The organism is Micromonospora sp. WMMD1120, assembly GCF_029626235.1.
In the GTDB taxonomy this organism is placed as follows: Bacteria; Actinomycetota; Actinomycetes; order Mycobacteriales; family Micromonosporaceae; genus Micromonospora.
The window spans coordinates 763,144-820,814 of the sequence record NZ_JARUBO010000005.1; the positions used below are offsets into that span (position 1 = coordinate 763,144).

Here is a 57,671-nt window from a genome sequence, read left to right on the forward strand (position 1 = left end):
CCGACTCCGCCGGGCCGAGCACCTCGGGCACCACCAACTGCCGGCCGAAGCCCCGCTCCAGCAGGTCCAGCCGGTAGTCGCCGGTCGCCGGCGACCAGTAGCCGGTGCCGCTGGCGTCACCCCGGTCGGTGCGCAGCGCGCCCAACCCCGGCGCGCCGGCCAACCGCCAGGTCAGCCAGTCGTGCGGCAGGCAGACGGCGGCCACCCGGGCAGCCGACTCCGGCTCGTGCCGGGCCAGCCAGCGCAGCTTGGTGATGGTGAAGCTGGCCACCGGCACGCTGCCGGTGGCGTCGGCCCAGAACCGACGGCCGGCCGCGCCGCCGCCGGCCTCCTCGACGAGGTCGGCGGCGGCGTCGGCGGACCGGGTGTCGTTCCACAGCAGCGCCGGGCGGACCACCCGGCCGTCCTCGTCGAGACACACCATGCCGTGCTGCTGGCCGGCGACGGAGATCGCCGCCACGTCGGCCAATCCGCCGGCCTGGTCGGCGGCGCTGCGCAGCGCCTGCCACCAGGCTTCCGGGTCGACCTCGGTGCCATCCGGATGCGGTGCCCGACCCTGCCGCAGCAGGGCCCCGGTCTCCGCGTCGCGGACAACCACCTTGCAGGACTGGGTGGACGAGTCAACGCCTGCGACCAACGGCATGGCGGCGGGCCTCAGCGAGCGCCGAGCAGGTGCTCGACGGCGAGTTGGTTGAGCCGGACGAAGGCGAAGCCCCGGGCGGCCACCGCGTCCACGTCGACGTCCTCGAACGCGGAGCGGTCGGCCAGCAGCTCCTCGTAGCCCTCGCCGTCGTTGAGCGTCGGCGTGCTCAGGTCGCCGACCTTGCTGGCGGCGAGCGCCTCGACCACCTCGGGGTCGGCACGGAACGCCGCAGCCCGCTCCTTGAGCAGCAGGTAGGTGCTCATGTTGGCCGCCGCGGAGGCCCAGACGCCGTCCATGTCCTCGGTGCGGGAGGGCTTGTAGTCGAAGTGCCGGGGCCCGTCGTAGGCCGGCCCGCCGTTCGGGCCGCCATTCTCCAGGAGGTCCACCAGGGCGAACGCGTTCATCAGGTCACCGTGGCCGAAGACCAGGTCCTGGTCGTACTTGATGCCCCGCTGGCCGTTGAGGTCCAGGTGGAACAGCTTGCCCTGCCAGAGCGCCTGGGCGATGCCGTGGGAGTAGTTGAGCCCGGCCATCTGCTCGTGCCCGACCTCGGGGTTGAGGCCGACCAGCTCCGGGTGCTCCAACTGGGAGATGAAGCCGAGCGCGTGCCCGATGGTCGGCAGCAGGATGTCGCCGCGCGGCTCGTTGGGCTTGGGCTCCAGCGCGAACCGCAGGTTGTAGCCCTTGTCGACGGAGTACTGGGTGAGCAGGTTGACGGCCTCGCGGTAACGGTCCAGCGCGGCGCGGACGTCCTTGGCGAGGTCGTATTCCGAGCCCTCGCGGCCACCCCACATCACGAAGGTGCTGGCGCCCAGCTCGGCCGCCAGGTCGACCTGACGCAGCACCTTGCGCAGCGCGTAGCGACGGACGTCGCGGTCGTTGCTGGTGAAGCCGCCGTCCTTGAAGATCGGGTGGGTGAAGAGGTTGGTGGTGACCATCGGCACCACCAGCCCGGTCTCGTCGAGGGCCTTGCGGAACCGGGCGATGTGCTGGTCGCGGGTCGCGGCGTCGGCCCCGAACGGGATCAGGTCGTCGTCGTGGAACGTGATGCCGTACGCGCCGAGCTCGGCGAGCCGGTGCACCGCCTCGACCGCGTCCAGCTCGGGACGGGTGGCGTCGCCGAACGGGTCACGGGCCTGCCAGCCCACGGTCCAGAGCCCGAAGGAGAACTTGTCGGCGGGGGTGGGACGGGGTGCCATGAGCTACCTCCGGGGTGATGGTGTCAGGTATTTGTTCAGCGATTGAATTATTTGCCCACCCTATGGCAGTGTCAAGGGGTGAGCCCCACCCACGCCCCGGCCGGCGCCGTTCGACAGAACAGCCTGCGAGAACTGAATCTCGCCCTGGTCCTGGGCCGGATCGCCGCGGCCCGTCGACCTCCGTCCCGCGCCGACCTGGCGACCGCCACCGGCCTGACCAGAGCCACCGTCTCCGCCGTGGTGGAGGACCTGCTGGCCGGCCGTCTGGTCAGTGAGTCCGACCCGGCGCCCCGCTCCGGCGCCGGCCGCCCGGCACGCGGGCTGGTCCTCGCCGACGAGGGGCCGGCAGGGCTCGGCCTGGAGGTCAACGTCGACTATCTGACGGTCTGCGTCGTGGACCTGGCCGGTCAGGTCCGGCACCGTACGGTGCGTCGGGTCGACCTGCGCCCGGTGGTGCCCGCCGACGCCCTGGCCCACCTGGTCGAGCTGGCCGAAGCAGCCCGGGCCGACGTCGCCCGGCACGGCCTCACAGTGGTCGGGGCGGCGCTGGCGGTGCCCGGCCTGGTGGACGACGCGGGAGTGGTCCGGCTCGCGCCGAACCTCGGTTGGCGCGACGTGGACGTCCCCGCGGTGCTCGCCCAGCACCCGCCGCTGATCGAGGAGGTCCCCGGCGTCCCGGCGCTGGTGGTGGACAACGAGGCCAACCTGGCCGCGCTCGGCGAGCTGCACTCCCGGCCACCCGGGCCGTCCAGCTTCCTGCACATCTCCGGTGAGGTCGGCATCGGCGCCGGCATCGTGCTGGACGGGGCGCTCTTCCGTGGCGTCCGGGGGTGGAGCGGCGAGATCGGTCACCTGCCGGTCCATCCCGAGGGCCGGCCGTGCCGCTGCGGCGGGCAGGGCTGCCTGGAGCAGTACGCCGGTCAGGAGGCCATCGTGTCCGCCGCCGGGCTGGCGCGGGCGGAGCTGCCCGCCGACACCGCCACCGCCCGGCTGGCCGAGTTGGCCGATGCCGGCGACGCCGACGCGCTGCGGGCGTTGCACGACGCCGGAACGGCGCTCGGCGTCGCGGTGGCCAGCGTCGTCAACCTGCTCGACCTGGACACCGTCGTGCTCGGCGGCGGCTACGCGGCGCTCGCCTCGTGGCTGTGCCCCCCGGTGCTCGCCGAGATCGACGCCCGGGTGCTCACCGCCGCCTGGTCCCCGGTCACTGTCCGTCCGTCGACGCTCGGCGCGGAGGCCGCCGCTGTCGGCGCCGCCGGGTCGGTGGTCCGCCGGATCGTCGCCCAGCCCGTCGGTTGGCTCGCCCGCACGAGCTGACCCTCGCCCAGCGCCGTGGTCGGCTGGCGCCCGGGATCGGTACCCTTGCCCCCAGGCAGCGATCCCCTGGTGAGAAGTCGAGAGGCAGCATGCGCACACCTCGTCAGACGCGAGCCGGCGTCCGGCGGTGACCACGACCCGGCAACCCGGCGGCACCCCGTTGCCGGCCGACGCGCGGTTGGCCCGTGAACTACTCGACGGGCTCGCCGAGGCGATTCTGACGACCGACGAGACCGGCCGGGTCACGCTTGTCAACGCCATGGCGGCGGAGCTGCTGCCGGAGATCAGCGCCGGCACCGCGCTGCCGGACTGCAACGTGACGCCCCTGGCCCAGGCGGTCGCCAGCGGAGCCGACCACTTCACGGCCGAGCACCACGGCCGACGGCTGAGTGGCGCCCGACGGCACCTCGCCGGCGGTCGCTACGCGTGGTATGTCCGCGACGTCACCGAGGACCACCGTCACACCGCCGCCCTGCTCGCCGAACGCGCCCGCACCGCGTTCCTCGCCGAGGCGGGCAGCCGACTCGCCCTGACCCTGCACCGCGACGAGGTGCTGCGGGCCGTCACCACGCTCGCCGTCCCGGTCCTCGCCGACGTCGCCGTGGCACTGCCCCGGTCGCCCGCGCCGGCCGAGCCGCACGCGCGGTGGACCCGGTACGCCGACGGCGCGCCCGCCCCGGTCGGCGGGCTCGCCGGGCCCACGCTGGCCAGCACCGTCCCCGGACTCGCCGAGGCGCTCGCCGGCGACGTCACCGAGCCGGGCCGCTGGCCGGACGCTCCGCACGCCGACCTGGCCGGCATGCTGCCGCTCGACTTCGGGCCTCCGGGCGCGCTGCTGGTCACCCCGCTCCTCAGCGCCGGCGGGTCGGCCGGCGCGCTGCTGCTCGTCCGTCGGGGTGGGCGACAGGGTTTCGACAGCCGCGAGGTCGAGCTGGCCCGGGAGTTCGCCGCACGCGCCGGTGCCGCGCTGGCCACCGCCGACCTGCACGGCGAGCAGGCCCATCTGGCCCGGGTGTTGCAGACCAGCCTGCTCCCGCCCGACCTGCCCGCCGTCAACGGGGTACGGATGGCCGGGGGCTACCGCGCGGCGGGCGACACCCTGCGCATCGGCGGCGACTTCTATGAGGTGTTCCCGCACGCCGACGGCGCCCTGTTCGCGCTGGGCGACGTGTGCGGTCGGGGCGTGGGCGCCGCCGTGCTGACCGGTCGGGTCCGCCAGTGTCTGCAGACGCTGCGCCTGGTCGAGCGGCGCCCACTGGAGCTGATCCACCTGCTCAACCAGGCGTTGCTCGACGCGCCCGACGCGGCGCGGCGCAGCCAGCTCACCACGGTGCTGCTCGGCTCGTTGGAACGCCTGCCGACCGGCCTCGACGTACGGATCGCCGGCGGTGGGCACCCGGCGCCACTGCTGGTCACCGCCGACGGCACCGTCACCCCGGTCCCGGTCGGAGGCATGCCGGTCGGGGCGTTGACTGCCGCACGTTTCGCCGAGACCCGGGTACGCCTCGGTCCGGGCGATCTGCTGCTCGCGTACACCGATGGGGTGACCGGGGCGCGCGGCCCGCGGGACGCGGCGGTCTTCGGCGAGGCCCGGCTGCGGGCCACGCTCGCGGCGGCGGCCGGGCAGCCTCCGGCGGCGTTGATCGACAGGGTCCTCGCGGCGGTCGACGACTGGCTGGACGGCCAGGCGCACGACGACGTGGCGATGCTGGCGCTCGGCGCGTCGACCTCGGCGTGAGTGACCGGCGGCGGGTGCGCGTGGCCGCTCTGGTCAGGCGGTGCGCGCCACCGGTGGGTCGCCGGCCGGCCACTCCCGGGTGGGCGCGACGGCCCGTTCCGGGTGGCTCGACGGGCCCGTCCACGGCGCGCGCGCCTGCCGGCCGGCGTCGACCGGCCGTCCACCGGGTCGGTCCGGGCCGTCCGGCCAGTCCGCCTCCGGCGAGTCGCCCGGCACCGGGGCGTTGCGGCTCTGCTGACGGCGGGCGACCTCGTCGAACTCGCTGATACCGCGCAGCAGCGCGTCGCGGCCCACCGGGCTCATCGCGGTCAGCACGGCGGCGAGCTTGGCCTGCCGGTCGGCCCGCAGCTCGGCGAGAAGCCGGCGGGCCTCCGGGGTGAGATGCAGCGAGATCTCCCGCCGGTCGAAGCGACCCGGCTCACGTTCGAGCATGCCGGCGGCGACCAGCCGGTCGCAGAGCCGGCTGGCGGAGCTGAGCAGCATGTCGAGTCGGGTGGCCAGCCGGCGCAGGTTGATCCCGTCGTACTGCTCGACGACCATCACCGCGCGTAGCTGCGCTCCGGAGACCCGGTTGGCGGTCCCCTCCCGGGCGGATTCCCAGATGCCCAACAGGGCAGCGGCCGCCGCGTCCACCGCGGCAGCCATACTCGTCTCAGGGTCCGTCGGACGATTCAGTTCGGCCATGGTGGCCCGAGAGTACTCCGAACCCACTGGTGGTCGAGCTTTCCGTGAGGGAGTGACGATGAGCGAACCGGTCAACCGGGCACGACGTGCCCTGAACCAGGCGCCGGCCGACCGAGTCGTCGACGGAATCAGCGCGGTGCTCGCGTCCACGTACGGGATCACCGAGGTCGAGCTGTACCAGGTCGACTACCGGCTCGCGGAGTTGCTGCCGCTCTCCGAGGCCGATCCGATCACCGGCCCCGGGCACCCCGCCTGGCGCGCCTTCGACCACCAGTCGCCGGTCGTGAGCGACGGCGCGGCCTGGTTGCCGGTCACCATGCGTGGTGAGCGCCGTGGGGTGCTGCACCTGTCACCGGTGCCGGACGAGCCGCAGGTCCTCGCCGCGCTGGCCGAGATCGCCACCGCGCTCGCGCACGAGGTGGCGGCGGTCTCCGCCGGCACCGACGTCTACCGGGCGGCGCGCCGGTCCCAGCGCCTCACCCTCGCCGCCGAGATGCAGTGGGACCTGCTCCCCGGTCGCAGCCGGATCCGCCCCTCGTTCAGCCTCGCCGGGCAGTTGGAGCCGGCGTACGCCGTACGCGGCGACAGCTTCGACTGGTCCGACGACGGGCAGCGGCTCTGGTTGTCCACCATCAACGGCACCGGCGAGGGCGTCGAGGCGTCCCTGCTCACCTCGTTGGGCACCCAGGCGCTGCGTAACGCGCGCCGGGCCGGGCTGAGCCTTGCCGACCAGGTCGCCCTCGCCGACCAGGCCATCTACGACCTGTACCGGGGCGAGCGGCACCTCTCCGCGTTGCTGATGGAGCTGGATCTGGAGTCCGGGCTGATGACGGTGGTGGACGCCGGCTCACCCCGACTCGTCCTGCTGCGCGGCGGCGAGGTCACCCAGCAGCCGCTGGAGGCGCAGTTCCCGATGGGCATGTTCGAGGCCACCGACTACCACGAGCAGAAGCTGCCGCTGGAGGTCGGCGACCGGCTCTTCGTCGTCAGCGACGGGGTGGTGGACGCCACCGGGCAGCAGGTGCGCTACGGCGAGACGGCACTGGAGCGCTTCCTGCGCCGGACCGGGCCGATGTCGCCGCTGGACGCCGTCCGCTCGCTGATCGGCGACCTGCGCGCGTTCGTGGCCGGTGACCTGGTCGACGACGCGGTGGTCGTCTGCCTGGACTGGACCGGCCCGCAGGCGTGACGGTCAGTACGCTCCGCGCCCGTTGAGCACCGCGCCGACGGTCTTCCAGAGGATGGTGAGGTCGGCGGCGAGGGACCAGTTCTCCACGTAGTAGAGATCGAGTCTGATGCCGTCCTCCCAGCTCAGGTCGGAGCGGCCACTGACCTGCCACAGCCCGGTCATGCCCGGCTTGACCAGCAGCCGCCGCGCCACGTCACCGTCGTAGCGGGCGACCTCGGACGGCAGCGGGGGACGCGGCCCGACCAGGCTCATCTGGCCCAACAGCACGTTCACCAACTGCGGTAGCTCGTCGAGCGACCACTTGCGCAGCAACCGGCCGACCCGGGTGACCCGGGGGTCCTGGCGCATCTTGAACATCAGGCCGTCGGTCTCGTTGCGCGCTGCCAGCTCGGCGAGCAGCGCGTCCGCGTTGACCACCATGGTGCGGAACTTGAAGACGCCGAACTCCTGCCCGCCCCGACCGACGCGGACCTGTCGGAACAACACCGGGCCCCGGCTGTCCAGTTTGATGGCCAGCGCGATGAGCGCGATCAGTGGTAGCAGCACCGCCAGCGCCAGCGACGAGACGGACCTGTCGACCAGGCCCTTGACGAGCTTGCGCGCGCCCCGGAACTCCGGCGCCTCGACGTGGATCAGCGGCAGGCCGGCCACCGGGCGGGTGTGGATCCGCGGGCCGGCGACGTCGGTGAGGGCGGGCGCCACCACCAGGTCGACGCCGGTTCCCTCCAACTGCCAGCCGAGGCGGCGCAGCCGGGCCGCGGTCAGCTCGCCGGAGGCGGTCACCGCGACGGTGTCCGCGCCGATCGCGGTGGCGGCCTCCGGGATGCCTCGGAACGACCCCACCACGGGTACGTCACCGAGCCGCTGCGCCACCGGCGCGAGCAGCGCGTCCGGGATGCAGGCGCCCACCACCTGGTAGCCGGCGTACGGCTCGCGCCGCAACGTGTGCACCAACTCCAGCACGTGGGCGGTGTCGCCGACCACGAGCACCCGGCGGGACCAGCCGGCGCCCACCGAGCGGGCCCGGTGCAGGCGCTTGCGGGCGGCGAACCGCGCCACCTCCAGCCCGACCGTGCCCACCGCGAACGAGATGCCGAGGAAGCCCCGGGAGACGCCGACGTCGGCGATGTAGCCGACGATGGCGATCGCGCCGGCCAGGCGCAGGCTGGCGGAGCTGACCCGCCGGTACTCGTCCGCCCCGTAGCCGATCACCCGGTCGTCGTAACAGCCGAGCGCCTTGAGCGAGATGAGCCAGGCCAGCACCAGCCCGGGGGCGACCAGGACGTAGGGGATCTTGGAGCCGGTCGGCTCGCCGTCGCCGAAGCGGAGCACGTAGCCCACGAGGAGTGCCACGATCAGGATCGTGGTGTCCAGCACCACCAGAACCCGGACGTAGGATCGTTCGTCGGCGCGTGCGGCGAGCCCGCCGCGACGACCGTCGGGCTCCGCCGACGTGGCGGGGGTCATCAGTGTCGCCGCGCTCACCGGCCCTCCCCCTCTGTCTCAGGATGGCCCCGGCCGACGGGTCGGACCGGAAGCGGACGACCATGCCGGAACAGTCGACATCCTGCCTCGATAACTATGACTGCCGATTGCTTCCGACGTATTGCCGTCACTTTTCGTCAACCCAGTGGCCAGAAAGGGCCCGCCGCGCCGGATCGGCGTACGGCAGGCCCCCTGGCGTCTGAGCGTCGGATCAGCGCGGCGCCGGTGGACGCCGGGCGATGGCGCTGAGGAAGATGCTGCCGATCTCGCTCGGGTCCTTGGTGACGAAGACGTCACCACCGGTCACCTTCGTGATCGACTCCAGCTCGGCCTTGCTGACGCCCTCGCCGATACCGATCATGATCACCTGGACCGGGCGGTCCGGGTCGGCGAGTTCCTTGAGCTTGGCCAGCAACTGCTGCTGGCTGATGCCGTTGTCGTCCTCGTTCTTACCGTCGGTGAACAGCACGATCGAGTTGACCCGGCCGGGCTGCCAGTTCTCCTGCACGGCCTGGTAGGCGGCCAGCATGGTGTCGTAGAGGCCGGTGTCGCCGCTGGAGGGCTTGACGGTGGCCAGCGCGCCCTCCAACTGGGCGCGCTGCGCGGAGAGCGGACCGATGGGGACCAGCTCCCGGTAGTCCCGGCTGCCGACCAGCTTCGTGGAGAAGGTCCACAGGCCGATCGACCAGGAGTCGTCGAAGAGGCCGAGGCCGCGCCGGGCCGCGTCGACGGTGACCTCCTCCCGGCTGCGGTTGTTGGCGCTCGGCACCTCGTCCTTCATCGAGCCGGAGACGTCGATGACGGCGAGCATCCGGCCGGACTGGGTGGCGATCGACCAACTGGACACGACCCGCTGGATGGCGGCCGGGTCCAGGCCACCGGCAGCGGTGCCACCGTTCGCCGGCGTGGTCGGCGCGCCACCGGCCGGGCTCGGCGCGCCCTGCGGCGCCTTGAAACCGTCGCCCCAGTTGCCGTCCGGCGCGCGCAGCGACTGCGCGGCGAGCCGGTCGCGGAACGAGGGGCTGGTGAGCAGCTCGAACAGCACCCTTGCTGCGGACGCCTTGCTCGGCTCGATGCCGGGCAGCACCGCGTACGGGTAGTCCAGCGGCATCGGCGCGGGCTCCATGTAGAGCGCGGCGAGCGGCACCGGCGGCTTCTTGCTGTTGTACGCGATCACGTCTTCTTCGGACAGCGCCGCCGCGCCGAGACCACTGGCGATGGAGGTCGCGTCGTTGGCCGTCGGAAAGCGGGCCAGCAGGTCGTTGCGGAGCGAGGAGCGTCCGGTGGCCAGCGCGCGCAGCGCGCCGACAGTGTTGCGCTGGGCGTCGCCGCCGGCCCCGTTGGCGGCCGCCGTCAACGAGAGCAGGCCGGACAGGCCCGCCGCGTCGCGGGTCGGCTCGACGATCCCGGTACGCAGCGGGGTGCTCGAGTTGTTGACCTCCTTGAGCAGGTCGGTCCAGTTGAACTTCTTCTCCGGCCAGCCGAGCCGGTTGGCGATCGGCTCGGGCATCGCGACGACGATCGGGCTGCGGGCGATGGACGCGCCGTTGGTCGGGGCGAACGCGGTGGCGTCCTTCTTCAGTCGCAGCAGCCAGGTCGACGAGTCCGGCACCCAGACGTCCGGGCTGACGGCGGTGCCACTGGCCTGCCCCACGCCGGCCAGCACGGCGCCGTGCTTGGCCGCCACCACGGCGGCCACGTCGACCGGGTCGGACGCGGAGACATCGACCCGGATGCAGGTCGGACCCACCGCGGCGCCGTCCTTGACCCACTGCGACGCTGCGGCGTCCACCGCTGGCGCCAACTCCGAGGCGACCGCCACGGCGAGCCGAATCTCCCCGGAGCAGCTGGGTTGGATCAACTCCCGATAGCCGAACCACGCGCCGGTCGTGACGACGAGGACCCCCGCCGTCGCGGCGGCGGCTGCTAGGTGGAGTTTCGAACGCATGCGATGGCGGCCTGCAGACACGGTGACCATCTTGCGTACAAGGTGCCGTCTCTGCCACATCCGTTCGGCCTAAAGTTACGCAGGAGAAACAGTTGACCTCTATTTCGCGACGCAGAGTGACGGACTGGACCCGTGGCGTGGCCGAACCAGTGTCACCCTCGCGTATCGACAGTGACCGTCACGGCAGCACGCAGGTCGGGCTCGGCACCGGCACCGGCTCGCCGACCGCCTCCAGGAGACCGCTGTCGATGTCGCGGCGGAAGACCCGCACCATGTCCGCCCGCTCGTCGGCGACGTAGAGGTGCTGCCCGATCAGCGCGAAGTGCCGGGGCCACTCGCCACCGGTGTCCACTTCGGCCACCAGTTCGGGCACCTCACCGGCGAGCGCGAAGACCGCCACCGTCCCCACCCCGCGATTGGCGACGTAGAGGAACCTGCCGTCTCCGGCGACAGCGATCTCCGACGGCTGGACATGACCGGACCTCTCACTCGCCTCGACCCGGCCGCGCTGCTGCAACGCGCCGTCGTCGGTCATCGCGTACGCGGTCACCGACGCGTCCAACTCCCCGACGAGGTAGCAGCGCCGGCCGTCCGGGTGCCGGGCCAGGTGTCGGGGCCCGCTGCCGGGCGTCGCGTGGACCCGGGGAGCGCGCGGCACCAGTCGGCCGGTCGCGCCGTCCAGGTCGTACCGGTAGACGGAGTCGGTGCCGAGGTCCACGGCGAGGATCGGCCCGCGGCCGGCGCCCGGGGAGACCATGTGCGCGTGCGCGCCGTCCTGGCGCTCCGGATCGGGGCCGTGCCCCTCGTGCACCACCAGATCGGAGCGCTCGCCGGGCACGCCCCGCCCGTCGAGCGGGAAGACCGCGACGCTGCCGCTGCCGTAGTTGGCCGCCAGCAGGTGGTCGCCACCGGGCGTCACCGCCAGATGGCAGGGCTCCGCGCCGCCGCTGGACCGGCTGCCGAGCGGATCGAGCGCGCCGTCGGCGTCGACCCGCCAGGCGCTGATCTCGCCGTCGGGCAGCTCGTTGACCGCGTAGAGCACCGGGAGGGTGGGGTGCCGTGTCAGGAAGGACGGGGACGCGGTGACCGCCACGGTCCCGAGCGGTGTCAGCGCCCCGGTGCCCGGGTCGCGTCGCGCCGCGACGATGCCGCTGCTCCGACCACCACTCTGCGCGGTGTAGCCCCCGATGTGGACGAGCTGACCCTCACCATTCACGTCCCACTCCTCCGCCGACGTCCTCCGTTGATCCAACCAGAGGCTGCCCGCGTTGCCCGTCCGTTAACCGGGTTTCCGGCCCGGATCTCAGGCCGCCGGCACCGGCTCGCCACGCTGCCGGGCCACGTGCTCGACCAGAGAGATCAACACCATCTTGCCGGACTGCCGGTCCCGGGCGTCACAGAGCACCATCGGCACGTCCGGGTCCAGGTCCAGCGCCCGGCGTACGGTCTCCAGGTCGAATCGGCGGGAGTCGTCGAAGCAGTTCACGCCGACCACGAACGGGATGCCCCGCTGCTCGAAGTAGTCGATGGACGGGAAGCAGTCGGCCAGCCGACGGGTGTCGGCCAGCACCACCGCGCCGAGCGCGCCGAAGGCCAGCTCGTCCCAGAGGAACCAGAACCGGTCCTGGCCCGGCGTGCCGAACAGGTAGAGCTGTAGGTCGTCGTTGATGGTGATCCGACCGAAGTCCATCGCCACGGTGGTGGTCGACTTGCCCTCCACCCCGGAGGTGTCGTCGGTGCCCACCCCGGCGCCGGTCAACACCTCCTCGGTCTGCAACGGACGGACCTCGCTCAACGCGCTCACCAGCGTGGTCTTGCCGGCCCCGAAGCCCCCCGCGATGAGGATCTTCAGTGCCAGCGGGATGGTGGTGCTGGTGTCCGCCTGGTCACAGCGCACGGAGTCCACTGACCACCGCCTTGAGGATGTCGTCGTCGGGAAGAATGCCGGCGGCCGGCGGCTCGTGCACCGCCACCAGACCCTCGGTCACGAGGTCGCCGAGGAGGACCCGGACCACACCGACCGCGAGGTCCAGCTCGGCGGCCAGCTCGGCCACCGACACCGGCCGGCGGGCCAGGCTGACCAGTCGGCGGTGCTCCGGCAGCAGGCGCGGGTGGCCCGCCGCGTCCACGGCCGCCGCGGCCACCACGAACGCGACCAGGTCGAAGCCGTCGACGGCGGGACGCACCCGGCCCCCGGTCAGGGAGTACTGGCGCATCACCGGCCCGGCGGCGTCGTCCAGCCACTCGTGCTGCGGGCCGGGCGGCTCAGTCCGCATCACCGGCTCCGGCCGACGACCGGGCCGGCGCGGCGAGACTCTCCCCCACCCGGATGACGAGCATCGCCATCTCGTAGGCGACCAGCCCGATGTCCGCGTCCGCGTCGCTGACCACCGCCAGGCAGGCGCCCTGACCGGCGGCGGTGACGAAGAGGTACGCCGACTCCATCTCCACCACCGTCTGCCGGACCGGACCGCCGTCCACGTGCCGGCTGGCGCCCCGGGCCAGGCTGGAGAAGCCGGCGGCGAGCGCGCAGAGGTGCTCGGCGTCGTCGGGCGTCAACTCGGCGGTGCGGCCGAGCAGCAGACCGTCGGCGGACAGGACCACCGCCTCCCGGGCGGCCGGTACGCGTTGCACCAGCTCGTCGAGCAGCCAGTCGAGGCCGGCGCTCTGCTTCGTCGAATTCGGCACTAGGCGTCCCTCTCAGTCGCGGTCGGGGTTTCGGGATGCGATGGCGGGGCGGGCGTCCGGGGACTGACGACGGTGGCGCGTCCACGTGCCGTACCCGCCTGGAGCGCCGCCATCACCCGCCGCACCTCCTCCGGCGAGCGGGGTGACGGCATGTCGGTGACCGTCGACCGGGCCTGGACGGCGGGGGTACGCCGCCGCACGCGCTGGGGCAGGCCGTCCGGCTCGTCAGCGGTCCCGGTCGAGGTCGGCGGGTCGGCGGTGGCCGTTGACGTGACAGTGGTCGGCGCGTCGGCGGGTCCGGCCGGCAGGGCAGCCGCCGCGCGGGTACGGGGCCGGGCCGGGCCACCCCGACGGGCCGTGCGGGCGAGCCGTCGAGCCGGATCGGCCGACGCGTCCCCCACCGACGCCGGGTCCGGTCCGGCCGGCGGCTCGGCGGTGACCAGCTCGCTGGGGACCAGAACCACGGCTGTCACCCCGCTCTCCCCGCCCGGACGCAACCGCACCCGGACGTGGTGTCGGGCAGCCAGACGGGCCACCACGAACAGGCCGAGTCGGGCGCTCTGCGCCGGGTCGAACTCGGGCGAGCTGTCGAGTCGGGTGTTCGCCGCCTCCAACGCCGCCGGCGTCATCCCGAGCCCCTGATCGGTGATCTCCAGGGCGTACCCGTTGGACACCTGCGCACCGCCGATGGTGACCCGGGTGTCCGGCGGGGAGAAGGCGGTCGCGTTCTCCACCAGCTCGGCGAGCAGGTGGATGATGTCGCCGACGGCCCGTCCCAGCACACCGGCCGGCTGCACGGTGGTGATGTCCACCCGCTCGTACGCCTCGACCTCGGAGATCGCGCCCCGGATCAGGTCGACCATCGCCACCGGGTTCCGCCAGCCGCGTCCGGGCGCGGAACCGGCGAGGATGACCAGGTCCTCGGCGTGGCGGCGGAGGCGGGTGGACAGATGGTCGACCTGGAACAGCTGGGCCAGGTCGTCCGGGTCCTCGGTACGCCGTTCCATCCGATCCAGCAGGTGGAGCTGCCGGTGCACGAGGCTCTGGCTGCGCCGGGCGATGTTGAGGAAGACCTCGTTGAGCCCGCGCCGCAGGGTGACCTCGTCCACGGCGGCCTGGACGGCGGTGCGCTGCACCTCGGTGAAGGCGCGGGCGACCTCACCGATCTCGTCCTCGCCGTACTCCAGCGGCGGCGCCTCCCGGGAGACGTCGACCTGCTCACCACGACGCAGCCGGGTCACCACGTCGGGCAGCCGGTGCTCGGCCAGCTCCAACGCGGCGGTACGGACGCCGCTGAGCCGGCGGACCAGGGTGCGGCCGACCCGCAGCGCCACCAGCACCGAGATGATCACGGCGGCCAGCCCGAGCACCCCGGCGGCGGCCAGCCGGACCAGGATCCCGACCGCGATCGGCACCGAGCGGTCGGCGAGGTCGTCGGCCTCGGCCAGCTCGAAGTCGCGTAGCTGCTGCTGAACGGCGTCGTGGCTGGCCTGCCACGACGCCGCGTCCACCGGGGGCCGGCCGGACCCTCTGGCCGCGACGAGCGCGTCCTGCATGGCGCGCAGGCTGGTGAAGTCGGCGCTCTCCGACATCCGCTGGTACGCGACCCGCCCGGCCTCGGGCAGGTCGGCCACCGCGCTCTCGGTGAGCCAGCGCTGGTTGCCGATCGCCTGCACGAGCTGGGCGTGCTCGCCCTGCGCGAACCGTCCGGCGGTGAGCACGCCGGCCAGCATGGCGTCGGTCTGCCCGAGCAGTTCACGGGAGCGGCCCAGCGAGGTGAGCGCCAACGCCTGCCGGTTGATCCCGGGGTCGGTCAGGGTCGCCATTCCGGCGAAGGCCTGGAAGGCCGCGGAGACCATGCCGCTGTACAGGCCGAGCGCGCCGGTGCGGTCCATCAGGCGGTCGTCGATGAAGTTCCGGCCGGTCGGCAGCGCCGACAGGGCGGTGAGCAGCCGGTCGACCCGATCCTCCAGCAGCTCGTCGGCGGCGTCGCGCAGCGCGTCGCCGTTCACCCGGCGGCGCAGCTCGGCGACGGCCCGGTCGGTGCGTTGGCGCTGCTCGACGAGCGCCGGCAGGTCGGCGTCTCCGGCGAGCTGCACCACCGAGAGCCGGCGCTCCCGCTGTAGCTCGGTGACCACTGCCTCGCCGGGGCGGCCCAGGTCGTAGAGGAGCGTGCGGGCGGAGAGCAGGTTCAGGGCGGGACCGAAGGTCAGCGTGGTCGCGAAGATCCACAGTGCCAGCAGCGCGGTCACCGGCGCGACGACGAGCGCGGTCAGCTTCGAGCGGATCGGCCAGTCGCGGGTTCTCATCGGACCTCGCCCGTGCAGGGGTGGCAGGAGGGGCGCCGGCACCGCCGGGCAACGCGCCGGCCGGCTGCGCGCCCGGCCGCAACGCCGGACACCGGCGCGGGCGCCTTGGGCAGGATACGTAATCAAGGGCCGTTGCACTACCGCCCGTCGCGCCGAGATCAACGCTGCGGCGTCTGCCGTCCGACAAGATCGGCTCACCAGCCCGCGGACACCGGCACGGGAATCGGTCACGTTTCGGGGAGCCGGTCAGGAAAGTGCGCCGGATGGGGATTGGCGATCAGTCCCCGGAGGGAATACCAGGTGACGAAGGAGGAGCCCATGTCGTCCACGCAGGTAATCGTCATCGTGCTCGTCGTGCTGGTGGTAGCGGTGCTGGCCGTGGTCGCCCGCTCGTTCAGCCGCCGTCGCGCGCTGCGCAACCGCTTCGGGCCGGAGTACGACCGGGTGGTGGCGGAACAGGACAGCCGGTCCGCCGCCGAGCGCGAGCTGCGCGACCGGGAACGCCGGCACGCCGAACTCACGCTCACCCCGCTCAGCCCGGAGTCCCGGGCCCGCTACAGCGCCGCCTGGGAAGAACTCCAGGTTCGCTTCATCGACTCCCCCGGCGAGACCGTGGGGGACGCGGACGAACTGGTCACCCGGCTCATCGAGGAGCAGGGCTACCCGACCGGTGACTTCTCCGACCAGATCGCCCACCTCTCCGTCGAGCACGCCCGCACCCTGACGAACTACCGGGACGCGCACGAGATCCACCTGCGCAACACCCGGGGTGAGGCCAGCACCGAGGAGCTGCGTCAGGCGGTCGTGCACTACCGCGCGCTCTTCGCCGACCTGCTGGGCGAGGAGCCGGTCGCCCACCGTACGCCCGAACAGCGCCACCACCCGGACCACGACGCCACGAGCCGCTGAGGAGGCCAGCGATGCGCCAGGAAGAGCAGCAGGTGAGCAACGACCACCCGGAGGCCGTCCGCTCCGCGCCCGTACCGGTGTCCTCGGCCCGCGACCGGGCCGGCCGCTCGGACGTTCCCGAGGACGCCCTCGACGAGCGGGGCACCTTCGACGACCGGGCCGCCCACCAGCGGACCGACGACACCGACCGGGACGCCACGGACGACGACGGGCTGTCCGACGGCGCGGACGCGCGCCACCGCCGTGACGGCCGGGCCGATGACGACGGCGGCTTCCACGAGCCGGGGCCGCTGCCCACGGTGTTCGGCGCGACCACTGTCGGCGACGCGGTGGCCGCCTCCGCGCTGGCCAGCCCGCGCCCGCAGGACCAGCCGGACCCCCGGGCCGAGCGGACCGCCGCCCCGGGCGACGGCGCGGAGGACGGCGAGCGGGAAGGACTGCGGGCCGACCCCACCGCCGAGCTGCACCGCCGGAACGTGGACGACGACGCTCCCGACCGACGCGACGACCGGGCCGACGGGTCGGACCCGGCGACGACCGGCGCGGTCGGCTACGGCAGCGCCGCCCCGCGGATGGTCGACCCGGACGCGGACGGTGAGCCGGTCCCCACCGACGAGAGCGACACCACGTTGGAGTCCGCCGGAACGTCCCGTCCCGCCGGTTCGACAGTCGCGGCCGCGCCCGCCACGCTCCTCGACCCGGACGCGGCGCAGGGCTTCCGGGACCGCTGGCGCGACGTGCAGCTGCGCTTCGTCGACGATCCCAAGGCGGCGGCCGGGGAGGCGCAGTCGCTGGTGGAGGAGGCCATCCAGGCGCTCTCGTCCGCGCTGGCCGCGCAGAAGACCGCGCTGGGCGGGTGGCAGGACGCCGGCTCCGCCGACACCGAGCAACTCCGGATGGCGGTACGCAACTACCGGGACTTCCTGGACCGCGTCCTGGGTCGTTGAGTCAGCCCGTCAGGGGCGCCCCGGCCGGTTGGCCGGGGCGCCCCTTTCGGCGTACTCGTCACCTCACCCCGGATCGCCCGACCGGGCCGGAAGGTAACGGACCCACCGTCGGTGCGTGAAACCGCGCGTACCGGGTAAGAGGCGCGCGCGGACCAACCAGCGCGGGCATCGGGACAGGGGTGACGGGATGGACGGCGGCGGCCTCCGGCTCAACATGAACGGCCTGGACTATCTGATCCTGGCGCTCTACTTCGTCACCGTCCTCGGGGTCGGCTTCGCCGCGCGCCGGGCGATCCGGACCAGCGTCGACTTCTTCCTCTCCGGCCGGTCCCTGCCGGCCTGGGTGACGGGTCTCGCCTTCGTCTCGGCGAACCTGGGCGCCCTGGAGATCATCGGCATGGCGGCCAACGGCGCCCAGTACGGCGTGATGACGGTCCACTACTACTGGATCGGCGCGGTACCGGCGATGGTCTTCCTGGGCATCGTGATGATGCCCTTCTACTACGGCTCCAAGGTGCGCAGCGTCCCCGAGTACCTCCGGTTGCGGTTCAACCGCCCCACCCACCTGCTGAACGCGCTCAGCTTCGCCGTCGCCCAGGTGCTGATCGCCGGAGTGAACCTCTACGCGCTGGCCCTGGTCATGCAGGCGCTGCTCGGCTGGCCGCTGTGGACCGCGATCGCCGTCGGCGCGGCGATCGTGCTGGCGTACATCACCATCGGCGGTCTGTCCGGGGCGATCTACAACGAGGTGCTCCAGTTCTTCGTCATCCTCGCCGGCCTCATCCCGGTGACCGTCATCGGCCTGGTCAAGGTCGGCGGCTGGAACGGCCTGATGGACTCGGTACGCGACTCCAAGCTCGGCGAGGCGGGCCTGCACGCGTGGCAGGACACCGGCAGCACCGCCAACCCGCTGGGCGCGCACTGGATCGGCATCGTCTTCGGCCTCGGCTTCGTCCTGTCGTTCGGCTACTGGACGACGAACTTCGCCGAGGTGCAGCGCGCCCTCTCGGCGAAGAACATGAGCGCCGCCCGCCGTACGCCGATCATCGCCGCGTACCCGAAGCTGGTCATCCCCCTGGTCACCGTGATCCCCGGCCTGGTGGCCCTGGTCACCGTGCAGGGCCTGGGCGCCGAGAGCGGCGACCTCCAGTACAACAACGCGATCCCGCTGCTGATGCGTGACCTGCTCCCCAACGGGGTGCTCGGGGTGGCGGTCACCGGCCTGCTCGCCTCGTTCATGGCCGGGATGGCGGCGAACGTGAGCGGCTTCAACACCGTCTTCACCTACGACATCTGGCAGCCGTACCTCCGGCCCGGTCGCTCGGACGAGTACTACCTGCGGGTCGGCCGGTGGGCGACCGTCGCCGCCGTGGTGATCGGCATCGGCACCGCGTTCATCGCCGCCGGGTTCAGCAACATCATGAACTACATCCAGGCGCTCTTCTCGCTGTTCAACGCGCCGCTCTTCGCCACCTTCATCATCGGCATGTTCTGGAAGCGGATGAGCGCGCTGGCCGGCTTCTGGTCGCTGCTGCTGGGCACCCTGGCGTCGCTGGCGACCTACCTGCTCTACAAGGGCGGCGTGATCGACTTCAACTCCGACCTGGAGGAGAGCTTCTGGGGCGCGGGCATCGCGTTCGTCACGGTGGCGATCGTCGCCGTCATCCTCACCCCGCTCACCGCCCCCAAGCGCGACGAGGAGCTGCGCGGGCTGGTGTACGGCCTGGGCGGCGTCGACCTGAAGGGCGACGTGCTCGCCGGGGACGCGGTCTGGTACCGCTCGCCGGTGCTGCTCGGCCTGGTCGCGGTCGCGCTGGCCGCACTCTTCTACATCCCGGTCTTCTAGGAAAGGGGTTCGGCAGATGAGCAACGACGGCCAGCCGGCACAGGACCCGCTGATCGACAAGACGCAGGAGGAGCAGCGGCGCTCCGCCGCGGCCCGGCTGTTCGACATCCGCCGGGTGATCGGTGGCCTCTTCGTCGCGTACGGGATCATCGTGACGCTGATCGGCATCTTCGACAGTCGGGCCGAGATCGACAAGGCCGAGGGCGTCCGGATCAACCTCTGGGCCGGGCTGGTGATGCTCGCCTTCGGCCTGCTCATGCTGCTCTGGCAGTGGCTGCGTCCGGCGGAGCCGCCGACGCCCAACGAGCAGCAGCCCGGTAGCTGACCGCCGGGCCCCCCGGCATGAGCGCGGCGCCGTTGGGTACGCCTCGGGGATGAGGCACCGTGTCGGACCCGGGAGGCAGCACCATGACCGATCGTGATCGCCAACCGCCGTTGGAGGAGAGCCCGGAGGTGGCCTCGGCCGTGGACGACGACGCCACAGTGCCGCAGCTGCGCACCGGCGGAGGCGCCGACAGTGCCACTCCGACCTTCACCGAGCCCCACGGGCGGACGGGTGACCTGGCGCCGGAGACCGACGAGGTGATCGGTGACCCGTACGCCGCCGGCACCGGGGCGACGGGCACCGGCACCGGCGCTGGTGGCGACAACATCCGTACCGGGGCGGAGCAACAGTGGGAGCCCGAGGACCTGGTACTGGCCCGGGGTCAGGACCTCACCCCGGAGAACCTGGACCGCGCCCGCCGCGACCTGGCCGAGCAGGGCCAGGCGGCGATCGAACGCACCGTCCCCTGAGCGGGCGTAAAGGGGGGGTCCCCGACCCGACCTGTGACGGTCGGGCCGGGGACCCGGGGGGAACCTGCCACCGGCAGTGCCTCACCTACTGCCGGGGGCGGGTTGGCGCGTGAGCTACCCGATCAGAGCGCCGGGTAGGCGTTCTGCATCAGCTCCCGGAACTGGGCCGAGAACCACGCACCGGAGATCGGCGCGTCCGGCAGGGCACCCGAGGGGTTGTTGCCGTTGCGGGCGTTGCCGCCGTACGTCGGGTCGCACATCCGGTCGAAGCCCTTGCCCTCGTTGTTCGGGATCTCCTTGCTAGAGCCGTCCGACTCGCCCGGCGGCTTCACCCAGACGTAGGCGTCGATACCCGTGGCCGGGTTCGCCCGAGGCCGCTCACCGAGACCGGCGCCGGCCTGGTTGCACCAGTTGCCGAGGTGGAGTCGACGGTCGACGCGGCCACCGTTGACGTAGGTGTCGACGCTGGTCGTCGCGCCCGGACCGGTGGGCCGGTTGGCGCCGCCCCAGCCGTTGCGGGAGGTGTCAATCAGCATGCCGATGTTGGAGTTGAAGCCCAACGAGACCAGCTTGGTCCGGAACGCCTGGGCGAAGCTCAGCTCGTCGACGTAGTAGTTCCAGTCGACCCACTTGGACTGCCGCACCGTCTGGCCGTTCACGTTGTCCGTGACCTTGAAGTACGGCTCCTGCAACGCCGAGTAGTTGGCGGTGTTGGTGATGAAGCCGTGCACGTTGTTGACGGTGCTGCCGGAGGCGACAGCGGCGGTCTTCAGGATCTCGGCGGACGGGCCGAAGTTGCTGTCCCAACCGAGCCAGCCGTGGTGCCCGGCGTCGATGTAGTTGTAGACGTTGCCGATCGCGCCCAGCTTGGCCAGGGCGTAGCCGACACCGTTGACGTAGGCGCCGTTGGCCTTGACCGTGTCACACATGACAGTGCCACCGGGCTGGCCGGAGGTGTTGGTCACCAGGTTCGGCAGCGAGTCGATCTCGATGACGTTGATGATCCGCAGGCTGCTGTACTTCGAGTTGCCCTGGATCGCGGCGATCGGGTCGATGTACTCGGACTTGTACCTGGGCAGTTCGTCCGGGCCCAACTCACCGTTGGAGGCGAGCGCCGAGCAGTCCCGGCCGGGCAGGTTGTAGATCACGAACTGGATGTATCCGGCGCCCTGACGCAGCGCCTCGTCCAGGTGGTCCTTCACCCCGAAGGCGCCGTTCGAGCTGCTGTTCGGCGTGCCGTTGATCGCGGCGATCCGGTCCAGCCACACGGCCGTGGGGTTGTTCGAGATCCGGCTTCCGCCCGGCTCGGCGTCCGCCTTGGCCTTCCACTCCGGGTTTACGTAGCCGCGGACCCCGACGTACGGGTTGTCCACCTTCTGGCCCGGCGGGTTGGTGGGCGGGTCGGTCGGCGGGTCGGTGGGCGGATCCGTCGGCGGGTCGGTCGGCGGGTCCGTCGGCGGGGTGGTGGTGCCGCCGTTACAGGTCACGCCGTTGAGGGTGAACGAGGTCGGCTTCGGGTTGCTGCCGCTCCACGAGCCGTTGAAGCCGAGCGTCGTCGACGCGCCGGTGCCGAGGCTGCCGTTGTAGGACATGCTCCGGGCGGTGACCTGGCTGCCGGACTGGGTGTACGTCGCCGACCAGCCCTGCTGCACGCGCTGGCTGGAGTTGGGGAAGGTCCAGCCCAGCGTCCAGCCGTTGACCGGGTCGCCGAGGTTCTTGATGGTGATGCTCGCGGTGAAGCCGCCCTGCCAGTCGTTCGTCGTGTAGGCGACGTCGCACTGGGTCGCGGCCTGCGCCGCGGTGACCGGGAGCGTCACCAGCCCGCCGGCGACCAGGGCACCCGCGCCGGTGAGCGCGAGCGCCCGGCGTGGGCCGGACAGCCTTCTCCACACATTCATGCCACTGATCTCCTTGGGCGAGACCGGGCCCGGGTACGGCCCGGCGGGACGGCCCGGCGGGCGTCCTGGGGGACGGCCTCCGGCGCCAACGGGATTTATCTGGGGGGCGCCCGACCCGGACGGGCGATGGTGGTGATGGTGGTGGCCGGCCGTAGCGTCGGCCGGTCGATCGGCGGGACGTCGTCCGGCGGTGCCGGTGCCCTCGACTCCCCTACCTGCGCGGTGTGGCTCATCGAACCGCGTTCGACGATTCTTGCATGGGAGCGCTTCCATGGCAATGGCTCGATGTGTCGTGCCCGGGTCCGGACGATACCTCCCGGAAGCGCCCGAGGGGCGCACGCCATCCCTTCGCCCCCTCGCAGAGGACGACCAGCGCTAAGGGAACGTAGCACCCCTTCGTCCCTTACTAGAACAAAGGTCAAAACGCGAATCTTTCACTTCATAAGTCGTGAAACGGTCTAACGTCGGTCTTAGCTCGGTTGTCGCCGAGCTCAGGACAACAGGGATGGAGTGACGCAGGTCATGGCTAAGAAGATGCTCGGGAAGGTCGTCGCGGGTGCCGCGCTGGGTGGCGCATCGCTGCTGGTGTTCGCGCCGGGGATCGCGTACGCCGACGGCCACGACAACGGCGGGGACCACGACGGCAAGGTCTACGCGAAGCCGCACGTCGTCAAGGCTGGCGACGAGGTCAAGCTCCTCGAGATCTGCCCGGATCGGCAGGAGCACGCGTACGTGTGGTCCAAGGTCACCGGCAAGGTCAAGCTCAAGCCGGTGCGCGACGACCGGGGCGAGGACCGCGAGTGGAAGGAGGAGGACTCCTCCGACCACGACAAGGGCAAGGACGAGAACGGCAAGGACCACGAGGGCAAGGACGAGAACGGCAAGGACGACAAGGGCAAGGACGAGAACGGCAAGGACCACGAGGGCAAGGACGAGAACGGCAAGGACGACAAGGGCAAGGACGAGAACGGCAAGGACGACAAGGGCAAGGACGAGCACGGTGGCCAGGGCGGCGGCGCCGCCGCTGACGCCTACGGCGACGAGGGCAGCAAGGACTGGAAGGGCGAGGAGCACGGTCAGGACGCGGAGGACAGCCGCGACCAGAAGGACTGGGACTCCAAGGACGAGGACAAGAAGGACTGGGAGTCCAAGGACGAGCACGGCTCCGACGACCGTGGCGGCTACGGCTCCGACGAGCGCGACTCGGAGTACGGCTCGGACAAGGACTGGGAGTCCAAGGACGAGCACGGCTCCGACGAGCGCGGCGGCTACGGCTCCGACGAGCGCGACTCGGAGTACGGCTCGGACAAGGACTGGGAGTCCAAGGACGAGCACGGCTCCGACGACCGTGGCGGCTACGGCTCCGACGACCGCGACTCGGACGAGCGCGACTGGGACCGGGAGCGCGAGTTCGTGTACTACGGCGAAGCCAAGGTCGACAAGGACGCGAAGCCGGGTCGCTACGAGCTCAAGGGCTCGTGCGGCGAGGGTGAGCTGGTCGTGCTGCCGCACGGCGGGGTCGACGGCGGCGACGGTGGCGTCAGCACCGGCACCGACCGGGGCCTGGCCACCGGCGGGGCGGGCCTGCTCGGCGCTGCCGCGCTGGGCGGGATCGTGCTGATGCGTCGTCGGCGGACCGATGGTTCGCTCGTCTGACGTGGCGACGACACGGGCCGGCGGCCGTCACGGGAGACCGTGGCGTGCCGCCGGCACGGCCGTCGTCGTCACCCTGGCCATGATCGGCGCCGGCATGATCGGCGCGTCCCTGAAGACCACGCCCGCGCCGCGACCTCCGCAGCCGCTGGCCCAGGCCGGTCCCGAGGTCAGCACCCCGGCGAGCGGCACCGACGACGCTCCGTCCCTCGACGGGCAGCCGGTCGACGGTCAGCCGGTGGACCAGGGGTACGCGCCGGCCGGGTTGGCCCGCTCGGCGCCGACCAGCATCGAGATCCCCCGGATCGGGGTCAACGCCACGATCATGTCGTTGGGCACCAACCCGGACGGCACCGTCCAGGTGCCTCCGCTCGACCAGGCCGAGAAGGCCGGCTGGTACGAGCCGGGGGCGAGCCCCGGCGAGACGGGTAACGCGGTCATCGTCGGGCACGTGGACTCGGCGGTGCTCGGCCCGGCCGTCTTCTTCGACCTCGGCGCCCTCACGCCGGGCGACACCATCACCGTCCGCCGGGCCGACGGGGTGCCGGCCACCTTCACCGTCGACTCGGTGAGGTCGTACCCGAAGACGGCCTTTCCCACCGAGCTGGTCTACGGACCCAGCGACCGGCCCGGCCTGCGGGTGGTCACCTGCGGCGGCCAGTTCGACCAGGTCGCGAAGAGCTACCCGGACAACATCGTCGTCTTCGCCACCCCGGCGGCGTGACCGGTGGCGTAACGGGACGCGGTCCGGCCGGTCGGGGTGACCCGACCGGCCGGACCGCGTCCGGCGTACCCGGGATCAGGCGGCGGCGGAGGTCCGCACCAGGGTGCGGATCTGGCGCAGCAGCACCGACAGGGCGGCGAGATCCGCGCGCGACTCGTCGAACTCCCCCATCGCCCGGCGGGCGCGGTGGATCGACGTCGCGTTCGACTCCTCCCACTGCTGCACCCGCTCGTGCGGCGGCAGCTCGTCCGGTGTGGAGTCGAGCACCTCGGCGGTGAGCGCCGCCAGGGCGGCGTACAGGTCGTAGCGCAGCGCCATCCGGGCCAGCGTCTGCCAGCGGTCCTCCCGCGGTAGCAGCGAGATCTTCGACAGCAGCGAGTCCACCCGGAACAGGTCGGACAGCACGAAGTAGACCGAGGCCACCTCGCTGACGTCCCGTCCGCTGGCGTTCGCCGTCTCCACCACGTCCATCAGACCGAAGCTGTACATCAGCCGGGTCGCCCGCTCCGCCAGCTCACGGGGCAGCCCACGCTCGGTCATCGAGTTCATGTGCGCGACGATGCCCTGCCGCTCGTTGCCGTAGAACAGTTCCTCCAGCCCTGGCAGCAGCCGGGTGACCCCGTCGCGGAGTCGGGCGATCTCGGCCGGCACGTCGATGGGCGAACGCCGGTTGGAGACCAGCCACCGCACCGCCCGATCGAGCAGACGGCGGGTGTCCAGGTAGACGGTCGTCTGCAACTCGGGCGCGACCTTGTTGTCCAGCGCCTCGACCGCGTCCCACAGGTCGCGCAGCCCGAACACCTCGCTGACCACCACGTACGCCCGGATCACGTCCGCCGCGCTGGCCGCCGTCTCCTCGACCACCCGGAAGATGAACGAGATGCCACCCCGGTTGATCGCCTCGTTCACCAGCACCGTGGTGACGATGTCCCGGCGCAGCCGGTGCCGGCCCATCCGGTCGGCGAACCGTTGGCGCATCGGCGTCGGGAAGTAGTTGACCAGGACGTCGGTCGTCCACTCCTCGTCGGCCAACCCCTCGGTGAGGATCTCCCGTTCCAGGACGATCTTCACGTACGCGAGCAGCACCGCGAACTCCGGCGCCGTCAGCCCGGACTCGCTGCGGACCGCCAACTCCTCGTCCGGCGGCAGCGCCTCCAACGCCCGGTCCAACGCGCCCGACCGCTCCAACTCGTTGATCATCCGGCGGTGCACGGGCAGCAGCGAGGCGGCCTGGGCCTGGGCGTTGTTGATCGCCCGCGCCTGGTCGTAGTTGTCCCGCAGCACCAGCTCGGCGACCTCGTCGGTCATCTCGGCCAGCAGCTCGTCCCGCTCCGCCGTGGTCAGCTCGCCGTCGGCCACCGCGGTGTTCAGCAGGATCTTGATGTTCACCTCGTGGTCGGAGGTGTCCACACCGGCCGCGTTGTCGATGAAGTCGGTGTAGATCCGGCCACCGGTCAACGCGTACTCGATCCGGCCGAGCTGGGTCCAACCCAGGTTGCCGCCCTCGCCGGCCACCCGGCAGCGCAGGCTACGCCCGTCCACCCGGATCGCGTCGTTGGACTTGTCGCCCACCTCGGCGTTCGTCTGCGAGGACGCCTTGACGTAGGTGCCGATACCGCCGTTCCAGAACAGGTCCACCGGTGCGGTGACGATCGCCTTCATCAGATCCTGCGGCGACATCTGCGTGACGCCGTCGTCCAGGCCGATCGCCGCCCGGACCTGCGGCGTGATCGGAATGGACTTCGCGGTACGCGGGAAGATGCCACCCCCGGCCGAGATCAGCTCCGGGTTGTAGTCCTCCCACGAGGACCGGGGCAGGTCGAAGATCCGCCGCCGCTCCGCGTACGAGGTGGCCGCGTCCGGGTCCGGGTCCAGGAAGATGTGCCGGTGGTCGAAGGCGGCCACCAGCCGGATGTGCTCGGAGAGCAGCATCCCGTTGCCGAACACGTCGCCGGACATGTCGCCGACGCCGACCACGGTGAAGTCCTGGGTCTGGGTGTCCAGACCCAACTCCCGGAAGTGCCGCTTGACCGACTCCCAGGCGCCCCGGGCGGTGATCCCCATCTTCTTGTGGTCGTAGCCGGCAGAGCCGCCGGACGCGAACGCGTCGCCCATCCAGAAGTTGTGCGCCTTGGATATCTCGTTGGCGATGTCGGAGAACGTCGCGGTGCCCTTGTCCGCCGCCACCACCAGGTACGGGTCGTCGCCGTCGTGCCGGACCACGTCCTCGGGCGGCACGATCTGCCCGCTGACGATGTTGTCGGTGACGTCCAGCATCGCGCCGACGAACTCCTGGTAACAGGCCACCGCCTCGTCCCGGTCGCCCGGCTTCTGCTTCAGCACGAAGCCGCCCTTGGCGCCGACCGGCACGATCACGGTGTTCTTCACCATCTGCGCCTTGACCAGGCCGAGCACCTCGGTCCGGAAGTCCTCCCGACGGTCGGACCAGCGCAACCCGCCCCGGGCCACCGGCCCGAACCGCAGGTGTACGCCCTCGAACCGGGGCGAGTAGACGAAGATCTCGAACTTCGGTCGCGGCGCCGGCAGGTCCGGGATGGCCTGCGGGTCGAGCTTGAACGCCACGTACGCCTTCGGCCGACCGTCGGCGCGCTTCTGGTAGAAGCTGGTCCGCAGGGTCGCCTCGATCAGAGTCAGGTACGAGCGCAGGATCCGGTCCTGGTCGAGGCTGGCCACGTCGTCCAGCGCGCCCCGGATCGTCTCCACCAGCTCGCCACTGCGCTGCTGCCGCTGCTCGGTGCTCGGCTCACCCGGCGCGAACCGGGTCTCGAACAGCTCCACCAGCAGAGCGGCGATCTTCGGGTACGCGATGAAGGTCTGCTCCATGTAGTCCTGCGAGAAGACCGTCCCGGCCTGCCGCAGGTACTTCGCGTACGCCCGCAGCACCACCACCTGCCGCCAGGTCAGCCCACCACGCAGCACCAGCTCGTTGAACCGGTCCACCTCGGCCTCGCCGCGCCAGGCCGCCGCGAACGCGTTCTCCACGTGCGGGCGTACCTCGGCCAGCTCGTGGTGGCCCTCGGGCAGCATCAGGCCGAAGTCGTACAGGTAGACCCGGCCGTCGATCCGGTCCACCTCGTACGGGTGCTCGTCGACGACGCGTACACCGAGCGAGTGCAGCACCGGCAGCACCGCCGAGAGCATCATCGGCTCGCCGTACCGGTAGACCTTGAACCGGACGTCCATCGCCTCGGCCAGGTCCGCGCCGGGCACCCGGGTGCCCGGCCGGGGCGCCAGCTGCTTGCGGAACAGGTGCATCTCCAGCTGGCCGGGCTCCTCCAGCAGCTCCAGCTTCGCCAGGTCCTTCATCGCCTCGTACGGCGTGTGCCCGTCCTTGTAGCCCTCCGGGAACGCGTCGGCGTACCGGGTGAACAGGTGCTTGGCCTGCTCGTCGCCGAGCTTGCGCTCCAGCACCAGCCGGTAGTCGTCGTCCCAGAGCCGGGTAGCGTCGGCCAACTCCTCGGCCAGCAGGTCCGCATCGATCTCGCCGGGCGGCCGGGTCGGGTCGGTGCGGACGATGAAGTGCACCCGGGCCAGCATCGACTCGGTCACCCGGGTGGTGTAGTCCACCCCGACGCCGTTCAGCTCGCGCAGCAGGATGTCCTGCATGCGCAGCCGGTTCTGTGTGGTGAACCGGTCCCGGGGCAGGTAGATCAGGCAGGAGATGAACCGCCCGTACGCGTCCCGGCGCAGGAAGACCCGCAGCTGCCGGCGGCCGGCCATCCGCAGCACGCCGATGACCGCGTGGTACAGGTCGTCGGTCTTGATCTGGAACAGCTCGTCGCGCGGGTAGGTCTCCAGGATCTGGATCAGATCCTTGCCGGAGTGGCTGCGCTGACTCAGGCCGGAGCGGTCCAGCACCTCGGCGACCTTGCGGCGCACCACCGGCAGCTCCCGGACGCTGGTGCGGTAGGCAGCCGTCGAGAACAGGCCCAGGAAGCGCCGCTCGCCGATCACCTCGCCGGCCGCGTCGAAGATCTTGAAACCGATGTAGTCCAGGTACGCCGAGCGGTGCACGGTGGCGCGGGAGTTGGCCTTGGTGATGATGAGCAGGCGCTTCTCCAGCACCTTCTCGTGCGCCTCGGGCGTCATCGAGGAGAGCGACCGCGCCTCCGGCGAATCGGAGCGCAGGATGCCCAGACCGGTGCCGAGCACCGCCTCCAACGCCTTGCCGTCCACCCTGTCGGCGGCCTCGCCGTCGGCGTCCCCCTCGACGTCGACCAGCCGGTACTCCCGGTAGCCGAGAAAGGTGAAGTGGTCCTGGGCGAGCCACCGCAGCAGCTCCACCGAGTCGGTGATGTCCTTCTCCGGCACCGGCGGGCGGTTGTCGGACGTCCGCGTCGACGCCAGCTCGTCGGCGAGCGCGAGGGCACGCTGGCGCATCTTCGGCCAGTCCTCCACCGCCTCACGCACGTCGGTCAGCACCCGCTGCAACTCGCGGCGCAGCCGGTCGCGCTCGGCGGCGTCCCGGACCGGGTCGATCTCGATCCGCATCCAGCTCTCGACGATGTCGCCGGCGATGGCGTCGTCCGGCTCCACGTCGGCGGAGACCTCGGTGAGCCGGCCCAGCGGCTCCCGCCGCACCACGACCAGCGGGTGCACCAGCAGATGCACGTCGAGGTGGTACGAGTTGAGCAGCGCGGTCACCGAGTCGACGAGGAACGGCATGTCGTCCGTGACGATCTCGACGACGGTGTGGTGCTGCTCCGCGTGCGGCTCGTGGATGCGCAGCTTCAGCTCACCCGGAACCCGCTGCTGGGCGAGGTCCCGGTGGGCCCGGGCCGCGTCGAGCATCTCCTCGGCGGTGAAGCCGACCAGCTCCTCGTCCGGCGCGAACCGCCAGAAACGGCCGACAAGTGTCGCCGCGTCGTGATCGTCCCCGGCGAGCGCGACGGCCTGGGCCACCAGGCGCTCCGCGTTGGGAACGGGTTCGTCGAGCTCCGCGTCCTCCACGTCGTCGGCCAACGCCTCGGTCGGCAGGCCCAGATCGTAGATGGTGTCGATGCTCGACCCGGTCAGCCCGGTGACTCCCGTGTCGAGTCGGCCGTAGCCGTCCCCGTCGGTCGCCGAATCGAAGCTGTCGTCATCCCGGCCGGAGTCATCCTGCCGGAGGTCGGGTTCCGGTTTGATCGCCGGACGCCGGTCCATCGGTGCCACTCCCCTCGACCCACCGCGTTGTGGGTCACTCTGCCGCCCAGCCTAGGCCCTGTCGTTCCGCGCCTTCGTCGGCGGACCACTGGCCGGACGTCCGGATCGGGACTTCGTCCTTTCACCCGTTGCGGGTCCGAGGTTGGCCGGCTCCGGGATACCCCACCACGCGATGTTCATCACACGGGCGGGCGCCGTCTTTACGCGCGGCCGAGCACGTGGGGGACGTTGGGGACGGCGTTCGCGTACTACGGTGCGAGGGCAGTCCGAGATCGGAAGGACCAGCTTCATGCCACTCTCGTACCCCTGGCCCCAGCGACCGAACCCCGCCCGCCGGCTGGCCGCGGCCGCCACCACGGCGCTGTTGGCCGCCGGGGTCCTGGTTGGTTGCTCGGGTGACGACGGCCCGGAGCGCACCGTCGAGGCCTTCCTCGCCGGCTGGCGCAGCGGCGACCTCCAGGCGGTCGGCCTGATCGACCCGGTCGGCAACAAGCTGCCCTCGGCCGAGGTGGCGCGTGAGATCAAGGAACTCTCCGGCGATCTGGCGGCCACCCCACCCACCCTGACCCGGCGCGGCGAGCCGAAGATCACGGCGGACATCGCGACGACGACGGTCCAGGTGGAGTGGAGCCTGCCCGGTCAGACCCGCTGGGCGTACGACCGGGAGTTGCGGCTCGCCCAGGGCGACGGCGACCAGTGGCAGGTGATCTGGGAGCCGAAGGTGCTGCACGAGCAGCTCACCAAGGGCGACCGGCTGGCGCTGCGGCGCGACTCCGCTGCCCGTGCCGGGGTGCTGGACAACGCCGGCAACCCGATCGTGACCCCTCGCCCGGTGGTGCGGGTGGGTGTGCAACCCGACGGCGTCACCGACATCAAGAAGCTGGTGAAGGACCTCGACGCGGCGTTCAAGGCGATCCGTCCGACGCTGGTCCCCGGCGTCGACCTGGGCGACCTGCCCGAGCGTGTGGCCAAGGCCGAACCGGGAGCGTTCGTCGAGGTGGTGTCGCTCCGCGAGGAGGCGTACCGCCAGATCAAACCGCGGATCTACGACCTGCCCGGCACCAAGTTCATCTCCGACAAGATCGACCTGGCCCCGACCCGCGAGTTCGCCCGCGCGGTGCTCGGCACCGTCGACCCGGCGCAGGCCGACGACCTCGCCGCCCACCCCGACCGGTACGTCGTCGGCGACCTGGTCGGTCACGGCGGCCTCCAGGGTCGCTACGACGAGCGGCTGCGTGGCGGCACCGGTCTCACCGTCGTCGTCGAACGCCCCACCGAGGGCGGCAAGCTGGAGGCCACCGGCACCGAGTTGTTCCGTCGCGAGCCGCAGCCGGGCCAGCCGCTGAAGACCACCCTGGACGTCGCCGTCCAGAACGCGGCCGACGGCGCGCTGCGCGCCGAGTCGCGTCGCACGGCGATGGTGGCCGTGCGGGTCAGTGACGGCGCGATCCTCGCCGCGGCCAACGGTCCCGGCCCGGCCGGGGAAAATCTGGCCTTCAACGCCCAGGTACCGCCGGGGTCCACGTTCAAGATGGTCAGCGCGCTCGGCCTACTGGATCGTGGCGCGGTCACCCCGGACGGGCCGGTGAACTGCCCGAAGACCTTCACCGTCGACGGTCGCTCCTTCAAGAACTCGGACAATTTCCAGCTCGGCTCGGTGCCGTTCCGCACCGACTTCGCCAAGTCCTGCAACACCGCGTTCGCCGCGCTCGCGCCGAAGCTCGGCGGCGACGGGTTGGCCGCCACCGGTCGTGCGCTCGGCCTGGAGGGTCAGTGGGACCTCGGCACCGACGTCTTCACCGGCAAGGTGTCGGCCGGTGGCAGCCCCGCCGAGCAGGCCGCCGCGTCCTTCGGACAGGGCACCACACTGGTCAGCCCACTCGCCATGGCCGGGGCAACCGCCGCCGTCGCCCGTGGACGGTTCGAGCAGCCCAAGCTGCTGATCGACCCGGCCCCGGCCAAACCCGCCCCGGCGGGTGAGCAGCTCAAGCCGGAGTCGGTGACGGCGCTGCGCGCCATGATGCGCGAGGTGGTCACCACCGGCACCGGCACCGCGCTCAAGGACGTGCCGGGCGAGGTGTACGGCAAGACCGGCACCGCCGAGTACGACAACAACCCGGCCCACACCCACGCCTGGTTCGTCGGCTGGCGGGGCGATGTCGCGTTCGCCGTCTTCGTGGAGAAGGGGGGCGCCAGCACGGCCTCGGCCGTCCCGATCGCCGAACGCTTCCTCCGCGCCCTCCCGGCCACCTGACCCCGCCCGCTGTCGCGAGCCGCGCCCGACCACCCGCCGCGGACCGGGCGCCGGCCTTCATCCACTCGGGTTCCTTGAAACCGCGCCAACCAGGTCAGCCGGATACCCCGGTTTCATTGAACTCGAGTCGATCAGCGGCCGAGTGGCAGCGCATCGAGTCAGGCAGTGTCGGCTTTGTGGAGGTTTGCGCCATTATCGGTGACGGCATCACCGATCGATGTGTCCTCGGGCGGCGGCGCGGCACGCCGGAGCAGACCAGGCCCAGCCGACGCGGGCGGACCGACCGGTTCAGGCTCGGCCGCGGAGGGGATCACCGCCGTCCCTCCCGACGGCTCGGCGTGGGCGCGCCCGGAGAGGCCCGACTGCGCCGTCACGACCGAGCTGTCGCGCTCCGCGTCGCCCCTCCCCCCGGCAGATCCTTCACCGCCGGCACGGTCCGCCCTGGCGTCGAACCCGTCAGCGGGCCGCTCGGCACCGCCCGCCCAATCCACCACACCGGACCGCTCCCCACCGCCAGACCGCTCCGCGACGCCCGAGCGCTCAGCAGCACCGAGCCGCTCCACGACGCCAGGCCGCCCAGCACCCTCACCGTGCTCCACCACGCCAGGACGCCCAGCACCCTCACGCGGGTCCGCGACACCAGGCCGCTCCGCATCGCCGGACCGCTGGGCGCCGCCAGGCCGTTCGGCGACGCCAGGCCGCTCGGCGACGCCGGACCGGTCCGCGCCGTTGACGCGTCGAGGGCTCGGTGCCGGTCGGGGCGACAGCAGCCGGGGCGGCACCGCCTCCGGGGCGGTGACCGGCGCCAGACCGGCGACCACCGTGTTGACGATCTCGGCGGCGTACGCGCCGTCCGGGTCGTAGTCGGGGTCGAAGACGGTCAGCTCGACGCCGAGGCAGTGCGGGGTGTCGACCAGGCCGGCGAGCAGGATCTCCAGCTCGGCGAAGGCGATCCCACCCGGGTCGGGAGCGTCGACGGCGGGCATGACCGCGGGGTCGAGCACGTCCACGTCGATGTGCACCCAGTAACCGGCGCAGTCGGCAAGCTGCTCGTGCGCCCACTGGGCCGTCCGGGCGGCCCCTTCGGCCCGGAGCGCCGGCACCGGCCGGGTGGTGATCCCGGCGGCCTGGAGGTCGAGCCGGTACTCGTCCTGCGCCCGGATGCCGAGCACCACCACGTCGATGTCGCGGAAGTACGGCCGACGACCCTCCAGCGCGGCCAGGTCGGCCTGTCCGCGCCCGGTGACCAGGGCCAGGTCCTCACCGGCGGCGGCGCCGACGTAGGAGGCGTTGCCGGGGTGCCGGAAGTCGGAGTGCCCGTCGACGAACACCAGCCCGATCCGCCCGCCGACGGCCTCCCCGAGACGGTGCATGGCGAGCGCCGAGCCGAGCAGGACGGAGCAGTCGCCGCCCAGCACCACCGGGAACTCTCCCCGGTCGATGATCGACCCGATCCGCTCGGCGAGGGCCAGCGAGTAGTCGGCGATCTCCCGCGCGTGACACACCCCGTCGCCGGGACGCCAGTCACCCGGGTCGTACCGCGCGGGGGTGACGCAACCGGCGTCGCGGGCGCGCAGCCGGGCGAGCAGGTCGTGGTCGCGCAGCGCTCCGGGCGCCTTGGCGCAGCCGGGCACCGACGTGGGCGTCGGCGGGCGTAGACCGAGATTTGTCGGCGCGTCGAGGACGGCGATCCGGCGCATCATGAGCTCCCGTCCTCGATGGTCGGGCGGGCCGGCCGGAACGCCGGCCCGCGCTGGCGTGCTGTGAACTCAGAACAGGGCGCTGGCCAGGGCCCGGCGTGCCGAGGCGACCGCCGGGTCGTCCGGGCCGGCGATGGAGAAGAGCGAGACCAGGTGCTGACGGACCGTCTCGCGCTCCTCGCCGGCGGTGCGCCGGACCAGACCGACGAGCCGGGCGTACGCCTGCTCGGCCAGTCCGCTGAGCACCTCGATGTCGGCGGCCAGCAGTTGGGCGGCGACGTCGTCGGGGGCACTCTCCGCGGCGGCCAGAGCGGCGGCCGGGTCGGCGCCGGCCACCCGGCGGGCCACGCCGACCTGGGCCAGCCCGGCCGTGGCCGCGGCGTCCGCCGGGGCGTCGGCAAGGATCTTCCTGTACGCCTGCTCGGCGGCGTCCAGATCGCCGCTCATCAGCGCGTCGTCCGCCTCGTCCAGGCGCGGGTCCTCCGGCTCGGCGACCGTCACACCGCCGGCCTTGAGCACGGCCTGGATCCACTGGCGCAGCTGCGGCTCGGGCACCACCCCGGAGAAGGCGTCCACCGGCTGACCGCCGACGACCGCGTACACCATGGGGATGCCCTGAACCCGGAACATCTGGGCGATGCGCGGATTCTGCTGCACGTCGACCCGGGCCAGCACCCAACTGCCGCCGCCCTCGGCGTTCAGTCGCTCCAGCACCGGGGCGAACTCGTCGCTCTCCGGGAAGCCGGCCGCGCCGAAGAACACGACGACGGGCATGGCCATCGAGCGTTCGAGCACGTCGGACTGGATGGTCGCCTCGGTGACGTCGACGATGGCGGTGGCGCCAGCGGCCGGCGCGCCGGTGGCGCCGTTGGTCGGGCCGCCCTGTGGGGGTGTGCCGGGGCGCGAACTTGCTGGTGCGGGGCCACGCAGCGTGCTGAGGTCGACCGCGCCGCGGGTGAAGATCGACGAGGTGATCCGTGGGTCGCTCATGGTTACCTAGTCTCGCACGTGACCCCGAATTCTCCGGGCACCCGCAACCCCGACGTTGCAACTCTCACCCCACCCCGAAGCCCTCCACCCCCCACCCCGCCGATCTTGCACTTTCGGTTGCCGGTATACGGCTTTGATACCGGTTCTTCCCGACAGCAAGTGCAAGATCGACGGTGCCGGGGGCGGGGCGGGGGTGGGGGTGGGGGTGGGGGTGGGGGTGGGGGTGGGGGTGGGGCGGGGGGCTAGAAGCGGGCGGGTTCTCGGTAGGTGCCCCACTCGGCGCGTAGGGCGTCGCAGATCTCGCCGAGGGTCGCCTCGGCGCGGACCGCGTCCAGCATCGCCGGGATCATGTTCTCGTCGGTGCGGCTCGCCTCGATCATCCGGGTCACCGCCGCGCGCACCGCCGACTCGTCCCTGGCGGTCTTGCGCTCGGCGAGCACCCGGCGCTGCTCCAGCTCCACCTCGTGCGAGATGCGCAGGATCTCCAGCTCCTTGGCGACGGTGCCGGTGTGGCAGTTGACGCCGACGATCTTCTTGTCGCCCTTCTCCAGGGCCTGCTGGTAGACGAACGCCGACTCGGCGATGTGCCCGGTGAACCAGCCGTCCTCGATGCCACGCAGGATGCCCGAGGTCATCGGGCCGATCTGGTGTGGTCCGTCCCCGCCGAGCTGCCGGATCCGGGCGAAGATCTCCTCCGCCTCGGCCTCGATCTTGTCGGTCAGCGACTCGACGTACCAGGAGCCGCCGAGCGGGTCGGCCACGTTCACCACGCCGGTCTCCTCCATCAGCACCTGCTGGGTACGCAGGGCGATCTCGGCCGACTCGTCGGTGGGCAGCGCCAGGGTCTCGTCCAGCGCGTTGGTGTGCAGCGAGTTCGTGCCGCCGAGCACCGCCGCGAGCGCCTCGACCGCGGTGCGTACCACGTTGTTGACCGGCTGCTGCGCGGTGAGCGACACCCCGGCGGTCTGCGTGTGGAACCGCAGCCACAGTGCCTTCTCGCTGGTCGCCCCGTACACGTCGCGCAGCCAGCGGGCCCAGATCCGGCGGGCGGCGCGGAACTTGGCGATCTCCTCGAAGAAGTCGAGGTGCGAGTCGAAGAAGAAGCTCAGGCCGGGGGCGAACACGTTCACGTCCAGCCCACGCGAGAGGCCCAGCTCCACGTAACCGAAACCGTCGGCCAACGTGTACGCCAACTCCTGCGCGGCGGTCGAGCCGGCCTCGCGGATGTGGTAGCCGGAGACCGACAGCGGCTTGTAGCGCGGGATCTCCTTGGCGCAGTACTCCATCAGGTCGCCGATCAGGCGCAGGTGCGGCTCCGGGTCGAAGAGCCACTCCTTCTGCGCGATGTACTCCTTGAAGATGTCGGTCTGCAGCGTGCCGTCCAGCGTGGACAGGTCGGCGCCCTGCCGTTCGGCGGCGACCAGGTACATGCAGAACACCGGCACGGCCGGGCCGGAGATGGTCATCGAGGTGGTGACGCCGGCCAGGTCGATGCCGTCGAAGAGCGTCTGCATGTCGGCGGCGCTGTCGATGGCGACGCCGCAGTGGCCGACCTCGCCGAGCGACTGGGGGTCGTCGGAGTCGCGGCCCATCAGCGTCGGCATGTCGAACGCGACCGAGAGGCCGCCCCCGCCCGCGCCGAGGATCATCTTGTACCGCTCGTTGGTCTGCTGGGCGTTGCCGAAGCCGGCGAACTGCCGGATCGTCCAGGTCCGCCCCCGGTAGCCGGTCGGATACAAACCCCTGGTGTACGGGTATTCGCCCGGCCAGCCGATCCGTTCGAAGCCGGGGTAGGCGCTGCCCTCCGGCGGCCCGTAGACCGGTTCGACAGGCATGCCGGAGAGCGTGGTGAAGTCCGCCTCCCGCTTGCGCGCGGCGTCGTACCGGGCCTGCCAGCGCGCCCTTCCGGCGTCGATCTCGTCGGCGTCCATGCGCAGGGCTCCTCCTCGGGTCCTCGACTGCACGTCGAGTGTAAGGCCCCTACCTGAACGATCGCTAAGTCACGTCGAACCCATGGGTAACCGTCACCGAATCAGCCGGTCGGGTCGCCCATCGCCACGTCGTCGACCCGGATGTTGACCTCGTCGACCCGCAGCCCGTACGCCTCGACGGCCTCGGTCACCCGCGCCCGCACCTCGGCGGTGATCGCCGGCACGGGCTGCCCGGCCTCGATCACGAGCACCAGGTTGACCACTGCCGCGTCACCTGTCACATGGGCGGAGCAGCCCCGCCGGGCGTCGCCCACCTGGTCCAGCCCCACCCGGTCGAGCACCGCGTTGAAGAAGCGGGCCACATCACCGCCCAGCTCGGCCACGCCAGGCACCGCGCGGGCCGCCGCGACGGCGATCTTCTCGATCACCTCGTCGGAGACGTGCGTCGTACCGCCGGCCGGCACCGACGCCCCGGCCAACTCCTGCGTCGCCTCGTGATCCATGCCCGCTCCCCTGCTCTCCGCGTCACCGCGCCGGCACACCACCCAGCCCCGACCACGTCGGGCGGGTGCGAGCCTACCGACCTGGGGAGTCGACGGAGAACTGCGGTCGAATGTGGAACGGCGGGTCACCCGCTTCGGCTGGCCCGCCGTGTCGATGTGCTGGTGACGGTATACCTCAGAGGTATGAATATGACTGTGCGGTGTACCGCTCACGGCCGCATCCGCCCCCACGAGGCAACCAAGGGTCACCGCCGGCCGCCGGCATGGGAGCGGCGTCACCCGGTGCTGCGCGCCCAGACATCGCCGCCTGATGCCGCCGTGACCTGAGGCGGGCGGTCAGGTCGAATCTGACGCGCAGCCCCCGGTCACATCGTCAGCGGGCGAGTTGGGCGAGCAGGGTGTCCGCCGCCGCGTACGGGTCGACGCCACCGGCAGCGACGGAGGCGGCGAGCGTGCTCAACTCCGTACCGTCGCGCAGTGAGCCGATCCGGGCGCGTAGCGTGCCGAGCGCGATCGCCTCGATCTCGGCGGCGGCCCGCGCCTCCTGACGGCGGCGCAGCTCGCCGTGCTCGATCAGCCAGCCCCGATGCTTGTCGATGGCGGCGGCGATGTCGTCGATGCCTTCACCACGGGCGGCGACCGACCGGACGACCTGCGGCCGCCACTGCCCCGGCCCGCGCTCCCCGAGGGCGATCATGCCCTGGATGTCCCGGACGGTGGCGTCGACGCCGTCCCGGTCGGCCTTGTTGACCACGAACACGTCGGCGATCTCCAGGATGCCGGCCTTGACCGCCTGGATCGCGTCACCCATCCCGGGCGCGAGCAGCACCAGCGTGGTGTCGGCGAGCGAGGCGACCTCCACCTCGGCCTGGCCGACCCCGACGGTCTCCACCAGCACCACGTCGCAGCCGGCGCCCTCCAGCACCCGGACCGCCTGCGGTGTGGCCGCGGCCAGCCCGCCGAGGTGCCCCCGGCTGGACATCGAGCGGATGTAGACGCCCGGATCGGTGGCGTGGTCCTGCATCCGGACCCGGTCGCCGAGGATCGCGCCGCCGGTGAACGGGCTGGACGGGTCGACCGCCAGCACGCCGACCCGGTGCCCGCGGGCCCGCAGCGCGCGGACCAACTCGTTGGTGGTGGTCGACTTGCCCACTCCGGGCGAGCCGGTCAGCCCGACGACCTGGGCCTGCCCGGCGTACGGCGCGAGCGCCGCCGCGATGGTCGGCAGCAGCGCGTCGCCGTTCTCCACGAGCGTGATCAGCCGGGCCACCGCGCGGGGGTCGCCCGCGCGGGCCCGCTCGACCAGCAGCGGTACGTCCCGACTGCGGCGCACCGACGTTGCGCCCGCCGCCGGACCCCGCTCAGCAGCCTCGCTCACCGGTAAACCTTTGTTCGCGACTGCGGGCTCGCAAAACGGCTCACTCCTCGCCCTCACTGGCCCGGCACGTGGATGATCAGGGCGTCGCCCTGGCCACCGCCACCGCACAGCGCCGCCGCGCCGGTGCCACCGCCGCGCCGCCGCAACTCCAGGGCGAGGGTGAGGACGAGCCGCGCGCCGGACATGCCGATCGGGTGCCCCAGGGCGATCGCGCCACCGTTGACGTTGACAGTGTCCGGGCTGACCCCCAGGTCACGGGTGGACTGGATGCCGACCTGGGCGAACGCCTCGTTGATCTCGATGAGGTCGAGGTCCGCCACGCTCAGGCCGCCCTTCTTCAGGGCATGGTTGATCGCGTTGGACGGCTGCGAGTGCAGGGAGTTGTCCGGCCCGGCGACGTTGCCGTGCGCGCCGATCTCCGCCAGCCAGGTCAGCCCCAGCTCGGTGGCCTTCGCCTTGCTCATCACGAGCACCGCGGCGGCGCCGTCGCTGATCGGCGAGGAGCTGCCGGCCGTGATGGTGCCGTCCTTGGTGAAGGCCGGCCGCAGCTTGGCCAGCGACTCGACCGTGGTGTCCGGACGGATGCCCTCGTCCTCGCTGATCACCAGCGGGTCACCCTTGCGCTGCGGGATGACCACCGGAGTGATCTCGTCGGCGAAGTGGCCGTTCTTCTGGGCGGCGGCGGCCCGCTGGTGGCTGGCTGCGGCGAAGGCGTCCTGCTCCTCGCGCGTGATGCCGTGCCGGCCGCCGAGCCGCTCGGTCGACTCACCCATCGAGCAGCAGTCCCAGGCGTCGCTGAGCCCGTCGTGGGCCATGTGGTCCTTGACCACCACGTCGCCGTACTTGTAACCGGTGCGCTGACCCATCAGGAGGTGCGGCGCGTTGGTCATCGACTCCATGCCGCCGGCCACCACGATGTCGAACTCGCCGGCGCGGATCAGCTGGTCGGCCAGGGCGATCGCGTCCAGCCCGGAGAGGCAGACCTTGTTGATGGTCAGTGCCGGCACCGACATCGGCACGCCGGCCTCGACGGCCGCCTGCCGCGCGGGGATCTGACCGGCGCCGGCCTGCAACACCTGGCCCATGATCACGTACTGGACCTGGTCCGGGCCGACCCCGGCACGCTCCAGCGCCGCCTTGATCGCGATTCCGCCCAGCTTGGTGGCGGGGACGTCCTTGAGGTTGCCCAGCAGCCGGCCCATCGGGGTCCGCGCGCCGCTGACGATCACCGAAGCCATGCCTGCCTCCGAGGGGGTGCCGAGCTGTACGCCTTAACGATTGTTCGGCCAGACTAGCGCCATGGCTGAGAACTCCCCTGCCGAGCCCGGTGCGGACTACGTCACAGACATCGGGCTTCGCAAGATTGACCATGTCGGCATCGCCGTGGCCGACCTGGACGCCGCTGTCGAGTTCTACCAGCGGACGTTCGGGATGCGCTGCGTGCACGTCGAGACCAACGCCGAGCAGGGTGTACGCGAGGCGATGCTGGCCGTCGGCCCGACCACCGAGGGCGGCTGCGTGCAACTGCTCGCTCCGCTCACCCCGGAGTCGACGATAGCGAAGTTCCTGGACCGCAACGGGCCGGGCGTGCAGCAGGTCGCGTACACGGTGGTGGATATCGACGCGGCGTGCGCGGCCCTGCGCGAGCGGGGCGTACGGCTGCTCTACGACACTCCGCGCCGGGGCACCGCGGACAGCCGGATCAACTTCGTCCACCCCAAGGACGCCGGTGGGGTCCTGATCGAACTGGTCCAACCCGCCCCCGCCGCGCACTGACCGCTGACCGCTCGAGATCCGCCCAGCTCCCGGGGTGTGCTGGCCTCCAGCGCGCCTGAGGCCAGCACACCCGGAAGCTGCACCGGCCACGAACCGGCACCGCCAGACGCGCTTCGGTGCGCGGTAGGCCGGCTGCTCGGACACCTTCACGCATCGGCCGATGCAGTTTTTCACAGATGGCTTCCGGCCCTAGCTACCGTTCAGTAACGTCCGGCCCCACCGGGGCGCGACCAGTGCCGGATGTGTCGAACGGCGACATGGCGGTCGCGTCCACCGGTGCCGACGATGGCAGCACCCAGGCCCGTACGGGTGCGGACAAACCGGAGGTCACCGTGCAGGACATCCTCGAAGCGATCATGGCGGCGGAAGAATCGAACGATCCGGATCGCGAGCTCGCCGGCGTCGCCGGGCTGCCCGTGCCGGAGAGCTACCGGGGCGTGGTGGTCCGCGCCGAGGAGGCCCGGATGTTCGACGGCATGGCCACCCGGGACAAGGACCCGCGCAAGGCGCTGCACGTGCAGGAGGTGCCGACGCCGGAGCTGGCGCCGGGCGAGGCGCTGGTCGCGGTGATGGCGAGCGCGATCAACTACAACACGGTGTGGACCAGCATCTTCGAGCCGGTCAGCACCTTCCGGTTCCTGGAGCGCTACGGCCGGGTGTCCGAGCTGACCCGCCGGCACGACCTGCCGTACCACGTGGTCGGCTCGGACGCGGCGGGCGTGGTGCTGCGCACCGGCCCCGGGGTGACCCGGTGGGCGCCCGGCGACGAGGTGGTCGCGCACTGCCTCTCGGTGGAGCTGGAGGACTCGGCCGGGCACGACGACACGATGCTCGACCCGCAGCAGCGGATCTGGGGCTTCGAGACGAACTTCGGTGGGCTGGCCGAGCTGGCGGTGGTCAAGGCCAACCAGCTGATGCCCAAGCCGCGACACCTGAGCTGGGAGGAGGCGGCGAGCCCGGGGCTGGTTAACTCCACCGCGTACCGGCAGCTCGTCTCCCACCACGGCGCGAACATGAAGCAGGGCGACGTGGTGCTGATCTGGGGCGCCTCCGGCGGCCTCGGCGGGTACGCCACCCAGATGGCCCTCAACGGCGGCGCGATCCCCGTCTGCGTGGTCTCCTCGCCGGAGAAGGCCGAGCTGTGCCGGCGGATGGGCGCGGAGCTGGTCATCGACCGGGCCGCGGAGGGCTTCCGCTTCTGGCGGGACGAGGAGACCCAGGACCCGAACGAGTGGCGGCGCTTCGGTGAGCGGATCCGCGAGCTGACCGGCGGCGAGGACCCGGACATCGTCTTCGAGCACCCGGGTCGGGAGACGTTCGGGGCGAGCGTCTACGTGGCCCGGCGCGGCGGCACCGTCGTCACCTGCGCGTCCACGAGCGGTTACCAGCACCAGTACGACAACCGTTACCTGTGGATGCACCTCAAGCGGATCATCGGCAGCCACTTCGCCAACTACCACGAGGCGTGGCAGGCCAACCGGCTGGTCGCGCTCGGCAAGGTGCACCCGACGGTGTCCCGCACCTACCCGCTGGAGCAGACCGGTCAGGCGGCGTACGAGGTGCACCGCAACGCCCACCAGGGCAAGGTCGGCGTACGCTGCCTGGCGCCCGCCGACGGCCTGGGCGTCCGCGACGGGGAGCTGCGCGCCCGACACGAGGACGCCATCAACCGGTTCCGGGGGCACTGACCCGGGGCCGTCGGCCCGCACCGCGCCGACCGGCGCGGCGAGCCCGCCCGCGGCGCCGGCCGGCGTCGCGCGCCGGCCGGACGGGTGAACGCCGGGTGGCCAATGCGACGATCGGCGATTGTTCTTCCGCTCTCATTAGCGGAAAGTCCGGGCGGATCGAACAAAGGGTCTCGGGGGTAACCCCGGGACCCTTTTCCGTGTCACGCTCCGTGGCCTCCCACCCGCCGGGAGCTGCCAAGATCGCCCTTCGCCGGGAGCGCGGCGATCCGGACAGTTGACCATGTAATGAGGGCACGAAAGCTTCGCACCGCTCTTGCGAAGCACCCTGGGGCGTCTGCCAGTATGTCCCAATGCCCCAGCAGCAGTCCTCCCCTCTCGCGTTCTTCGATAACGCGAACTCGCAGCCAGATTTCACCGTTGGCCTGCGCGGATACAACACTCACCAGGTCGATGACTTCCTCGGCCGGATGACCGCCGCGCTGACCCAGTCCGAGCAGGCCCGTGCCGAGGCCGAGCAGCGGATGAACGACGCCCAGCGTCGGCTCCGCCAGGCCGAGCAGCGCATGAGTGCGCTGGAGCAGAAGCTCACCGACACGAACAAGCAGCTCGAAGAGAACAGCCGGCCCACGCTCTCCGGCCTCGGCACACGCGTCGAGCAGATCCTCCGGCTTGCCGAGGAGCAGGCCAACGACCACCGCAACGAGGCCAAGCGCGAGTCGGAGGGCATCCTCTCCGCCGCCCGCCTCGAGGCGCGTGAGATCACCGACAAGGCCCGCGCCGAGGCGGCGGCCATGAAGGCCAGCGCCGAGCGTGAGGCGGGCAACCTGCGTACGGCCGCCGAGCGCGAGGCCGCCGAGGTGCGGGTGCAGGCCCGCCGTGAGGCCGACACGCTGCGCGCGGACGCCGACCGGGAGACCAAGCAGCTGCGCACCGTCACCGCGCACGAGGTGGCCGAGCTGAAGTCGACTGTCGAGCGTGAGGTGGCCACCCTCCGGGCGACCGCCGAGCGGGAGATCACCCAGCAGCGGGCGAAGGCCGCCCGTGAGGCCGAGGAGAAGCGCGCCGAGGCGACCAAGCTGCTCACCGACGCACGGGACAAGCGCGACAAGGACCTCCAGGCCCTCGAGCTCCAGCTGGCCGAGCGCCGGGAGAAGGCCGAGCGCGAGGAGTCCGAGCGGCACGCCGCCCAGGTCGCGCAGACCCAGAAGATGGTCAGCGAGGCCGAGCAGCGGGCCCGGGCCGCGCAGGAGCGGGCCAAGGAGATCGAGCAGCGCGCCGAGGCGCGGCGGGTCGAGTCCGAGCGCAACGCCGCCGAGACTGTGGACAAGGCGAAGGCGCACTCCGAGAAGATGCTCAACGAGGCGAAGGCCGAGTCGCAGCGCCTGCTCACCGAGGCGCGCACCGAGGCCGAGCTGACCACGCAGGCCGCCCGTCGCGAGGTCGAGGACCTCACCCGGCAGAAGGACGCGGTCACCTCGCAGCTCGGCCAGATGCTCTCCGGGCTCGCCGGCATCGTGCCGGGGATGCCGGCGCAGGGCGCTCCGGCTGCCAAGCCGGAGGCCAAGAAGACCGACGGCGGTCAGGAGCGGGTGCCCGCGGAGACCGCCGGCTGACGCGAGGCGTCAGGCCGGGGCATCGACGGCGCGAGGTGACACCGGGTAACCGGTGACACCTCGCGCCGTATGCGTTTCCCAGCCCGTGGTCTCGCTCGGTAACAGTGCGGTGAAGTAGCTCCCACATGGCCCGTCCGTATCGCCCCAGCAGGGCCCGTTGCGTGTGAGGATGGGGGCATGTCGCACGGCGAGGAACTGTTCGCTCTCGGCGGGGACGTGACGACGGAGCCCAGCTTCGAGTCCGCTCTGCGGGGGTACGAGAAAAAACAGGTCGACAGGTATGTTGCGCGTGCCGAGCACGAGATCGCGACCCTCGCCGCCGAACGGGAACAGGCGTACACGCAGATCCACAAGCTCGCCGGCCAGGTCGAGGTGCTGCAACGCGACCTGACCCAGGTGCGCAAGCAGATGAACGTGGTCGACCGGGCCTCGTTCCGGCACCTCGGCCCCCGGGTCGAGTCGATCCTGACGCTCGCCGAGGAGCAGGCCGAGCAGATCATCGCCGAGGCCAACAACGAGATCGAGGCGCGCCGCGCCGCAGCCGAACACATCGTCGAGGAGGCCCGCGAGCAGGCCGACCGGGCGCTGAAGGACTTCGAGATCGCCCTCGCCGCACGGCGCAGCGAGGAGGAACGGCACACCGCCGCCCGCCGGGCCGAGGCGGACGCGGCCCTCCAGACGGCCAAGAGCGAGGCGGCGCAGCTCCGCAAGGCGGCGCAGGACGCGTTGGCGAAGGCCCAGCAGGAGGCCACCCAGCTACGCGACACCGCGAAGGAGATCCACGCCCGCGCCCAGCAGGAGGCCACCAAGCTGCGCGAGACGGCCCGCGAGACGCTGGCCAACGCCCGGCAGGAGGCGAGCGATCTCCGCGACGCCGCCAAGGAGGTGCACGCCAAGGCGCTCCAGGAGGCCAAGCGGCTCACCGACACCGCGACCGAGGCCGGACGGGCCACGCACGCCAAGGCGCAGCAGGAGGCCAAGCAGATCATCGACGACGCGTCGATGGCGGGGCGGGCCACCAGGGCCAAGGCGCAGCAGGAGGCCGAGCGGCTGACCACGCAGGCTTCCGAGTCGGCCAAGCGCAGCCGCGCCGAGACCGAGGCGTACGTGCAGCGGATGCGCACCGAGACCGAGGCGTACGTGCAGCAGACGCGGGCGCAGACCCAGCAGGAGCTGGGGGCCTGGCGGGCCGGGGTGGAGCAGGAGGTCAACTCCCGCCGGGAGGCGGCCGACCGGGAGCTGGCCCAGCGGCGCTCCACCGCCGAGCAGGAGTTCGCCAAGCGTCGCGACGAGCTGGACAAGCAGCACGCGTCGCGTCAGCAGGAGTTGGAGTCCACGTTCACCGGCCGCCAGCAGGAGCTGGAGTCGGGGTTCACCACCCGGCGCGACGAGCTGGAGGCGGAATACTCCAGCCGCCGGGACCAGCTCGAAACCGAGTACACGACCCGCAAGAACGAGATCGAGCAGGGCGCGGCCGGCGTCCGCGAGGCGGCCGAGCGGGACGCGGCGGCGCTGCGTCAGCGCGCCGAGACCGAGGCCGCCGAGTTGCTGAGCCGGGCCGAGACCGAGGCCGCCGACAAGCGCCGCAAGGCCGACGAGCACGTGGCGGCGTCCCGGCGGCAGTTCGAGGAGTACGCGGCCACCACCCAGCAGCACCTGGCCACCACCCAACAGCACCTGGCGGCCACTCAGCAGGAGGCGGCGGCGGGCCGGCAGCAGTTGGCCCAGGTGATGCTGGAGATCGCCCAGGCCCAGCAGCAGCTCGCGGACCTGCGGCAGGAGACCTGGAAGGCCCGGCAGGAGTCCGACGAGCTGCAGCGGCAGATGTCCGAGCTGCGGTTGCAGAGCGTGGCCGGCCCGATCGACGGCCCCACCGCCCCGGCCGGGAGCGACGGTGCGAGCGGCGCCCCGGTGGGCGTCGACGCCCGCTCGACTGCGGGCACCGGCACGAAGGTCGATCCCACCGACACCCCGCAGCCGACCACCGCGACCGCCGACGACACCAGGCAACCGGTCGCCGCCGCCGACGACACCAGGCAACCGGTCACCGCGACCGCCGACGACGCCGGGCAGCCGACGGCCCGTCCGGTGGCCGAGCCGGTCACCACAGTGGACGGCAGCACGGCGAGCGCCGGGGTGGACGGCGAGCCCACGGTTGCCGCCGTGCCAGGCGAGGGTGGCCGGGGCGCCAAGCCCACCAAGATCACCAGCACCGGCGAGAACGGCAAACGGCCGACCAAGCCCACCACCGACGAGCGCAGCGCCAAGCCGAGCAAGATCACCCTCGACAAGGACTGACGAGGGCGTCCGCCTTCCAGGATCTTGGACAGTTTCCGTCATCCGATGACGGGAACTGTCCAAGATCTCCATGTGAGGGGCCGGGGTGGGTGATCGGGCGGCGGAACGGCCCCCACGTCACGAAGCGTTCGAACAGCTCCCGCAACGCCGTGGGGGTTGAGCCGGTACAGGTCGTACGCCGCCTCGTGGCGGAACCCGGCCGGCTGGCTGGTCAGCGCCGCCGGGTCCTCGTCGGACTCCGCCCTGAGCCGCGGGCGGGCGCTGCCGGCAGGCCCGCGCGCGGGGACCGGACTGGTCAACGGGGCTGCACGTCGGGCTGTCCGGGCCGTTCAACCTCGCGCGCCGGGCCGACGGTGGTTGGGTGGGGCACATGGAACACCGGATTGACGGTCTCGTGGTCGATGGCGACCATGAGGTGGCTACGCTGCTGGCGCGGTGGGAGATCATCAGGAACAGCGCGCTGCCCCGCCGACAGTCGATCGACCTGCTGAAGGAAGTCGTGACGTCATGAACCTGACCGGGGCCAGCCGGCGCACGTCCAGTCGCAGCGGCAACGGCGAGTGTGTCGGGGTGGCGGACGATCTGCCCGGGTTCGTGGGCGTACGGGACAGCAGGGACCCGTCCGGGCCGGTGCTGGTGTTCGCGGCCCCCGCCCGCCGTCGCACGGCCTGAGTCGGGAGGTCCTGGTGCCGCAGCACGACCCGGCGGGTGACGACCCGGAGACCCGACCGGCGGACGCGCCCGCGAGCCCACCAGCGGAGACGCCGCCGCCGGTGCCGGTGCCCGCGCCGGGCATCGACCCCGAGGAGCCGCCGGCGGTCCCGTCCGGGAGGTTCGGCACGCCGGGGCGGCCGTTGCGGCGCAGCAGCTTCCTGATCGGCTTCACCGGCGCTCTGGGCGTGCTGCTGGCGTACACCCTCTATCTGGGGATCCGCAACGCCGGCGGCATCCTCGTGCTGGTGGTGATCGCGCTCTTCCTCGCCGTGGGTCTCAACCCGGCGGTGGTCCGACTCCACCGCTGGGGCGTGCCGCACGGCCTGGCGGTGGCGGCGGTCGCCCTGACCGTGGTGCTGCTGCTCTGCGGGGGTGTGGTGGCGCTGGTGCCGCCGATCGTCACCCAGTCGGGACAGTTCATCGAGCAGATCCCGAGCCTGCTGGATGAGCTGCGGCGCAGTTCCACTGTCAACGACCTGGTCGAGCGGTACGACGTGGTGGAGCGGGTGCAGGGCGCGGCCAACGCGCAGACCGTCGGTCGGGCGCTCGGCGGGGTGCTGGGCGGCGCGCAACTCATCTTCGGGACGGTGTTCCGGACGCTCACCGTGCTGGTGCTGACCATCTACTTTCTGGCCTACTTCGACAAGCTGCGCAGCCTCGGCTACTCGTTGGTGCCCCGGTCCCGGCGGGAGCGGGTGCAGCTGATCGGCGACGAGATCCTGGCCAAGGTGGGCGCGTACATGGTCGGGGCGCTGAGCATCGCGGTGCTGGCCGGCGCGACCACCTTCGTGTTCGCGCTGATCGTCGGGTTGCCGTACCCGTTCGCGCTGGCCGTGGTGGTCGCCGTGACCGACCTGATCCCGCAGATCGGCGCGACGCTCGGCGCGGTGATAGTGAGCCTGGTCGGGTTCGCCACCGACCTGCCCACCGGCATCGCCTGCGCGGTCTTCTTCATCGTCTACCAGCAGGTGGAGAACTACCTGATCTACCCGAAAGTGATGCGGCGCTCGGTGGAGGTCAACGAGGTCGCCGCCCTGCTGGCCGCACTGCTCGGCGTGTCGCTGCTGGGCGTGGTGGGCGCGCTGATCGCCATCCCGACCGTGGCCGCGCTGCAACTGATCCTGCGCGAGGTGGTGCTGCCCCGCCAGGAGCGCGGCTGACGGTCAGCCGGCGTCACCGGCGGCCGGGCCGGGGACGGGCGTGTCGGCGAAGGCGGCCACCGTCCGGTCGGCGTACGCGCTGACGTCGCCGGACTCCATCGGACCGTCCCACGTGGTCGGCAGCGGCACCTCGACGGCCGGGTTGACCCGCCGGACGATCTCGTCGAGCACCCTCTCGGCGTCGCCCACCCAGAGGTGCTTGGCGCCGGAAACCCCGACCACCTCGGCCTGCGGCACCGCGGCGAACCGCTCCCGCGCCTCGGTGGGGCGCAGGTAGTCGTCGAACTCCGGCACCAGCGCCGTCAACGGCCGACCCGAGGCGGCCCAGGTGGCCAGGTCCTCCGGGGCCGAGAAGCGCAGCGGCGGGGAGAGCAGGATCGCCCCGGCGATGGCCGGGTCGCAACCGTACTTCAGCGCCAGGTCGGTGCCGAACGACCACCCGACGAGCCAGATGTTGGGCAGCTCGGCGAACTCCGCGTACTCGATCGCGGCGGCCACGTCGTACCGCTCCCCCACCGCGCCGTCGAACGCGCCCTCGCTGGTGCCGCGCACGCTGCTGGTCCCCCGGGTGTTGAACCGGAGCACGGCCAGGTCGGCCAGCGCGGGCAGCCGCCAGGCCGCCTTGCGGAAGACGTGACTGTCCATCATCCCGCCGTGGGTCGGCAGCGGGTGCAGGCACACCACCGTGCCGGCCGGCGGCCGGTCGGCCGGCAGCGCCAGCTCACCGACCAGGCGCAGCCCGTCGGCGGTGTGCAGCTCGATGTCCTCCCGGCGGCCGGGCAGGATCGACGACGCGCGGATCGCTGTGCTCACCGCTCCAGTCTGTCGCGAAGTCGGCGTCGCCGCCCGCCCGGGCACGAACAGGGTGATCCAGGTCGCCCCGGGCAGGCGCTCAGTACCGCGGCGCGCCCCGGCCGCGGCGCACCGCCGGGCCCCGCCGCTCCCGGGCACGCCAGCAGCCGCTGTGCCAGTGCCGCCGGTCGGTCAGGTCACCGAGGCCGTCCGCCGGCCAGGCCACCAGGTGCGCCACCCCGGGCCGGATCTCCTGGTCGCAGCCGGGACACCGGTACGTCTTGACCGACGCGCCCGCGCCGATCCCCCGCACCTGCCACGCGCCGTAGGTCCACTGCTGCACCGAGGCGACGCCCTGACGGACCCGATCGGCGTCCAGGTTGGCGTTGTCGTCCCGGCGAGGGCGATTGCGACGGGGGCTCACAGTCACCAAGCGTACGGTCCTGCGGCCGGGACGCCCCCAGCGGCGGTCACCAGGTGTCGGGTTGGTCCAGGTGCTCCGCCACCTGCGCGCCGAGCAGGACGCTGCCCCCCTCCGCCTCGCTGAAGGGTTGCTCGGCGGCGAGCGCGGCGAGCAGTCGGGCCTGGGGGATGTCGAGCAGTTCAAGCCGCGCCGAGCCGGGGTCGTAGTGGGCCGGCCGGTCGCCGATCGTCCGGTTCGCCGCCCCACCCGTCACCGCGGTGGCCGCGTACTGCAACTCGACGGACATCCCCCTGCCTCGGTCGTCGCTGGCGTTCAGCAGCACCGCGTACGCCGCCGGGAAGGTGCTCACGACCATCCCGCAGCTGACCACCCGCGCACCGACCGGCAGGGTGGTCAACCGCACCGGACCGGCGCACCGGTACGCCCGGTCGAGCCGCAGCGCCTCGGCCGCGTCGTGCAGCGGGCCCTCGTTCGGGCCGGACACGCTCGCTCCCGCGTACACACCGGGTGCCGGCTGCCAGTAGCGCCGCCAGACCGGCACCCCGTCCGGCCCGTCGGCGTGCGTCACGGACCCGTCGTAACGGTTCGCGGACGGGCCATCCAGCGACGGCATGTTCCAGGCGCCGGTGGTTCGCAGCACGTCGGCCGAGGTCAGCTCGACGGTGACGGTCCGGCCGCCCACGTCGAGCTTCGCTGTCTCCTTGCCGCCGCCGACGCGCCACTCCAGGTAGCGCGGGCCGCCCTCGGCGAGGCCGATGTGCAGCAGCGCGGGGTCCCTGCCGATCCGGTCGGGCCGGGCCGCCGCGCCGGGCGTACCGGCGACCTGCGCGGGCAGGAAGGGGACGGCGGACCCCGTCGCGCCGGGAGGGCCGATGGGCTCACGGCCCGGCAGGCGGTCCACCGGGCCGGCTGTCGCGCCGAACCCCAGCAGGGCCACCAGCCCGACAGCCACACCGGCGCGGGCGACGAGCCGCCGACGCTCCCGGGTCCGCCCCTGCCGCACCGCCCCGGCCAACAGCCGGTCCACGTCCACCGGACCCTCGGCGCGCTCGCGCAGCGTCCGGTTGATCCGCTCGTCAAGGTCGGTCACGGCTGGCTCCCGTTCGTGGCCGGAACGCCGCAGCGCTCCCGCAGGTTGGCGAGCGCCCGCATCGCGTGAGTGCGGACGGTGACCGGGGAGCAGTCCAGGATCTGGGCTATCGTCGCGTCGTCGAGGTCCTCGTAGTAGCGCAGCACCAGGACCGCCCGCTGCCGGTCCGGCAGCGCGTGGATCAGCCGCCACATCTCGTCCCGGTCGGCCGCCTCCCCACCGACGTCCACCCGGTGCGGACGGTCGGCGAAGGTGTCGACGACCACCTCACGGCTCGACCGACGGCGCCACCAGGAGATGTTGGCGTTCACCAGCATGCGGCGCACGTACACGTCGGGGCGGTCGGCGCGGGCGATCCGGCGCCATTGCACGTACGCCCGGGACAGCACCTCCTGGGTGAGGTCCTCGGCCCGGTGCTCGTCACCGGTCAGCAATCGGGCGAGCCGGACCAGCGCCGGGCCCCGGCTGCTGACGTACTCCTCGAAGGTCACACCCGGTAGACGCCGCCGGCACCGTCCGGCGTTGACACGGTCAGCGGTGCGCGTGGTCGCGGAAGCCGCGGCGGGTCTTGCGACCGAGGTAGCCGGCGGTGACCAAATGCTCCAGCAGCGGCGCGGGGGCGAAACCGGGTTCACGCAGCTCCCGGTACAGCTCCCGCTGGATGGCCAGCGCGACGTCCAGCCCGACCACGTCCAGCAGCTCGAACGGACCCATCGGGTAACCGCAGCCCAACTTCATGGCGTGGTCGATGTCGTCGGCCGTCGAGTAGCTGGCCTCCAGCATCCGGACCGCGTCGTTCAGGTACGGGAACAACAGCGCGTTGACGATGAACCCGGACCGGTCGCCGCAGACCACGCCGGTCTTGCCGAGCGCGGCGCACACCGCGCGGGCGGTGGCGACGGATTCCGGGGACGTGCGGATGGTCCGGACGACCTCGATCAGCGGCATGACCGGCGCCGGGTTGAAGAAGTGCAACCCGATCACGTCGGCCGGCCGCTGGGTCGCCATCGCCACGTCGATCACCGGCAGCGAGGAGGTGGTGGTGGCCAGCACCACGCCCGGCTTGCAGACCTCGTCCAGGCTGGCGAAGAGCGCCTTCTTGACGCTCAACTCCTCGACCACCGCCTCGACCACCAGGTCGACGTCGGCGAGGTGGTCGAGCGTGGCCGACCAGGTGATCCGGCCGAGCGCGGCGTCCCGGTCCGCCTCGGCGAGCCGGCCGCGCACCACGCCCTTGTTCAGCGAGGTCTTCACCGCCTCGCAGACCTGCGCGGACTTCTCCATGCCACGGGTCACCGAGACGACCTCGTAGCCGGCCTTCGCGAAGACCTCGATGATGCCGGTGGCCATCGTCCCGGAACCCACGACGCCTACCCTGGTCACGACTGCGGGGCTCGCAAGCTCACTCCTCGCGCTCCCGATGCCCACCTTGGCGATGGCCCGCGCGCCGTCGGCCAGCGCGGCCTCCGTCGCGGGCGGCGTGGTCTGATCGGGTACGACCACCGGGGAGCCGGGCCGCTCGTAGGTGTAGAACCCCCGACCGGACTTCCGGCCGAGCAGTCCCGCCGTCACCATCTGCTTGAGCAGCGGCACCGGGGCGTGCCGGCGGTCCCGCCCGCCGCGCCGGTACATGGTGTCCAGGATCTCGTACGCGGTGTCCAGGCCGATCAGGTCCATCAGGGCCAGCGGCCCCATCGGCAGGCCGCAGCCGAGCTTCATCGCGGCGTCGATGTCCTCCCGGGTCGCGTAGTGCGACTCGACCATGGCGACGGCGTGGTTGAGGTAGCCGAAGAGCAGCGCGTTGGCGATGAAACCGGCGCGGTCGTTGATGGTGACGTCGACCTTGCCGAGCCGGGCGCAGAGCGCCTCGACGTCGGCGACGACCTCGGGCGCGGTGACGACGGTACGGACCACCTCGACCAGCTTCATGACCGGCGCCGGGTTGAAGAAGTGGATGCCGATCACCTGGTTGGGTCGGCTGGTGGCGACCGAGATCTCGGTGACGCTCAGCGACGACGTGTTGGTGGCGAGGATGGTGTCCGGTCGGCAGACCCGGTCCAGCTCCGCGAAGATCCGCTGCTTCAGGTCCAGGTGCTCGGGCACGGCCTCGATGACCAGGTCGACGGAGTGCAGCGCGTCCAGCCCGACCTCGAAACGCACCCGCTCGTGCAGGGCGTCGCGGTCCGCCTCGGCGAGCTTGCCCTTGGCGACCGCCCGGTCGGTGGAGCCGGTGAGAGTGGCCCGGCCACGCTCCAGCGCCGTCGCGGAGATCTCGACGGCCACCACGTCGATGCCGTTGCGGGCGAAGACCTCGACGATGCCGGCACCCATGGTGCCCAGCCCCACCACGCCCACGGTGCTGAACTCGCGCGCCATGACCGGCCTCCCCGGAGACTCCGTACGACCACTGAACGGTCGCTAAGTTATGGGCGCGAGTCTGCCATGTGACGCTGTGTTGTCGAGACGCCGTGGCATATTTCACCCACCGCCGGTCGGCAACTCAGTCGGCGGACGCGCTGGTCAACGCCAGCAGCTCGGAGACGAACTCGGCCGGGCGCTCCAGGTGCGGGCTGTGTCCGCAGCCGGGCAGCACCACCTCGTGGTAGGCGCCGCCGGCCGCCGCGTAGCGTTCCAGCACCGCCCGGGTCTGACCGACCATGGGCTGCGGCGGACAGGCGTCCGCGCCGGGCCAGCCGGGCACGAGATCCAGCGAACCCAGGTACGCCAGGTCGAACAGCGAGGTGTCCGAGACGATGACGTCGGCGTCTCCGCGTACCCAGGTGACCGGTGGCTTCTCGGCGACGGCCACCAGGTCGTCGGCGAGCCGGAACCAGGTCGGCGCGAGGGCGTTGAGCACGCCGCGCTCCCCCGGCGCGGTGCCCGGCCAGTTCGCCGAGGGCACCGCCGTGCCCGGGTAGTTGTCGTCCCCGGTCGCGGTGGAGAGCACGGAGTCCAGGAGCAGGTCCTCGTCCGCGCCCAGCGAGGCGGGATCGGCCACGTAGGTGGCGCGCAGGACGGCGCGCGGGCTGGTGGGGTCGTCCGCCTCCCGGTGGCCGGCCGCGAGGTGGGCGACGAAGCCCGGGTTAGCGGTGCCCGCGCCGGTCCCGGCGAAGTCGGGGGTGGTCGGCGTGCCGGTCAGGTCCCGGGTGCCCCCGAAGCCGTACGGGGACACCGGCGCCGCGAGCAGCAACGCGCCCACCCGGTGCGGGTGGTCGACGAGCAGCCGCATCGCCACCCCACCGCCGAGGGAGTGCCCGACCACGACCGGTCGGGCGTCGGCGGGGAACAGGCTCGGGTCGTCCAGCAGGGCGGCCACGTCGTCGGCGAAGTCCCGCAGGCCCCGCGTCGCGTTGACCGGGGCCGTCTCGGTGTCGCCGTACCCGCGCAGGTCGGGGGCGATCACCCGCAGCGTCGGCGGCAGCCGCCGGACCAGCGGCTCCCAGAACAACGCCGAGGAGCAGTTGCCGTGGATGAGCAGCACCGGCGTGCCGTCGGGCGGGCCGGCCACCCGTACCGCCTGGGTGATGCCGTTCGCCGTGACGATCCGCTGCTCGGTCTCCATCCGCGGCATGGTGCCACGGCCACCGACGTCGGTCCAGGTGTCCGGCGGACATCCGGGGCGCCCCGTAAATGTGGGTCGCCCTTACCGTCCCCGGCCGGGAGGCGTGGCCAACGGCAGCGGCAGCGTCGGCCGGACGTTCAGCCGGGACGGGCCGAAGCTGAGCCCCACCGGGTCGGTGAGCGCCACCCCGGGATCGAACAGTCGCAGTTCGGTACGGCCGAGCCGAATGACGTCACCGTCGGAGAGCAGTTCCACGTCGGTGATCCGGCGGTCGTTGAGCCAGGTGCCGTTCGTGGACCCGAGGTCCCGCAGGGACGGGCCGTCGGGCGCCAACCACACCTCCGCGTGGCGACGGCTCAGGTGCGGGTCGTTGATCACGACCTGGTTGGTCGGCGCCCGGCCGATCACCTGGGGCTCGGCCCGCATGCGAAAGCTCGCCCCGCGCATCGGCCCACCCGCGACCGTCAAGAGCGGCATCAGTTCCGGATGTTCCTCCATGGACAGTCAGCCTCCACCCCACACCGTTACTCCGCGCGTCAGCCTGCCATCAGACGGTAATCGTCAATACCGACCGGCCGGTCAGCCTCTCGTCACCTCCCGGCCACCTGCCGTTCGACGATTCGGGCGGGCGCTTTTCGAAACCCACACGCTGACCTGCACTGATCAACGATCGGTCGGGGCGGTGCGTCGCCGGTCCCCGCACTCCGAATCGAGGACCTACCAGTGAGTAATCCTCGGGTCTAGACTTCCGCCATGACGGCTGTGCATGTTCCCGGACTTCCGATCATCGACGCGGGTGAGCTGGTGTCGACCAGTCCGGCGACCGGCACGGAGGCCGGTCGCCTCCCGGTCGCCGGCGAGGCCGACGTCCGGCGGGCCGTCGCCGACGTCCGCTCCGCCGCCGAGTGGTGGGCCGGTCTCGGCTTCACCGGCCGTCGCGAGCGGCTGCTGCGCTGGCGCGCCCTGCTCGCCAAGCGGATCGAGGAGCTTGCCGAACTGGTGCACGTCGAGGGCGGCAAGCCGGTCGCCGACGCCATCGTCGAGATCGTCACCGCGATCGAGCACGTCGACTGGGCCGCCCGCAACGCCGGCCGGGTGCTGGGGCCACGCCGGGTGCGCTCCCGACTCATCCTCGCCGAGTTCTCCGGCCACCTCGAATACCAGCCGTACGGCGTGGTCGGCGTGATCGGGCCGTGGAACTACCCGGTCTTCACACCGATCGGCTCCGCCGCGTACGCGCTCGCCGCCGGCAACGGCGTGGTGCTCAAGCCGAGCGAGTACACGCCGGCGGTCGGCCAGTGGCTGGTGGACAGCTTCGCCGAGGTGGTGCCCGAGCGGCGGGTGTTCGCCGCCGTGCACGGCCTGGGCGACGTGGGGGCGGCGCTGTGCCGCTCCGGGGTCGACAAGCTCGCCTTCACCGGCTCCACGGCGACCGCCCGCAAGGTGATGGCCGCCTGCGCCGAGACGTTGACCCCCGTGCTCATCGAGGGCGGCGGGAAGGACGCGATGATCGTCGACAGCGACGCCGACCTGGACGCGGCGGCCGACGCGTGCGTGTGGGGCGGCCTGACCAACGCGGGGCAGACCTGCATCGGCATCGAACGGGTCTACGCCGTCGACTCCGTCTTCGACGCCTTCGTCGACCGGGTGGTGGCCCGTGCCGGCCAGCTCACCGTCGGGCCGGAGGGCGCCGACATCGGCCCGATCACCATGCCCCGGCAGATCGACGTGATCCGCGGGCACATCGACGCCGCGATCGACTCCGGCGGCCGGGCCGTGCTCGGCGGGCCCGGCGCGGTGCAGCCGCCGTACGTCCACCCGACGGTGCTGGTGGACGTGCCGGAGGATTCGGCCGCCGTCCGGGAGGAGACCTTCGGTCCCACGCTGACCATCAACCGGGTCCGCGACGCCGACGAGGCGGTCACCCGTGCCAACGCTCTGCCGTACGGCCTGGGTGGCTCGGTCTTCGGCCGCCGGCGGGCGGTGGCCACCGCCCGTCGGCTGCGCTCCGGCATGGCCTCGATCAACTCCACGCTGACCTTCGCCGGCATGTCCACACTGCCCTTCGGCGGGGTCGGCGACTCCGGTTTCGGGCGCATCCACGGCGAGGACGGGCTGCGTGAGTTCGGCCGCGCCAAGGCGATCACCCGGCGGCGGGCCCGCTCGCTGCTGCCGTCGATGACCTTCGACCGCACCCCGACCGACGTGGCCCGACTGGTCAAGGTCATCAAGACGCTGTACGGCAGGTGAGTGTCGGATAACCGATCATCGATGAAAATCGGTTAATCCACATGTTTGTACGCTGTGCTCCCGGCGGTACATTGCGTTAAATGGGCCCCAATCGATTGCGCTACCGGCTTGTCGACAGTGACCAGTCGTGGAGCGCCCGACGACGTCGACATCGTTCGGACTGGTTGGCGCGCACCTTCCCGGACATCGGTGACATGCACGTGGTCGACCTCGGTGGCCGGCTCGGCACCTGGCACCGCGCCACCGTCCGACCGGCCCGGGTGACAGTCATCAACCTGGAGCAACCGCCCGCCGTCGCGCCCGAGTGGGCCCACGTCGAACAGGCCGACGCCTGCGACCTGCCGGCACGCCTCGCCAGGGGCAGCTACGACCTGGTCTTCTCCAACTCGGTCCTGGAACACGTGGGCGGGCACGAGCGCCGGTTGCGCTTCGCCGCCACCGTCCGCACGCTCGCCGACCGGCACTGGGTGCAGACGCCCTACCGCTACTTTCCCATCGAGCCGCACTGGATCGCGCCCGGCATGCAGTTCCTGCCGGTGCGTCTGCGCACCGCGCTGGCCCGGCGCTGGCCGCTGGGGCACAAGCCCACCCGCAGCCACGACGCCGCCATCCACCAGGTGCTCTGGACCGAACTGTTGGACAGGTCGCAGATGCGGCACTACTTCCCCGAGTCGAGCATGCTCGTCGAGCGGGTGTTCGGCCTGCCCAAGTCCCTGATCGCGGTGCGCACCGGGGGCTGACGGCCCGTCGGCGGGCTGCCCCTCAGAAGAGGGTCAGCTCGTCCTTCTCGATGCCCCGCAGCCGGTCGTAGTCCACCACCACGCACCGGATGCCCCGGTCGGTGGCGAGCACCCGGGCCTGCGGCTTGATCTCCTGCGCCGCGAAGACCCCGGCGACCGGGCTGAGCAGCGGGTCACGGTTCATCAACTCGAGGTAGCGGGTCAACTGCTCCACCCCGTCGATGTCGCCGCGCCGCTTGATCTCCACGGCGACCGCGCCCGAGTTCGCGTCCCGGCACAGCAGGTCGACCGGACCGATCGCCGTCATGTACTCCCGGCGGACCAGCGTGAACCCCTCGCCCAACACCGTCGGGTTCGCTGCCAACAACTCCTGGAGGTGCGCCTCCACCCCGTCCTTGCGCAGGCCCGGGTCCACCCCCAGCTCGTACGAGGTGTCCTGGAAGACCTCCTCCAGGGTGATCCGCAGCTCCTCGCCGGCCTTGTTGACCACCCGCCACACGCCGGGGGACTCCTCCAACCGGCACGGCGGGCTCATCCAGTTCAACGGCTTGTACGCCCGGTCGTCGGCGTGGATCGACACCGACCCGTCCGCCTTGACCATGAGCAACCGGGTGGCCGGCGGCAGGTGAGCCGAGAGCCGTCCGACGTAGTCCACCGAGCACTTCGCAATGACCAACCGCACCCGACGAGGGTAGCCGAGCCCTGGCCGACCGCCACCGAGCGGCACTGGCGCGCCGGTGCGATGCTGAGACCGTGTTCGAAGTCCTCACCGGCACCGGTCTCGCCGCCTCGGCGGGGCTGAACGCCTACATTCCCCTGCTCGTCCTCGGTCTGCTCGGCCGCTACACCGACCTGATCGATCTGCCCAGCGGCTGGACCTGGCTCGGCAACGGGTGGGTCCTCGTCATCATGGCGGCGCTGCTCGCCGTGGAGATGGTGGCGGACAAGGTGCCGGTGGTCGACCACGTCAACGACGTGGTGCAGACGGTGGTTCGTCCCACCGCCGGTGGCCTGGCCTTCGGCGCCGGCTCCTCGTCCGAGACGGTGACGGTCAGCGACCCGGGCAGCTTCTTCTCGACCCACCAGTGGGTGCCGGTGGTCACCGGCGTCCTGCTGGCGTTGGGCGTGCACCTGCTCAAGTCCGCGGCCCGCCCGGTCGTCAACGCGACCACCGCCGGGCTCGGCGCCCCGGTCGCCAGCACCGCTGAGGACGCCACCAGCGTCGTCGTCTCCCTGGTGGCGATCGTGCTGCCGGTGCTGGTGCTCGTCTTCCTGGTCGGCCTGGCGTTCTTCGTCTTCTGGTTCGTCCGCCGCCGCGCGGACCGACGCCGGGAGCGGGAGGCGGCCCGCGCCGCCGGCTTCCGCGTCTGAGCGCGCCGTCGGCCGGTCAGGGCAGGTCGTTGGCGTGCCTGATGACCGTCACCAGATCGTCGATGATGCCGGTGAGGGCGAAGTCCTTCGGGGTGAAGACCCGCGCCACCCCGGCGGCGCGGAGCGTGGCCGCGTCGCCCGGCGGGATGATGCCGCCCACGACCACCGGCAGGTCGGCGCGGCCGGCGGCGCGCAGCCCGTCGAGCACCGCGGGCACGGCGGCGAGGTGCGACCCGGAGAGCACCGACAGTCCGACCAGGTCGACATCCTCCTCGACGGCGGCGGCGACGATCTGCCCG

The 57,671-nt window shown here is 72.0% G+C and carries 45 protein-coding genes and 4 pseudogenes (2 of these 49 only partly in view); 21 read left to right on the forward strand and 28 right to left on the reverse strand.

Going from position 1 to position 57,671, the window contains the following annotated elements:
- On the reverse strand, positions 1–643 hold the beginning of the coding sequence (xylB, locus tag O7634_RS03715; protein ID WP_278148764.1) for a xylulokinase. The gene continues 785 nt to the left of window position 1, outside the view; the window shows 643 of its 1,428 coding nt (coding positions 1–643); the start codon lies at positions 641–643; its stop codon lies beyond the left edge, outside the window.
- Positions 644–654: 11 nt separating this feature from the next.
- Positions 655–1,842, reverse strand: a complete 1,188-nt coding sequence (gene xylA / locus O7634_RS03720; protein WP_278148765.1) for a xylose isomerase — start codon at positions 1,840–1,842, stop codon at positions 655–657.
- Between the two features lie 78 nt (positions 1,843–1,920).
- Between xylA and O7634_RS03725 the strand changes: the two genes are divergently transcribed.
- Positions 1,921–3,159 (forward strand): ROK family transcriptional regulator, encoded by a 1,239-nt coding sequence (locus tag O7634_RS03725; RefSeq protein ID WP_278148766.1) that lies wholly within the window; start codon positions 1,921–1,923, stop codon positions 3,157–3,159.
- 127 nt (positions 3,160–3,286) lie between these two features.
- Complete coding sequence (locus O7634_RS03730) at positions 3,287–4,897, forward strand: SpoIIE family protein phosphatase (RefSeq protein ID WP_278148767.1); 1,611 nt, start codon at positions 3,287–3,289, stop codon at positions 4,895–4,897.
- A 33-nt stretch (positions 4,898–4,930) separates the two neighbouring features.
- Here O7634_RS03730 and O7634_RS03735 read toward each other — a convergent pair whose 3' ends face one another.
- Positions 4,931–5,542 carry a MarR family transcriptional regulator gene (locus tag O7634_RS03735; protein WP_278148768.1) on the reverse strand — a complete coding sequence of 204 codons (612 nt, stop codon included), beginning with the start codon at positions 5,540–5,542 and terminating at the stop codon, positions 4,931–4,933.
- A gap of 97 nt (positions 5,543–5,639) precedes the next feature.
- Between O7634_RS03735 and O7634_RS03740 the strand changes: the two genes are divergently transcribed.
- Entirely contained in the window at positions 5,640–6,770 is a 1,131-nt protein-coding gene (locus O7634_RS03740; RefSeq protein WP_278148769.1) for a PP2C family protein-serine/threonine phosphatase, read from the forward strand.
- A 3-nt stretch (positions 6,771–6,773) separates the two neighbouring features.
- Here the strand turns inward: O7634_RS03740 and O7634_RS03745 are convergent, their stop codons facing one another.
- The 7 genes from O7634_RS03745 to O7634_RS03775 form a co-directional block, all read right to left on the reverse strand.
- On the reverse strand, positions 6,774–8,255 hold the full coding sequence (locus O7634_RS03745) for a sugar transferase (RefSeq protein WP_278148770.1): 1,482 nt from the start codon (positions 8,253–8,255) through the stop codon (positions 6,774–6,776).
- Positions 8,256–8,466: 211 nt separating this feature from the next.
- Positions 8,467–10,224: a substrate-binding domain-containing protein gene (locus O7634_RS03750; protein ID WP_278148771.1), complete on the reverse strand. Its 1,758-nt coding sequence runs from the start codon at positions 10,222–10,224 to the stop codon at positions 8,467–8,469.
- 157 nt (positions 10,225–10,381) lie between these two features.
- Positions 10,382–11,419 carry a lactonase family protein gene (locus O7634_RS03755; RefSeq protein WP_278148772.1) on the reverse strand — a complete coding sequence of 346 codons (1,038 nt, stop codon included), beginning with the start codon at positions 11,417–11,419 and terminating at the stop codon, positions 10,382–10,384.
- Positions 11,420–11,506: 87 nt separating this feature from the next.
- Positions 11,507–12,109 carry an ATP/GTP-binding protein gene (locus O7634_RS03760; RefSeq protein WP_278148773.1) on the reverse strand — a complete coding sequence of 201 codons (603 nt, stop codon included), beginning with the start codon at positions 12,107–12,109 and terminating at the stop codon, positions 11,507–11,509.
- Complete coding sequence (locus O7634_RS03765) at positions 12,090–12,479, reverse strand: DUF742 domain-containing protein (protein ID WP_278148774.1); 390 nt, start codon at positions 12,477–12,479, stop codon at positions 12,090–12,092. The genes O7634_RS03760 and O7634_RS03765 overlap by 20 nt, the downstream gene beginning before the upstream one ends.
- A complete protein-coding gene (locus O7634_RS03770; RefSeq protein ID WP_278148775.1) occupies positions 12,469–12,891 on the reverse strand; it encodes a roadblock/LC7 domain-containing protein in 423 nt (140 codons plus the stop codon). Before O7634_RS03770 ends, O7634_RS03765 begins: the two co-directional genes overlap by 11 nt.
- Positions 12,891–15,200, reverse strand: a complete 2,310-nt coding sequence (locus O7634_RS03775) for a nitrate- and nitrite sensing domain-containing protein (protein ID WP_278148776.1) — start codon at positions 15,198–15,200, stop codon at positions 12,891–12,893. The genes O7634_RS03770 and O7634_RS03775 overlap by 1 nt, the downstream gene beginning before the upstream one ends.
- Before the next feature lie 318 nt (positions 15,201–15,518).
- Between O7634_RS03775 and O7634_RS03780 the strand changes: the two genes are divergently transcribed.
- The 5 genes and pseudogenes from O7634_RS03780 to O7634_RS03800 all read left to right on the forward strand — a co-directional run bounded on the left by O7634_RS03780 (position 15,519) and on the right by O7634_RS03800 (position 19,697).
- Entirely contained in the window at positions 15,519–16,109 is a 591-nt protein-coding gene (locus tag O7634_RS03780; protein ID WP_278148777.1) for a hypothetical protein, read from the forward strand.
- A 272-nt stretch (positions 16,110–16,381) separates the two neighbouring features.
- Positions 16,382–16,570 (forward strand): annotated as a pseudogene (locus O7634_RS31860) (hypothetical protein); the annotation flags it as partial.
- 673 nt (positions 16,571–17,243) lie between these two features.
- A complete protein-coding gene (locus O7634_RS03790) occupies positions 17,244–18,902 on the forward strand; it encodes a sodium:solute symporter family protein (RefSeq protein ID WP_278153861.1) in 1,659 nt (552 codons plus the stop codon).
- A gap of 16 nt (positions 18,903–18,918) precedes the next feature.
- Entirely contained in the window at positions 18,919–19,227 is a 309-nt protein-coding gene (locus O7634_RS03795; protein WP_278148779.1) for a hypothetical protein, read from the forward strand.
- A gap of 83 nt (positions 19,228–19,310) precedes the next feature.
- Complete coding sequence (locus O7634_RS03800; RefSeq protein WP_278148780.1) at positions 19,311–19,697, forward strand: hypothetical protein; 387 nt, start codon at positions 19,311–19,313, stop codon at positions 19,695–19,697.
- Positions 19,698–19,819: 122 nt separating this feature from the next.
- Here the strand turns inward: O7634_RS03800 and O7634_RS03805 are convergent, their stop codons facing one another.
- Positions 19,820–21,595, reverse strand: coding sequence for a glycoside hydrolase family 6 protein (locus tag O7634_RS03805; RefSeq protein ID WP_278148781.1), 1,776 nt, complete (start codon positions 21,593–21,595; stop codon positions 19,820–19,822).
- A gap of 522 nt (positions 21,596–22,117) precedes the next feature.
- Here O7634_RS03805 and O7634_RS03810 point away from each other — a divergent pair.
- Together O7634_RS03810 and O7634_RS03815 are read left to right on the forward strand one after the other, a co-directional pair.
- Positions 22,118–23,251, forward strand: coding sequence for a hypothetical protein (locus tag O7634_RS03810; protein WP_278148782.1), 1,134 nt, complete (start codon positions 22,118–22,120; stop codon positions 23,249–23,251).
- A 1-nt stretch (position 23,252) separates the two neighbouring features.
- Positions 23,253–23,972 (forward strand): class F sortase, encoded by a 720-nt coding sequence (locus tag O7634_RS03815; protein ID WP_278148783.1) that lies wholly within the window; start codon positions 23,253–23,255, stop codon positions 23,970–23,972.
- Positions 23,973–24,047: 75 nt separating this feature from the next.
- On the opposite strand, the gene O7634_RS03820 is transcribed toward O7634_RS03815, so the two are convergent.
- Positions 24,048–29,138, reverse strand: a complete 5,091-nt coding sequence (locus tag O7634_RS03820) for an NAD-glutamate dehydrogenase (protein WP_278148784.1) — start codon at positions 29,136–29,138, stop codon at positions 24,048–24,050.
- 289 nt (positions 29,139–29,427) lie between these two features.
- On the opposite strand from O7634_RS03820, the gene O7634_RS03825 reads away from it, so the two are divergent.
- A complete protein-coding gene (locus O7634_RS03825; RefSeq protein WP_278148785.1) occupies positions 29,428–31,392 on the forward strand; it encodes a penicillin-binding transpeptidase domain-containing protein in 1,965 nt (654 codons plus the stop codon).
- Between the two features lie 734 nt (positions 31,393–32,126).
- On the opposite strand, the pseudogene O7634_RS03830 reads toward O7634_RS03825, so the two are convergent.
- The 6 genes and pseudogenes from O7634_RS03830 to O7634_RS03855 form a co-directional block, all read right to left on the reverse strand.
- Positions 32,127–33,095 (reverse strand): annotated as a pseudogene (locus O7634_RS03830) (arginase family protein); the annotation flags it as partial.
- A gap of 66 nt (positions 33,096–33,161) precedes the next feature.
- The gene (locus O7634_RS03835; protein WP_278148786.1) at positions 33,162–34,082 is read right to left on the reverse strand and encodes a tetratricopeptide repeat protein; all 921 of its coding nucleotides are present in this window, start codon (positions 34,080–34,082) and stop codon (positions 33,162–33,164) included.
- Between the two features lie 242 nt (positions 34,083–34,324).
- Positions 34,325–36,013: a methylmalonyl-CoA mutase family protein gene (locus tag O7634_RS03840; RefSeq protein ID WP_278148787.1), complete on the reverse strand. Its 1,689-nt coding sequence runs from the start codon at positions 36,011–36,013 to the stop codon at positions 34,325–34,327.
- A 101-nt stretch (positions 36,014–36,114) separates the two neighbouring features.
- Entirely contained in the window at positions 36,115–36,516 is a 402-nt protein-coding gene (locus O7634_RS03845) for an Asp23/Gls24 family envelope stress response protein (protein ID WP_278148788.1), read from the reverse strand.
- A 373-nt stretch (positions 36,517–36,889) separates the two neighbouring features.
- Positions 36,890–37,894: a methylmalonyl Co-A mutase-associated GTPase MeaB gene (meaB, locus tag O7634_RS03850; protein WP_278148789.1), complete on the reverse strand. Its 1,005-nt coding sequence runs from the start codon at positions 37,892–37,894 to the stop codon at positions 36,890–36,892.
- 53 nt (positions 37,895–37,947) lie between these two features.
- The gene (locus O7634_RS03855; protein ID WP_278148790.1) at positions 37,948–39,132 is read right to left on the reverse strand and encodes an acetyl-CoA C-acetyltransferase; all 1,185 of its coding nucleotides are present in this window, start codon (positions 39,130–39,132) and stop codon (positions 37,948–37,950) included.
- Between the two features lie 61 nt (positions 39,133–39,193).
- Here O7634_RS03855 and mce point away from each other — a divergent pair, with 61 nt between their 5' ends.
- The 4 genes from mce (at position 39,194) to O7634_RS03875 (ending at position 45,269) form a co-directional block, all read left to right on the forward strand.
- Complete coding sequence (gene mce, locus O7634_RS03860; protein ID WP_278148791.1) at positions 39,194–39,670, forward strand: methylmalonyl-CoA epimerase; 477 nt, start codon at positions 39,194–39,196, stop codon at positions 39,668–39,670.
- A gap of 332 nt (positions 39,671–40,002) precedes the next feature.
- On the forward strand, positions 40,003–41,358 hold the full coding sequence (gene ccrA / locus O7634_RS03865) for a crotonyl-CoA carboxylase/reductase (RefSeq protein WP_278153862.1): 1,356 nt from the start codon (positions 40,003–40,005) through the stop codon (positions 41,356–41,358).
- A gap of 350 nt (positions 41,359–41,708) precedes the next feature.
- Entirely contained in the window at positions 41,709–42,971 is a 1,263-nt protein-coding gene (locus O7634_RS03870) for a DivIVA domain-containing protein (RefSeq protein ID WP_278148792.1), read from the forward strand.
- Between the two features lie 177 nt (positions 42,972–43,148).
- Entirely contained in the window at positions 43,149–45,269 is a 2,121-nt protein-coding gene (locus O7634_RS03875; RefSeq protein ID WP_278148793.1) for a hypothetical protein, read from the forward strand.
- On the opposite strand, the pseudogene O7634_RS31865 reads toward O7634_RS03875, so the two are convergent.
- Positions 45,250–45,457: pseudogene (locus O7634_RS31865) on the reverse strand (hypothetical protein); the annotation flags it as partial. The gene O7634_RS03875 and the pseudogene O7634_RS31865 overlap by 20 nt on opposite strands.
- Positions 45,458–45,564: 107 nt before the next feature.
- Here O7634_RS31865 and O7634_RS03880 point away from each other — a divergent pair.
- The 3 genes and pseudogenes from O7634_RS03880 to O7634_RS03890 form a co-directional block, all read left to right on the forward strand.
- Positions 45,565–45,780 (forward strand): annotated as a pseudogene (locus tag O7634_RS03880) (Scr1 family TA system antitoxin-like transcriptional regulator); the annotation flags it as partial.
- The gene (locus tag O7634_RS03885; protein WP_278148794.1) at positions 45,777–45,941 is read left to right on the forward strand and encodes a DUF397 domain-containing protein; all 165 of its coding nucleotides are present in this window, start codon (positions 45,777–45,779) and stop codon (positions 45,939–45,941) included. The pseudogene O7634_RS03880 and the gene O7634_RS03885, both read left to right, overlap by 4 nt.
- Before the next feature lie 107 nt (positions 45,942–46,048).
- Positions 46,049–47,143 carry an AI-2E family transporter gene (locus tag O7634_RS03890; RefSeq protein WP_278153863.1) on the forward strand — a complete coding sequence of 365 codons (1,095 nt, stop codon included), beginning with the start codon at positions 46,049–46,051 and terminating at the stop codon, positions 47,141–47,143.
- 3 nt (positions 47,144–47,146) lie between these two features.
- Here O7634_RS03890 and O7634_RS03895 read toward each other — a convergent pair whose 3' ends face one another.
- From O7634_RS03895 to O7634_RS03925, 7 genes are all read right to left on the reverse strand, one after another.
- A complete protein-coding gene (locus tag O7634_RS03895) occupies positions 47,147–47,956 on the reverse strand; it encodes an alpha/beta hydrolase (RefSeq protein ID WP_278148795.1) in 810 nt (269 codons plus the stop codon).
- Between the two features lie 79 nt (positions 47,957–48,035).
- The gene (locus O7634_RS03900; RefSeq protein ID WP_278148796.1) at positions 48,036–48,365 is read right to left on the reverse strand and encodes a hypothetical protein; all 330 of its coding nucleotides are present in this window, start codon (positions 48,363–48,365) and stop codon (positions 48,036–48,038) included.
- A gap of 40 nt (positions 48,366–48,405) precedes the next feature.
- Positions 48,406–49,449: a hypothetical protein gene (locus O7634_RS03905; RefSeq protein WP_278148797.1), complete on the reverse strand. Its 1,044-nt coding sequence runs from the start codon at positions 49,447–49,449 to the stop codon at positions 48,406–48,408.
- Positions 49,446–49,940: a SigE family RNA polymerase sigma factor gene (locus O7634_RS03910; protein ID WP_278148798.1), complete on the reverse strand. Its 495-nt coding sequence runs from the start codon at positions 49,938–49,940 to the stop codon at positions 49,446–49,448. Before O7634_RS03910 ends, O7634_RS03905 begins: the two co-directional genes overlap by 4 nt.
- A gap of 40 nt (positions 49,941–49,980) precedes the next feature.
- On the reverse strand, positions 49,981–51,825 hold the full coding sequence (locus O7634_RS03915) for a 3-hydroxyacyl-CoA dehydrogenase (protein WP_278148799.1): 1,845 nt from the start codon (positions 51,823–51,825) through the stop codon (positions 49,981–49,983).
- Between the two features lie 124 nt (positions 51,826–51,949).
- Positions 51,950–53,020, reverse strand: a complete 1,071-nt coding sequence (locus O7634_RS03920; protein ID WP_278148800.1) for an alpha/beta hydrolase — start codon at positions 53,018–53,020, stop codon at positions 51,950–51,952.
- A gap of 72 nt (positions 53,021–53,092) precedes the next feature.
- Positions 53,093–53,509 (reverse strand): FHA domain-containing protein, encoded by a 417-nt coding sequence (locus O7634_RS03925; RefSeq protein ID WP_278148801.1) that lies wholly within the window; start codon positions 53,507–53,509, stop codon positions 53,093–53,095.
- Between the two features lie 255 nt (positions 53,510–53,764).
- Between O7634_RS03925 and O7634_RS03930 the strand changes: the two genes are divergently transcribed.
- Together O7634_RS03930 and O7634_RS03935 are read left to right on the forward strand one after the other, a co-directional pair.
- Entirely contained in the window at positions 53,765–55,261 is a 1,497-nt protein-coding gene (locus O7634_RS03930; protein WP_278148802.1) for an aldehyde dehydrogenase family protein, read from the forward strand.
- A gap of 80 nt (positions 55,262–55,341) precedes the next feature.
- Positions 55,342–56,001 carry a class I SAM-dependent methyltransferase gene (locus tag O7634_RS03935; RefSeq protein WP_278148803.1) on the forward strand — a complete coding sequence of 220 codons (660 nt, stop codon included), beginning with the start codon at positions 55,342–55,344 and terminating at the stop codon, positions 55,999–56,001.
- Positions 56,002–56,023: 22 nt separating this feature from the next.
- Here the strand turns inward: O7634_RS03935 and nucS are convergent, their stop codons facing one another.
- Positions 56,024–56,683 (reverse strand): endonuclease NucS, encoded by a 660-nt coding sequence (gene nucS / locus O7634_RS03940; RefSeq protein WP_278148804.1) that lies wholly within the window; start codon positions 56,681–56,683, stop codon positions 56,024–56,026.
- 71 nt (positions 56,684–56,754) lie between these two features.
- On the opposite strand from nucS, the gene O7634_RS03945 reads away from it, so the two are divergent.
- Entirely contained in the window at positions 56,755–57,372 is a 618-nt protein-coding gene (locus tag O7634_RS03945) for a DUF4126 domain-containing protein (protein WP_278148805.1), read from the forward strand.
- A gap of 16 nt (positions 57,373–57,388) precedes the next feature.
- On the opposite strand, the gene O7634_RS03950 is transcribed toward O7634_RS03945, so the two are convergent.
- Positions 57,389–57,671: the end of a protein meaA gene (locus O7634_RS03950; protein ID WP_278148806.1), read on the reverse strand. Its footprint extends 1,721 nt past the window's final position; only the last 283 of its 2,004 coding nucleotides appear in the window; its start codon lies beyond the right edge, outside the window; the stop codon is at positions 57,389–57,391.

Coding starts and splice junctions, on each gene's coding strand:
- xylA (WP_278148765.1), bottom strand. CDS start 1,842: ATGGCACCCCGTCCCACCCCCGCCGACAAGTTCTCCTTCGGGCTCTGG.
- O7634_RS03735 (WP_278148768.1), bottom strand. CDS start 5,542: ATGGCTGCCGCGGTGGACGCGGCGGCCGCTGCCCTGTTGGGCATCTGG.
- O7634_RS03740 (WP_278148769.1), top strand. CDS start 5,640: ATGAGCGAACCGGTCAACCGGGCACGACGTGCCCTGAACCAGGCGCCG.
- O7634_RS03765 (WP_278148774.1), bottom strand. CDS start 12,479: ATGCGGACTGAGCCGCCCGGCCCGCAGCACGAGTGGCTGGACGACGCC.
- O7634_RS03775 (WP_278148776.1), bottom strand. CDS start 15,200: ATGAGAACCCGCGACTGGCCGATCCGCTCGAAGCTGACCGCGCTCGTC.
- O7634_RS03780 (WP_278148777.1), top strand. CDS start 15,519: ATGTCGTCCACGCAGGTAATCGTCATCGTGCTCGTCGTGCTGGTGGTA.
- O7634_RS03790 (WP_278153861.1), top strand. CDS start 17,244: ATGGACGGCGGCGGCCTCCGGCTCAACATGAACGGCCTGGACTATCTG.
- O7634_RS03795 (WP_278148779.1), top strand. CDS start 18,919: ATGAGCAACGACGGCCAGCCGGCACAGGACCCGCTGATCGACAAGACG.
- O7634_RS03800 (WP_278148780.1), top strand. CDS start 19,311: ATGACCGATCGTGATCGCCAACCGCCGTTGGAGGAGAGCCCGGAGGTG.
- O7634_RS03805 (WP_278148781.1), bottom strand. CDS start 21,595: ATGAATGTGTGGAGAAGGCTGTCCGGCCCACGCCGGGCGCTCGCGCTC.
- O7634_RS03810 (WP_278148782.1), top strand. CDS start 22,118: ATGGCTAAGAAGATGCTCGGGAAGGTCGTCGCGGGTGCCGCGCTGGGT.
- O7634_RS03820 (WP_278148784.1), bottom strand. CDS start 29,138: ATGGACCGGCGTCCGGCGATCAAACCGGAACCCGACCTCCGGCAGGAT.
- O7634_RS03825 (WP_278148785.1), top strand. CDS start 29,428: ATGCCACTCTCGTACCCCTGGCCCCAGCGACCGAACCCCGCCCGCCGG.
- O7634_RS03835 (WP_278148786.1), bottom strand. CDS start 34,082: ATGAGCGACCCACGGATCACCTCGTCGATCTTCACCCGCGGCGCGGTC.
- O7634_RS03840 (WP_278148787.1), bottom strand. CDS start 36,013: ATGGACGCCGACGAGATCGACGCCGGAAGGGCGCGCTGGCAGGCCCGG.
- O7634_RS03845 (WP_278148788.1), bottom strand. CDS start 36,516: ATGGATCACGAGGCGACGCAGGAGTTGGCCGGGGCGTCGGTGCCGGCC.
- O7634_RS03855 (WP_278148790.1), bottom strand. CDS start 39,132: ATGGCTTCGGTGATCGTCAGCGGCGCGCGGACCCCGATGGGCCGGCTG.
- mce (WP_278148791.1), top strand. CDS start 39,194: ATGGCTGAGAACTCCCCTGCCGAGCCCGGTGCGGACTACGTCACAGAC.
- O7634_RS03870 (WP_278148792.1), top strand. CDS start 41,709: ATGCCCCAGCAGCAGTCCTCCCCTCTCGCGTTCTTCGATAACGCGAAC.
- O7634_RS03875 (WP_278148793.1), top strand. CDS start 43,149: ATGTCGCACGGCGAGGAACTGTTCGCTCTCGGCGGGGACGTGACGACG.
- O7634_RS03885 (WP_278148794.1), top strand. CDS start 45,777: ATGAACCTGACCGGGGCCAGCCGGCGCACGTCCAGTCGCAGCGGCAAC.
- O7634_RS03915 (WP_278148799.1), bottom strand. CDS start 51,825: ATGGCGCGCGAGTTCAGCACCGTGGGCGTGGTGGGGCTGGGCACCATG.
- O7634_RS03920 (WP_278148800.1), bottom strand. CDS start 53,020: ATGCCGCGGATGGAGACCGAGCAGCGGATCGTCACGGCGAACGGCATC.
- O7634_RS03925 (WP_278148801.1), bottom strand. CDS start 53,509: ATGGAGGAACATCCGGAACTGATGCCGCTCTTGACGGTCGCGGGTGGG.
- O7634_RS03930 (WP_278148802.1), top strand. CDS start 53,765: ATGACGGCTGTGCATGTTCCCGGACTTCCGATCATCGACGCGGGTGAG.
- O7634_RS03935 (WP_278148803.1), top strand. CDS start 55,342: ATGGGCCCCAATCGATTGCGCTACCGGCTTGTCGACAGTGACCAGTCG.